This window comes from Acinetobacter sp. 231_lipA (genome assembly GCF_058243005.1).
Genome location: NZ_JBZAYU010000001.1, coordinates 2,190,821 through 2,248,491, shown reverse-complemented (window position 1 = coordinate 2,248,491; position 57,671 = coordinate 2,190,821). Strand labels below are relative to the sequence as shown.

55 protein-coding genes, 2 tRNA genes, 3 rRNA genes and 1 pseudogene (2 of these 61 running past the window's edge) are annotated in these 57,671 nt (G+C 41.8%); 17 read left to right on the top strand and 44 right to left on the bottom strand.

Annotated features, from left to right (window positions below; translation table 11 throughout):
- Both alr and AC4CUX_RS10980 read right to left on the bottom strand, forming a co-directional pair.
- Window positions 1–797 carry the 5' portion of an alanine racemase gene (gene alr, locus AC4CUX_RS10985; RefSeq protein ID WP_201950171.1) on the bottom strand. It extends 301 nt beyond the left edge of the window, so 797 of the gene's 1,098 nt are visible here — the first part of the coding sequence; its start codon is at window positions 795–797; the stop codon falls past the left edge of the window.
- Between the two features lie 36 nt (window positions 798–833).
- Complete coding sequence (locus AC4CUX_RS10980; RefSeq protein ID WP_218645688.1) at window positions 834–2,093, bottom strand: D-amino acid dehydrogenase; 1,260 nt, start codon at window positions 2,091–2,093, stop codon at window positions 834–836.
- 137 nt (window positions 2,094–2,230) lie between these two features.
- Here AC4CUX_RS10980 and AC4CUX_RS10975 point away from each other — a divergent pair, with 137 nt between their 5' ends.
- Both AC4CUX_RS10975 and AC4CUX_RS10970 read left to right on the top strand, forming a co-directional pair.
- On the top strand, window positions 2,231–2,695 hold the full coding sequence (locus AC4CUX_RS10975) for an Lrp/AsnC ligand binding domain-containing protein (RefSeq protein WP_004694947.1): 465 nt from the start codon (window positions 2,231–2,233) through the stop codon (window positions 2,693–2,695).
- A gap of 84 nt (window positions 2,696–2,779) precedes the next feature.
- The gene (locus AC4CUX_RS10970; protein ID WP_201950164.1) at window positions 2,780–3,523 is read left to right on the top strand and encodes a sporulation protein; all 744 of its coding nucleotides are present in this window, start codon (window positions 2,780–2,782) and stop codon (window positions 3,521–3,523) included.
- Between the two features lie 97 nt (window positions 3,524–3,620).
- Here AC4CUX_RS10970 and AC4CUX_RS10965 read toward each other — a convergent pair whose 3' ends face one another.
- Window positions 3,621–4,265, bottom strand: a complete 645-nt coding sequence (locus tag AC4CUX_RS10965) for an HAD-IA family hydrolase (protein WP_201950162.1) — start codon at window positions 4,263–4,265, stop codon at window positions 3,621–3,623.
- Window positions 4,266–4,358: 93 nt separating this feature from the next.
- Here AC4CUX_RS10965 and AC4CUX_RS10960 point away from each other — a divergent pair, with 93 nt between their 5' ends.
- On the top strand, window positions 4,359–5,126 hold the full coding sequence (locus AC4CUX_RS10960) for a hydroxymethylpyrimidine/phosphomethylpyrimidine kinase (RefSeq protein ID WP_183174418.1): 768 nt from the start codon (window positions 4,359–4,361) through the stop codon (window positions 5,124–5,126).
- Window positions 5,127–5,156: 30 nt separating this feature from the next.
- Here AC4CUX_RS10960 and AC4CUX_RS10955 read toward each other — a convergent pair whose 3' ends face one another.
- From AC4CUX_RS10955 to rpe, 9 genes are all read right to left on the bottom strand, one after another.
- On the bottom strand, window positions 5,157–5,810 hold the full coding sequence (locus AC4CUX_RS10955; protein ID WP_419381116.1) for a nuclease-related domain-containing protein: 654 nt from the start codon (window positions 5,808–5,810) through the stop codon (window positions 5,157–5,159).
- A gap of 121 nt (window positions 5,811–5,931) precedes the next feature.
- Window positions 5,932–6,417, bottom strand: coding sequence for a methylated-DNA--[protein]-cysteine S-methyltransferase (locus AC4CUX_RS10950; RefSeq protein WP_279042859.1), 486 nt, complete (start codon window positions 6,415–6,417; stop codon window positions 5,932–5,934).
- Window positions 6,418–6,450: 33 nt separating this feature from the next.
- Window positions 6,451–6,768 (bottom strand): quaternary ammonium compound efflux SMR transporter SugE, encoded by a 318-nt coding sequence (gene sugE, locus AC4CUX_RS10945; protein WP_010325989.1) that lies wholly within the window; start codon window positions 6,766–6,768, stop codon window positions 6,451–6,453.
- A gap of 82 nt (window positions 6,769–6,850) precedes the next feature.
- Window positions 6,851–7,168 carry a quaternary ammonium compound efflux SMR transporter SugE gene (sugE, locus tag AC4CUX_RS10940; RefSeq protein ID WP_005400191.1) on the bottom strand — a complete coding sequence of 106 codons (318 nt, stop codon included), beginning with the start codon at window positions 7,166–7,168 and terminating at the stop codon, window positions 6,851–6,853.
- Between the two features lie 233 nt (window positions 7,169–7,401).
- Entirely contained in the window at window positions 7,402–8,328 is a 927-nt protein-coding gene (locus AC4CUX_RS10935; protein WP_201950151.1) for a copper resistance protein B, read from the bottom strand.
- Window positions 8,315–8,608, bottom strand: a complete 294-nt coding sequence (locus tag AC4CUX_RS10930; protein WP_201950148.1) for a hypothetical protein — start codon at window positions 8,606–8,608, stop codon at window positions 8,315–8,317. Before AC4CUX_RS10930 ends, AC4CUX_RS10935 begins: the two co-directional genes overlap by 14 nt.
- The gene (locus AC4CUX_RS10925) at window positions 8,595–10,424 is read right to left on the bottom strand and encodes a copper resistance system multicopper oxidase (RefSeq protein ID WP_201950145.1); all 1,830 of its coding nucleotides are present in this window, start codon (window positions 10,422–10,424) and stop codon (window positions 8,595–8,597) included. Before AC4CUX_RS10925 ends, AC4CUX_RS10930 begins: the two co-directional genes overlap by 14 nt.
- 45 nt (window positions 10,425–10,469) lie before the next feature.
- Window positions 10,470–10,943 (bottom strand): hypothetical protein, encoded by a 474-nt coding sequence (locus tag AC4CUX_RS10920; RefSeq protein ID WP_201950135.1) that lies wholly within the window; start codon window positions 10,941–10,943, stop codon window positions 10,470–10,472.
- A gap of 431 nt (window positions 10,944–11,374) precedes the next feature.
- Window positions 11,375–12,061 (bottom strand): ribulose-phosphate 3-epimerase, encoded by a 687-nt coding sequence (gene rpe, locus AC4CUX_RS10915; RefSeq protein ID WP_201950130.1) that lies wholly within the window; start codon window positions 12,059–12,061, stop codon window positions 11,375–11,377.
- 178 nt (window positions 12,062–12,239) lie between these two features.
- Between rpe and AC4CUX_RS10910 the strand changes: the two genes are divergently transcribed.
- Window positions 12,240–12,515 carry a DUF2218 domain-containing protein gene (locus AC4CUX_RS10910; RefSeq protein ID WP_004984216.1) on the top strand — a complete coding sequence of 92 codons (276 nt, stop codon included), beginning with the start codon at window positions 12,240–12,242 and terminating at the stop codon, window positions 12,513–12,515.
- A 17-nt stretch (window positions 12,516–12,532) separates the two neighbouring features.
- Here AC4CUX_RS10910 and AC4CUX_RS10905 read toward each other — a convergent pair whose 3' ends face one another.
- From AC4CUX_RS10905 to AC4CUX_RS10865, 9 genes are all read right to left on the bottom strand, one after another.
- On the bottom strand, window positions 12,533–13,588 hold the full coding sequence (locus AC4CUX_RS10905; RefSeq protein ID WP_201950127.1) for a M48 family metallopeptidase: 1,056 nt from the start codon (window positions 13,586–13,588) through the stop codon (window positions 12,533–12,535).
- A 10-nt stretch (window positions 13,589–13,598) separates the two neighbouring features.
- Window positions 13,599–14,708, bottom strand: coding sequence for a YjgN family protein (locus AC4CUX_RS10900; protein WP_004694984.1), 1,110 nt, complete (start codon window positions 14,706–14,708; stop codon window positions 13,599–13,601).
- Window positions 14,709–14,834: 126 nt separating this feature from the next.
- The gene (fghA, locus tag AC4CUX_RS10895) at window positions 14,835–15,671 is read right to left on the bottom strand and encodes an S-formylglutathione hydrolase (RefSeq protein ID WP_279042872.1); all 837 of its coding nucleotides are present in this window, start codon (window positions 15,669–15,671) and stop codon (window positions 14,835–14,837) included.
- A 23-nt stretch (window positions 15,672–15,694) separates the two neighbouring features.
- Window positions 15,695–17,071, bottom strand: a complete 1,377-nt coding sequence (locus AC4CUX_RS10890) for a C13 family peptidase (protein ID WP_201950125.1) — start codon at window positions 17,069–17,071, stop codon at window positions 15,695–15,697.
- 123 nt (window positions 17,072–17,194) lie between these two features.
- Window positions 17,195–18,013 (bottom strand): class I SAM-dependent methyltransferase, encoded by an 819-nt coding sequence (locus AC4CUX_RS10885; RefSeq protein ID WP_419381117.1) that lies wholly within the window; start codon window positions 18,011–18,013, stop codon window positions 17,195–17,197.
- Complete coding sequence (locus AC4CUX_RS10880; protein WP_005400203.1) at window positions 18,007–18,831, bottom strand: undecaprenyl-diphosphate phosphatase; 825 nt, start codon at window positions 18,829–18,831, stop codon at window positions 18,007–18,009. The genes AC4CUX_RS10885 and AC4CUX_RS10880 overlap by 7 nt, the downstream gene beginning before the upstream one ends.
- Before the next feature lie 12 nt (window positions 18,832–18,843).
- A complete protein-coding gene (tsaB, locus tag AC4CUX_RS10875; RefSeq protein ID WP_005400204.1) occupies window positions 18,844–19,509 on the bottom strand; it encodes a tRNA (adenosine(37)-N6)-threonylcarbamoyltransferase complex dimerization subunit type 1 TsaB in 666 nt (221 codons plus the stop codon).
- Between the two features lie 128 nt (window positions 19,510–19,637).
- Window positions 19,638–20,168, bottom strand: a complete 531-nt coding sequence (locus AC4CUX_RS10870) for a gamma carbonic anhydrase family protein (RefSeq protein ID WP_005400205.1) — start codon at window positions 20,166–20,168, stop codon at window positions 19,638–19,640.
- Between the two features lie 23 nt (window positions 20,169–20,191).
- The gene (locus AC4CUX_RS10865) at window positions 20,192–20,794 is read right to left on the bottom strand and encodes an NUDIX hydrolase (protein ID WP_005400206.1); all 603 of its coding nucleotides are present in this window, start codon (window positions 20,792–20,794) and stop codon (window positions 20,192–20,194) included.
- Between the two features lie 123 nt (window positions 20,795–20,917).
- Here AC4CUX_RS10865 and AC4CUX_RS10860 point away from each other — a divergent pair, with 123 nt between their 5' ends.
- Together AC4CUX_RS10860 and AC4CUX_RS10855 are read left to right on the top strand one after the other, a co-directional pair.
- On the top strand, window positions 20,918–21,466 hold the full coding sequence (locus tag AC4CUX_RS10860) for an NUDIX hydrolase (RefSeq protein WP_010325974.1): 549 nt from the start codon (window positions 20,918–20,920) through the stop codon (window positions 21,464–21,466).
- Between the two features lie 106 nt (window positions 21,467–21,572).
- Window positions 21,573–22,877 (top strand): IS4 family transposase, encoded by a 1,305-nt coding sequence (locus AC4CUX_RS10855; protein WP_168525014.1) that lies wholly within the window; start codon window positions 21,573–21,575, stop codon window positions 22,875–22,877.
- A gap of 331 nt (window positions 22,878–23,208) precedes the next feature.
- On the opposite strand, the gene AC4CUX_RS10850 is transcribed toward AC4CUX_RS10855, so the two are convergent.
- The 6 genes and pseudogenes from AC4CUX_RS10850 to filA form a co-directional block, all read right to left on the bottom strand.
- Entirely contained in the window at window positions 23,209–24,363 is a 1,155-nt protein-coding gene (locus AC4CUX_RS10850) for an RNA-guided endonuclease InsQ/TnpB family protein (protein WP_005402020.1), read from the bottom strand.
- Window positions 24,360–24,974, bottom strand: a complete 615-nt coding sequence (locus tag AC4CUX_RS10845) for an IS607 family transposase (RefSeq protein WP_005402019.1) — start codon at window positions 24,972–24,974, stop codon at window positions 24,360–24,362. Before AC4CUX_RS10845 ends, AC4CUX_RS10850 begins: the two co-directional genes overlap by 4 nt.
- Before the next feature lie 32 nt (window positions 24,975–25,006).
- Window positions 25,007–26,665: pseudogene (gene filD, locus AC4CUX_RS10840) on the bottom strand (putative pilus system OmpP1/FadL family transporter FilD).
- Window positions 26,666–26,677: 12 nt separating this feature from the next.
- Window positions 26,678–27,796 carry a putative pilus system protein FilC gene (filC, locus tag AC4CUX_RS10835; protein ID WP_407079329.1) on the bottom strand — a complete coding sequence of 373 codons (1,119 nt, stop codon included), beginning with the start codon at window positions 27,794–27,796 and terminating at the stop codon, window positions 26,678–26,680.
- Between the two features lie 59 nt (window positions 27,797–27,855).
- Window positions 27,856–28,689 (bottom strand): putative pilus system C39 family peptidase FilB, encoded by an 834-nt coding sequence (filB, locus tag AC4CUX_RS10830; protein ID WP_004695004.1) that lies wholly within the window; start codon window positions 28,687–28,689, stop codon window positions 27,856–27,858.
- 187 nt (window positions 28,690–28,876) lie between these two features.
- A complete protein-coding gene (filA, locus tag AC4CUX_RS10825) occupies window positions 28,877–29,833 on the bottom strand; it encodes a putative pilus system protein FilA (protein ID WP_201950110.1) in 957 nt (318 codons plus the stop codon).
- 254 nt (window positions 29,834–30,087) lie between these two features.
- Between filA and AC4CUX_RS10820 the strand changes: the two genes are divergently transcribed.
- Complete coding sequence (locus AC4CUX_RS10820; protein WP_005400209.1) at window positions 30,088–31,437, top strand: anthranilate synthase component I family protein; 1,350 nt, start codon at window positions 30,088–30,090, stop codon at window positions 31,435–31,437.
- A gap of 71 nt (window positions 31,438–31,508) precedes the next feature.
- On the opposite strand, the gene hisC is transcribed toward AC4CUX_RS10820, so the two are convergent.
- Window positions 31,509–32,600, bottom strand: coding sequence for a histidinol-phosphate transaminase (gene hisC, locus AC4CUX_RS10815; RefSeq protein ID WP_201950109.1), 1,092 nt, complete (start codon window positions 32,598–32,600; stop codon window positions 31,509–31,511).
- Window positions 32,601–32,774: 174 nt separating this feature from the next.
- The gene (gene hisD / locus AC4CUX_RS10810) at window positions 32,775–34,076 is read right to left on the bottom strand and encodes a histidinol dehydrogenase (protein ID WP_201950106.1); all 1,302 of its coding nucleotides are present in this window, start codon (window positions 34,074–34,076) and stop codon (window positions 32,775–32,777) included.
- A 175-nt stretch (window positions 34,077–34,251) separates the two neighbouring features.
- Between hisD and AC4CUX_RS10805 the strand changes: the two genes are divergently transcribed.
- Entirely contained in the window at window positions 34,252–34,596 is a 345-nt protein-coding gene (locus AC4CUX_RS10805) for a nuclear transport factor 2 family protein (RefSeq protein ID WP_201950103.1), read from the top strand.
- Between the two features lie 74 nt (window positions 34,597–34,670).
- Here AC4CUX_RS10805 and hisG read toward each other — a convergent pair whose 3' ends face one another.
- The 5 genes from hisG to AC4CUX_RS10780 form a co-directional block, all read right to left on the bottom strand.
- Window positions 34,671–35,372, bottom strand: coding sequence for an ATP phosphoribosyltransferase (gene hisG / locus AC4CUX_RS10800; protein WP_004984172.1), 702 nt, complete (start codon window positions 35,370–35,372; stop codon window positions 34,671–34,673).
- Window positions 35,369–36,628: a UDP-N-acetylglucosamine 1-carboxyvinyltransferase gene (gene murA / locus AC4CUX_RS10795; protein ID WP_005400214.1), complete on the bottom strand. Its 1,260-nt coding sequence runs from the start codon at window positions 36,626–36,628 to the stop codon at window positions 35,369–35,371. The genes hisG and murA overlap by 4 nt, the downstream gene beginning before the upstream one ends.
- Window positions 36,629–36,634: 6 nt before the next feature.
- Window positions 36,635–36,886 carry a BolA family iron metabolism protein IbaG gene (gene ibaG, locus AC4CUX_RS10790; protein WP_004695019.1) on the bottom strand — a complete coding sequence of 84 codons (252 nt, stop codon included), beginning with the start codon at window positions 36,884–36,886 and terminating at the stop codon, window positions 36,635–36,637.
- Between the two features lie 136 nt (window positions 36,887–37,022).
- Complete coding sequence (hpf, locus tag AC4CUX_RS10785; RefSeq protein WP_004695021.1) at window positions 37,023–37,355, bottom strand: ribosome hibernation-promoting factor, HPF/YfiA family; 333 nt, start codon at window positions 37,353–37,355, stop codon at window positions 37,023–37,025.
- Between the two features lie 171 nt (window positions 37,356–37,526).
- On the bottom strand, window positions 37,527–38,981 hold the full coding sequence (locus AC4CUX_RS10780; protein WP_201704244.1) for an RNA polymerase factor sigma-54: 1,455 nt from the start codon (window positions 38,979–38,981) through the stop codon (window positions 37,527–37,529).
- Window positions 38,982–39,308: 327 nt separating this feature from the next.
- Here AC4CUX_RS10780 and AC4CUX_RS10775 point away from each other — a divergent pair, with 327 nt between their 5' ends.
- Window positions 39,309–39,863, top strand: a complete 555-nt coding sequence (locus tag AC4CUX_RS10775; protein WP_201950101.1) for a DJ-1/PfpI/YhbO family deglycase/protease — start codon at window positions 39,309–39,311, stop codon at window positions 39,861–39,863.
- 59 nt (window positions 39,864–39,922) lie between these two features.
- On the opposite strand, the gene AC4CUX_RS10770 is transcribed toward AC4CUX_RS10775, so the two are convergent.
- The 9 genes from AC4CUX_RS10770 to AC4CUX_RS10730 all read right to left on the bottom strand — a co-directional run bounded on the left by AC4CUX_RS10770 (window position 39,923) and on the right by AC4CUX_RS10730 (window position 49,503).
- Window positions 39,923–40,234 carry an ankyrin repeat domain-containing protein gene (locus AC4CUX_RS10770; RefSeq protein WP_201950099.1) on the bottom strand — a complete coding sequence of 104 codons (312 nt, stop codon included), beginning with the start codon at window positions 40,232–40,234 and terminating at the stop codon, window positions 39,923–39,925.
- Between the two features lie 118 nt (window positions 40,235–40,352).
- Window positions 40,353–41,378, bottom strand: coding sequence for an IS30-like element ISAba125 family transposase (locus tag AC4CUX_RS10765; protein WP_490792318.1), 1,026 nt, complete (start codon window positions 41,376–41,378; stop codon window positions 40,353–40,355).
- Between the two features lie 38 nt (window positions 41,379–41,416).
- Window positions 41,417–42,121 carry a hypothetical protein gene (locus tag AC4CUX_RS10760; RefSeq protein ID WP_201950096.1) on the bottom strand — a complete coding sequence of 235 codons (705 nt, stop codon included), beginning with the start codon at window positions 42,119–42,121 and terminating at the stop codon, window positions 41,417–41,419.
- A gap of 164 nt (window positions 42,122–42,285) precedes the next feature.
- Window positions 42,286–43,635, bottom strand: a complete 1,350-nt coding sequence (locus AC4CUX_RS10755; protein WP_201950094.1) for an aromatic acid/H+ symport family MFS transporter — start codon at window positions 43,633–43,635, stop codon at window positions 42,286–42,288.
- 483 nt (window positions 43,636–44,118) lie between these two features.
- A 5S ribosomal RNA gene (gene rrf / locus AC4CUX_RS10750) occupies window positions 44,119–44,233 on the bottom strand.
- Window positions 44,234–44,408: 175 nt separating this feature from the next.
- Window positions 44,409–47,302 (bottom strand): 23S ribosomal RNA (locus AC4CUX_RS10745).
- 381 nt (window positions 47,303–47,683) lie between these two features.
- Window positions 47,684–47,759, bottom strand: a tRNA-Ala gene (locus AC4CUX_RS10740).
- A gap of 68 nt (window positions 47,760–47,827) precedes the next feature.
- Window positions 47,828–47,904, bottom strand: a tRNA-Ile gene (locus tag AC4CUX_RS10735).
- Between the two features lie 61 nt (window positions 47,905–47,965).
- Window positions 47,966–49,503 (bottom strand): 16S ribosomal RNA (locus tag AC4CUX_RS10730).
- Together the 16S, 23S and 5S rRNA genes with 2 tRNA genes alongside form the textbook arrangement of a ribosomal RNA operon.
- 548 nt (window positions 49,504–50,051) lie before the next feature.
- Between AC4CUX_RS10730 and AC4CUX_RS10725 the strand changes: the two genes are divergently transcribed.
- The 6 genes from AC4CUX_RS10725 (at window position 50,052) to AC4CUX_RS10700 (ending at window position 54,969) form a co-directional block, all read left to right on the top strand.
- Complete coding sequence (locus tag AC4CUX_RS10725) at window positions 50,052–50,954, top strand: MlaA family lipoprotein (RefSeq protein WP_201950093.1); 903 nt, start codon at window positions 50,052–50,054, stop codon at window positions 50,952–50,954.
- 98 nt (window positions 50,955–51,052) lie between these two features.
- A complete protein-coding gene (gene gigA, locus AC4CUX_RS10720; protein WP_078388698.1) occupies window positions 51,053–52,021 on the top strand; it encodes an RsbU family protein phosphatase GigA in 969 nt (322 codons plus the stop codon).
- A gap of 112 nt (window positions 52,022–52,133) precedes the next feature.
- Window positions 52,134–52,655, top strand: coding sequence for an anti-anti-sigma factor GigB (gene gigB, locus AC4CUX_RS10715; protein ID WP_087011570.1), 522 nt, complete (start codon window positions 52,134–52,136; stop codon window positions 52,653–52,655).
- Between the two features lie 23 nt (window positions 52,656–52,678).
- Window positions 52,679–53,503, top strand: a complete 825-nt coding sequence (locus AC4CUX_RS10710) for a carbon-nitrogen hydrolase family protein (protein WP_114836808.1) — start codon at window positions 52,679–52,681, stop codon at window positions 53,501–53,503.
- A 344-nt stretch (window positions 53,504–53,847) separates the two neighbouring features.
- Window positions 53,848–54,273, top strand: coding sequence for an organic hydroperoxide resistance protein (locus tag AC4CUX_RS10705; protein WP_078388700.1), 426 nt, complete (start codon window positions 53,848–53,850; stop codon window positions 54,271–54,273).
- 249 nt (window positions 54,274–54,522) lie between these two features.
- Window positions 54,523–54,969, top strand: coding sequence for a hypothetical protein (locus AC4CUX_RS10700; protein ID WP_490792393.1), 447 nt, complete (start codon window positions 54,523–54,525; stop codon window positions 54,967–54,969).
- A gap of 46 nt (window positions 54,970–55,015) precedes the next feature.
- Here the strand turns inward: AC4CUX_RS10700 and gspE are convergent, their stop codons facing one another.
- Window positions 55,016–56,503: a type II secretion system ATPase GspE gene (gspE, locus tag AC4CUX_RS10695; RefSeq protein WP_126037922.1), complete on the bottom strand. Its 1,488-nt coding sequence runs from the start codon at window positions 56,501–56,503 to the stop codon at window positions 55,016–55,018.
- Window positions 56,504–56,617: 114 nt separating this feature from the next.
- On the opposite strand from gspE, the gene AC4CUX_RS10690 reads away from it, so the two are divergent.
- Together AC4CUX_RS10690 and AC4CUX_RS10685 are read left to right on the top strand one after the other, a co-directional pair.
- Entirely contained in the window at window positions 56,618–57,430 is an 813-nt protein-coding gene (locus AC4CUX_RS10690; protein WP_017396988.1) for a DUF432 domain-containing protein, read from the top strand.
- Window positions 57,431–57,439: 9 nt separating this feature from the next.
- Window positions 57,440–57,671, top strand: the 5' portion of a protein-coding gene (locus tag AC4CUX_RS10685; RefSeq protein ID WP_183174928.1) for a mechanosensitive ion channel family protein. The gene runs 692 nt beyond the window's last position; only the first 232 of its 924 coding nucleotides appear in the window; its start codon is at window positions 57,440–57,442; its stop codon lies beyond the right edge, outside the window.

The following is a 57,671-nucleotide window of genomic DNA, read 5'->3' as shown; positions in this document are numbered from 1 at the left end:
TCGCTTTCAGCAATGAACTTTGAGCCATAACCGACGCTATCGCCTGCTTTTAATTGCTGAATGGCAATCAACTCGCTGCGCAAACTCATGGCAGGTTGCAAGTCCCAGTCCTGAATCGAATGGCTTGGATAATCTGGAGAACTGCCATAGAGCATGATGCCGCTACGGATCACATCCGACTGCAACTGTTCATGGCGTAAGATGGCTGCACTGTTGCTAACAGAACGTGCACCCGGCAGATCATGGGTAATGGCATCAAATAACTGGCATTGATGCGCAATGCCTTCACGTCCGAAACGCTCACCATCGGCATCCGAAAAATGCATCATATGGGTCAAGCGTTGAACTTGAGGCAAACTGGAAAGCTGCTGCCACACTTGACGGTATTGTTCAGGACGGAAACCTAAACGATTCATGCCGCTGTTCATTTTTAAATAAACATCGAACTGCGCCTCTAAAGGAAAACGCGCTAACCATTCGAGTTGATATTCACTATGAATACTGAAACTTAGGCCCAGCTCATGGCAGTCAAATAGGTCTTGCTCTGAAAAAATACCTTCGAGTAACAGAACCGGACCTATCCAGCCTAAAGCGCGGATGCGTTTCGCCTCTGCCAAATCGAGCAGCGCAAAACCATCGGCAGATTTGAACGCTTGATAGACGCGTTCAATCCCATGACCATAGGCATTGGCTTTGACCACCGCATAGACTTGGCTATTCGGCATTTTCGTGCGAGCAACATTTAAATTATGCTGCAGTGATTGACTATGAATCACTGCAGTAATTGGACGTGGCATTTTCTTCTTCCTTGAATCAATATGACCTAAAACGAATTAGGCTGCTGAAGGATAACGTTGAATCGATAGGCCTTCAGTACTGATGTCTGGTTGATGGTTCATCACCAAGTCACTAATAAGCTTGCCTGAACCACATGCCATGGTCCAACCCAAGGTGCCATGTCCTGTATTCAAGAATAAGTTTTTAAAACGAGTCGCACCAATAATCGGCGTAGAGTCTGGTGTCATTGGACGTAAACCCGTCCAGAAACTTGCTTCAGCTAAATTTCCACCTGGGAATAAGTCTTGAGTCACCATTTCCAAGGTCGCACGGCGGTCTTGGTTTAAACCGTGGTTGAAACCACTCAGTTCAGCCATACCACCCACACGGATACGTTGGTCAAAACGCGTAATGGCAATTTTATAAGTTTCATCAAGAACCGTAGACTGCGGTGCAAATGCAGGATCTATAATTGGAATGGTCAATGAGTAGCCTTTGACAGGGTACACAGGCAAATTCAAATTCAATGGTTTTAAGAAATCACGTGAATAACTACCAAAAGCAAGCACATAACGGTCTGCTGTAAGCACTTGACCATCAACCACCACGCCTTTGATTTCATCCCCTTCAACCACTAATTTTTCAACATTTTGGTTAAATTTAAATTCTACGCCCATGTCTTTCGCAAGATTTGCCAAAGCATTGGTAAATAGGTAACAGTCACCTGTTTCATCATTCGGTAGATGTAAACCACCAACCAGTTTGTCTTTGGCATAGGCTAAAGCTGGCTCGACTTTGGCTAAGTCATCTTTTAATAATAATTCGTAGTCGACGCCACATTCTTTTAATACTTGGATGTCACGTTGTACTGCATCTAGTTGTGCTTCATTACGGAAAACCTGCAAAGTTCCTTTCGCGCGGTTTTCATAGTGAATGCCTGTTTCTTTACGCAGTTCACGTAAGCAGTCACGGCTGTATTCAGCAACACGCGTCATACGTTCTTTGTTAATAGCATAGCTTTGTGGATTGCAGTTTTTCAACATTTGCGCCATCCAGTTCAACTGCCACATGCTACCATCGATGTTAATCGCTAAAGGTGCATGGTGTTGGAACATCCACTTTACGGCTTTAAACGGAATACCGGGTGCAGCCCACGGTGTAGAATAACCTGGAGAGATTTGCCCTGCGTTACCAAAGCTAGTTTCTTCAGCAGGACCAGCTTGACGGTCTAAAACCGTAACGCTTGCGCCTTGTTGTGCAAGGTAATATGCACTTGCAACACCGATGACACCACTACCTAAGACAATTACACGCATGACTGATCCCTTACACACACTAGTTTATTTCACTAGTATATTTTTAGGTTAATAGTTTTTTTCACTGTTTTTAATATTATAATCTAGGTAAATCGCCATTTTTGTCGCGCTAAAATTCTAAACATAGGAAATTTATAATGCGTAAATTAGATCGGATTGATCAGCAGATTTTAGACATTTTACAGCGTGATGGACGAATTGCGATTAGTGAATTGGCCTCTCGCGTCAACCTCTCAACCACACCCTGTTCAGAACGTGTCAAACGCTTAGAGCGCGATGGTATTATCATGGGTTACTACGCACGCCTCAATCCACAACTGGTCGATCGAAACTTATTGGTATTTTTAGAAATTAAGCTATCGGCCAAGTCTGGCGATGTGTTTGATCAAGTGGCACGTGACTTGGTCGAAATCCCTGAAGTTTTAGAATGCCATCTGATTTCAGGTGAATTCGATTATTTGGTCAAAGCCCGTTTAAAAGAAATGAGTGCCTACCGACGCCTATTGGGTGATTTACTAAAAAAACTGCCCTCTTCAGCGTCATCGCACAGTTATATTGTGATGGAAGAAGTCAAAGAAAGTTTTTATTTGGATATTCGCTAACAGCTTATTAAAAATATGCATTTTAAAAATGCATTCACTTTAAATGTTTAAAATCTATCGATTCCCTATTGGAAGTTCTGCACCTTGTTTAACAAACTTATGTCTAGTCTTGGCTTACAAGGCATTCAAGTCGATACTCGTCTACACACCACCGCACCACAAGCGGGTCAAGCCATTCAAGGTGAGGTTATTTTTAAAGGTGCCGCGTCTAATAAAATTATCAACGGTATTTATTTAAAGCTCATGACCACAGCCGAGGTTGAATCGGATGATGCTGAGTACAATAGTGCGTTAAGTATTGCCGAATGGCACATTAGCGGGACTTTTGAGTTACAAGCCCATCAGTCACATGCATTTCCTTTTTCGATTCAACTGCCCTTTGAAACGCCAGTTACAGATGTGCCTTGCCGCATCAATAAAACCCGAGTGTGGTTACATACGCATTTAGATGTGGGCTGGGGACTCGATGCCACTGACAAAGACTATTTACAGATTTTCCCGACACCGGCTATGCAGGCGTTTATTCAAGCCATGCAGCAATGCGGTTTTCAGTTAATGACCGTCGATGTTGAAAAAGGTCAACTATGTGGCAACGGCTTCCACTCGAGCATTGGTTGTTATCAAGAACTTGAATTTAAACCTACGCAATTGTTCAACAGCATCAATGAAGTTGAAGTGTCCTTTGTGGCAGAGCAACATCAAACCCATGTACTTTTGGAAGTGGATCGTAAATTTCGTGGTGATAGCTTCAACAGCCTTAGCATTCCGCATCAACAGGCCAATCCTGCACTGTTAGCAAATGAAATTAGACGTATGTTAGGCATTTAATTTTTAATCCCTGCGCACGACTGTTTCAATATAGAAAAGTCGTGCGCAGTCGAAAAAGACGTTCTTTAAATCCTGTCCGAATTAAATCCTATCTGCGTTAAATCAAGTCCAAGACATCGGCAAAGGTTTTAATTCGTGCTTTAGGTGCGGCTTCCGTCAACTCTTGATCAGAACCATAACCGTATTCCACCGCAATGGTTTCAATGCCGTTACGACGTGCACCCAAAATGTCATGCTCACGATCACCAACCATCAGACACTCTTCCGCTTTTAACTGCTCTTTTTCTAAAATATAAGCAATCAACTCTCCCTTATTGGTGCGCTCACCGTTCAGTTCACTGCCATAGGGATGGATAAAGTATTGCAGTAAATTGAAATGCTCTAAGATTTGACGTGCATAAATTTCAGGTTTTGCTGTCGCCAAATACAAGTGATAGCCCTGCTCGGTCAGTTTTTTTAAGGTCGGTTCAACATCGGCAAATAAATGGTTTTCATATAAACCTTTCACCGCAAAGCGCTCACGATAGCCCAATAAAGCTTGCTCTGCCAAAACATCGTCCACTGCAACATTTAAGAGTTTTGCCAAAGACGCTTTTAGGGGTGGCCCAATAATCCAGTCAATGTTTAGATCTTCAGCAATGGGGTGTCCGACTTTGTTTAAGCCATAACGCGCACTTGTGGTAATGCCAACTTTCGGATCTGTTAATGTTCCATCTAAATCTAGCAAAATATGTTTAATCACAGCTGATCCTTCTTGGGCTTTAAATAAAATACTATCGAGAGTTCTGCCAAAGTTGCCTATACTATCGCAAATTTTCGCAACAAGGATATTTCTGTGCGCGCAACCGTACTGTGCTTTTCTGGTTTAGACCCTTCAGGTGGTGCTGGTTTACAGGCCGATATCGAAGCGATTGGTCAAAGTGGTGCGCATGCAGCCATTGCGTGTACAGCACTCACTGTTCAAAACTCGCAACAAGTGTTTGGCTTTGAAGCGACGTCAAAAGAATTGCTGTTAGCTCAGGCGAACGCTGTTGTCGGTGATTTACCGATTAAAGCCGTCAAATCTGGCATGTTAGGCACCACTGATAATATTGCAGCACTGGCTGAGTTTCTACGTGAACATCCTGAGTACAAATATGTACTCGACCCTGTTTTAGTGGCGAACAGTGGCGGTTCACTGGGTGATCAAGCAACCTTAGTCAAAGCTTTTGTTGAGCTGATCCCATTGGCGGACATTATTACCCCAAATACAGTTGAACTACGAGCGTTAACAGGTCTCGATGACTTAGCTACCGCAACGCAAAAACTATTTGAAATGGGTGCCAAAGCGGTACTGGTCAAAGGTGGTCATGAAGACACACCGGACTATATTCGTAATGCCCTGTTTGTGAATGGCGAGCTCATTTCTGAAACTCGCTGCCCGCGTTTAGCTGGTGAATATCACGGTTCAGGTTGTTCGCTGGCAAGTTTTATTGCGGGTCGTTTGGCGCAAGGTGACAGTGTTAAAGTCGCAGTACATCATGCCGAAACATGGCTCTTTGGTGTATTAAAACAGGCAGAAACACCTGTTGAAGGCGGTCAAAAAATTCCCAAGCGTTTTTAAGTAGAAAACCCTGCGTATGCAGGGTTTTGTTTAACGGTCTTGATGGCGTTGTTTTAAATGTGCGACATGCTCACGGTTGGTTTTCCATGACTTTTCTAACACTTCTTTTTCAATCCGAAGCTGAATCCGTTTCAGTTTCATCGCTGGAATCACTTCTGTGTTAAAGGTCTTAATATAATCGACCCATGTTTTACCTTTAAATACTGTACTGGGCATTGCAGTTTTAAACTCACATTCAGGCATAAACACCACAGCAGAATGGATATAATCTACATCAACAATATCTTGCAACACACTTTGCAGCACTTTGACGTGTTTATAATTTTGATGCAGCGGATTTTGAAATTTAAAGCTCTTTTTATAAATTTTCTGCGTCCACATCTTTTGACGCTCACCACCAAAAATCCAGCCCTTATAGTTTTTGGTTTCAATCACAAAAACACCAAAGGGGCTCAATACAATATGGTCAATTTGAGTCGTTCCGCCCTGCTCATCAGGCAAAGTCACATCGTTAATTAGAGTATAACGCTCATCCAAATACAATTTCACATGCGCTTGAACTGCGAACTCGCCAAACCTCCCTTTCAGATAGGGCTTAAACGCTTTTAAAAGGCCGATCCCGAACAAGATCAGTAGCATCCACCACAGCTCTGAAAACACATTCCCCACAATTTGACTCATCATATTATTCATCGTTATTTGAGTTAGAGACACGATTCTTCAAAAGAATACAGATTAAAAAACAAAGTACTTACTTTTAAATTATTAAACTAAAATACGAACGTAAAAACTCCGAAACACACGCTTAATTCGCAATTTTCTCAAGCGTCAATAAAATATCTTTATTGTCCAGACCGCCTGCAAAGCCGACCAATTTTCCATTCGCCCCCACAACCCGATGACACGGCGCAATGATTGAAATTGGATTTTTGCCATTAGCCGCACCCACTGCACGAACGGCTTTGACATTACCAATCTGTAGCGCAATATCTTTATAGCTTCGGGTTTCACCAAAAGGAATTTGCAATAAAGCCTGCCAAACTTGCTTCTGGAAATCTGTCCCCCAAAAATCCAAAGGCAAATCAAAACTTTGACGTTTTGTCGCAAAATATTCGCTCAACTGTTTCTCTGTTTCCAGCAAAATCGGATGCTGATTGTGTTCGACCAGTTCAGCTAAACGTACCCGTTTGGGATTTTCATTTTCCCACAATACGGCAACCAAGGCTTGATCATGTGCCACCAGTCTCAGTACCCCGACAGGAGATGGCATATATTTAAAAAATAAGCGCATGGTTCACCACAAAAATTGTCTATGTATGTAACATTATGACGATGAAAGTTTCATCAGTACAAGCCCAGAAATAATTAAAACCGCTGCGAGCATCCGCATGGCATTGGCAGGTTCACCTAAAATCAAGATACCCACCAAAAATGAACCAATCGCGCCAATCCCTGTCCAAACCGTATAGGCAGTGCCCAAAGGTAAGGTCTTCATGGCATAAGACAGCAACGCAAAACTGGCCACCATAAATACGAGGGTTAAAATACTCGGTGTCAGTTTAGTAAAACCATCCGATACTTTCATTGCATAGGCCCAAACCACTTCGAGCAAACCTGCAACAATTAAAATCACCCACGCCATACGCAAAACACCTTTTATTCCGAGCAGAAACAACAAAGCTTCAAACGAAGGATCGCTTGAAGCTCTACATATTTAAATGAATTTAGCTGGATGAGAGTTTCATCAAAATCAGGCCCGATACAATCAGCACCGCAGCAAACATCCGCATAGCAGTTGCTGGCTCACCTAAAATAAAAATCCCCACCAAGAAAGATCCAATCGCACCAATCCCAGTCCAAATGGTATACGCGGTTCCTAGCGGCAATGTTCGCATTGCATAGGCCAGTAAACCAAAACTTAAAATCATGAACACAATGGTAATGATGCTGGGTGTGAGTTTGCTAAACCCTTCGGACAGTTTCATTGAATATGCCCAAACGATTTCAAACAGACCCGCAAAGATAAGAAAAACCCAAGCCATGCTACTGACTCCTCTTCACTAGAGTCAGGCCGTCCTGACGAATTTTCTCAATATGAGGGAGGTCGTTCATCCTAAATATGCCTCAAATTATAGCAAAGAGCGCACCAAAATGAATTATTTTCATACTTAGAAATCATTAAAGCGCAAAAAAGAGTGATCCGAACCAGCAGATCACTCTTTCAGCACAACATTGGTGCAATCTCAAATATTTACTTTAAACCTAAACGTCCGACTTAAAACTTAAAGCGAATACCCATTCCATACTGCCAACCTTTCTCTTCGTCACTTTCAGCCTGCCAAGCCGTCGCTTCATTGCCTTTGCTATATTCATAGGCAATGTCCACATAAGGCATGACTTTTTTGCTGATCTCATAACGTGTCTCAAGACCAACGGCTGCACTACTGAGACCCGATTTTTTGGCATATTTAGAGTCATCACTGAAAATAATATTCATATCTAAATAAGGTTTAAAAATCAGCTTTTGGGTCAGTAACAAGTCCCGCTCGGTTTCTAAACTAAACGCAGCATAGTTGTCTGCACCAGCATATACGTAAGCATCAGTTTCAAAGAAATACGGCGCTAAACCATGTAAGCCAAGCACCCCATCCACTTTTTCTTCCGTATCCCATCCCTGCTGTTCATACTCTACTTTTTCAGCTCGGTATCGTGCACCTGCCTGTATATCCCAAAAGTCTGAAATCATACGGCTATACAGCACTTTGGCATCATATTCAGCCTTATGCGCTTCCTGCTTATCCGCATGTACCTTGATAAACAGCTTATTTTCATCTGTCCCGATACGGGTTTCAAACTCAGACTTTAAACCACCATCGCCATCTTCATTCAGCAACCACTTGTTATCGACGGTGGTGACCGCATAAATTTGCGCGCCGTGCTCTTTGCGGTGATCATGCGTATGTGCTGTTGAATCATGATTCATCTGCTGTACATGTTGTGCGCTAGTCTGTGGAACAGCTTGAGTTGGAGTGGTCATCGCCTGATGCTGTGCATGTTGTGACATCACGGACTCAGTTGTCATGGACATATTTGCATTTGCTTCAGCAGGCATATGATGCCCTTCATGCGCCATAGCCGCAGCACTCATCAACACGAAAGAACTGCTCACTATGCTTTTAGAAAAAAGATTAATGGTGTACATGATGATCTCCTTTCTGAGCCTTCGACTGTTTGCTTGGTTGAGTCTGAGCTTGCTTCTCCGATGAAGGCAGACCAACCGCATTTTTCTGTTTCAGCATCTGAGTATGCTCATCGGCACTATGCTGATGATGCTCATGTGCCATTTCTTTGGACTGATCTTGGCTTGTAGATTTGGCTTTTTGTTTTTCATGATGTGCATGAGATTCGGCAGCCATAGCAAACGAACTCAATAAGACACTAACAGCTAGGGCAAAACCTGAAAAAAGATTAGTGATGCGCATGTTCATCTCCTTTTGGTTCAGCTTGAGCTGCTGTTTTTTGCTCTTGAATTGGGGTGGTGGACACTTGACTATCACTCACATTGGCCACAATCAGTTTATTCATCATGCCTGAGCTCATGTGATACAGCAGATGACAGTGAATCGCCCATTCGCCTAACTCATCTGCGGTCAGTAAAGCAGTCACTGTTTTGCCCGGTGGTACAATCAAAGTGTGCTTATTCGGCATATCAACGGCGGCTTGTCCATTTTCCAGTTGCATAAACATACCGTGCAAATGCATCGGATGCGCCATCATGCTGTCATTGATAAATTTGATCCGAATACGCTCGCCATACTTCACTTTCAACGGTTCAGCGTCGCTAAATTTTTTCCCGTTGATGGTCCACAAATAGCGTTCCATAGTTCCACCCAAACGAATCACTAACTCGCTCGTCGCCTCACGGGTATCTTTTTGAGGCTCTAAGGATTTCAGATCGCTATATTGCAATGCCTTATCACCTTTAGGCGTAGAGGCATTCGCCCACCCATACACTGGTGTAACAGCTTCCTGTACCGAACTTGCTGTCGTATTCTGTTGCGCATGACCCATCTGTGTATGATCCATCTCAGATATGGTCTTATGATTCATCTTTGAATGATCCATACCAGCCATCGCTTCAGGGTTCATTTTGGAGTGATCCATTTCAGGCATTGTTTCATGGTTTATCTGTGAATGATCCATACCTGAATGTTCTGAGCCGTGCCCCATATCTTCCATGGTCAACAATGAGCGTGGACGTGGCGCAGGCATATGTATGCTCTGTGCCATTGGAGTCAACTCATTGTGTAAAGTTCCAATGGCGTAGCCTGAACGGTCAATCGACTCTGCTTCAATTTGATAATGCCCTGCTTTCGGTTCCACAATCACATCATAAGTTTCAGCAGTTCCAATCCGAAACTCATCCACAGGAACGGGTTTGACGGGTTGACCATCTGCACTGACCACGGTCATTTTTAAGTGAGGAATACGGATATCAAAAAATGACATGGCTGAAGCATTGATAAAACGCAACCGAACCTTCTCATTCGGCTTAAACATACCTGTCCAGTTCTGCTCAGGCGTTTTACCATTGATCAGGAAGGTATAACCCGTGACATCGGACAGATCCGTTTTTAGCATGCGCATTTGGTTCCAGATGGAACGGTCTTGCCACGCGGCTTTTAAGCCCTCGCGCTGTACTTGTTTCCACACATCAGCAACGGTTTCACGCTGATTTTGATAATATTCGGCAGAAATTTTCAGATTCTTCTGAATTTGTTCACTACTCTGCTCATGGAAGTCCGACAGCATCACCACATAGTCACGCTCAGTTTTTTCATGCTGAGCTAAAGGCTTTTTGTCTTTGGGATAAATGACCAATGCGCCATACAGCCCATCTTGCTCTTGTCCTTTCGAGTGTGCGTGATACCAATAGGTTCCACTTTGGCGCACTTTGAACTTATAGACAAATTCGCTCTTCGGCTGAATACCATTAAACCCGTTAAAACCTGGCACACCATCCATTAGCCCGGGCAAAAGCAAACCATGCCAGTGGATCGATGAATCCTGTTTTTTTAAGTTGTTTTTAACCCGAATGACCGCATCATCGCCCTCCTCAAATTCAAGCAGAGGTGCAGGAAACTGCCCATTAACGCTAATGCGTTTTAACGACTTTCCCGTTAAATTGACGGGACTTTCATCAATGACTAATTGGTATTCTTTGACTGCGCCAAAGCTCCAAGAAGATGACATCAGACACGCCCCAAGGATGAGGCTTTGTTTAAATTGAATAGACATGACTAAATCCTAATAATTTTAAAAATAAAGTTTTAAAAATCAGGATTAGGCTTTAGGAGGACGTAGAATTTCTTGCCAATAGCCCACTAAATGTTGAGCTTGATAACGAAAATGGGGGGATGATTGTACTAAAGCGGCTTCAAGCTGAACCACTGCAAGCGGTTCAACGTCTAAAAGCGTCAGCGTCGTTTGGCAGTGATACTGTGCACACTCCTGACACTGAACTTGCTTATTTTGCAGCATATCCGAGGCATGACAATTGCTCTTCGCTGTTATGTCGGTCTGAGCCATATGCATTTGATGTCCAGAGACTGGACTCGATGATTTCGTTTGATGACAGTCGGGCATGCTTTGCATACCTGTTGCATGCGCAGAACTTTGCTCACTGGTTGCAGCCTGCATACTCAGCTGCATCATTTGATGCATCGGCGCTGCCGAAGCTTGGGCAATACCACTCCACCCCATTACCAAGGTAATGAGTAAGACAAACCAAGAATGTGTCTTGAGCAGTGAACGCACAATCAATCCTATTTAGTCAGTGAAGAATGATATTTCAACGCAACAAAACGTTCTGTGCATGTAAATGCCTAAGCTTTTGTTGCTGATCCCAATCTACAGGATAAGCAAAGAATAGTTTATACACAAGTTTATAAATTTAAATTCAATTACTGCGACGGTTTAGCCACTACGCACACTTAAACAATAAAGTTATTTTTTAAACAGTGCTATTTTTAAGTAAAGATGAATAAAGCATCAGTAAGAATCAGGCTTTCACACCATAAAAAAGGACTCAAATGAGTCCTTTTTATACATTTAACGTCTAAATACTAAACCATTGCTGTGTAAACGTTTGAATATTAATCAAGTTATCCATATCGTTATCAACATAGATATCCACCAGTTTATCCATAAAGTTATCCACAGAACGCATAGTATTTATACCTATGAGCTTAAACCTTTACCGCACCGACTTTTGCAAGCTCTGCACGCATATCATCAATCACAGCTTTATAATCTGGTTTTCCAAAAATAGCTGAACCAGCAACAAACATATCTGCACCCGCTTCTGCAATCTCGCGAATATTTGCAGGTGACACACCACCATCCACTTCTAAACGAATATCACGCCCTGAAGCATCAATAATTTTGCGTGCTTCACGTAGTTTGTCTAAAGTCATCGGAATAAACTTTTGACCGCCGAAACCAGGGTTCACACTCATCAACAAAATTTGATCGACTTTATCGAGCACATAATCTAAATAATATAACGGCGTTGCTGGGTTAAAGACCAAACCCGCTTTTGCACCGCCTGATTTAATCAACTGTAAAGAACGGTCAATATGGTCAGAGGCTTCTGGATGAAAGGTAATAATGTCCGCGCCTGCTTCTAAGAAGTCACCAATCATGCGATCGACAGGCTTGACCATCAAATGCACATCAATTGGGGCTTTGATGCCATAGTTCTTGAGAGCCTTACAAATACCCGCACCAAAAGTCAGATTTGGCACATAGTGGTTATCCATCACATCAAAGTGAACCACGTCTGCACCTGCTGCAAGTACATGTTCAACGTCTTCACCTAAACGAGCAAAGTCAGCAGAGAGAATAGATGGTGCAATTAAATAAGGCTTGGACATGCGTGTACCTGGCTTATACAAAAGGGAATGAACGCATTATAGCAAATTCAGCTTTTGAACTGGGACTTGTGAAAAAAGAAAGCGCTAAGCTTTCTAAATTTGCAACGTAGCGTTGCAACATTCAACTTTTCATTTGGCTTGAAACTGCTATGGTAAATGATCAATCGACGAGGTAAATATGAAAAGTACTGCGGATATTGTCACGACAGATGCGGCTCGAATTGCAAAACGACTGGTGAATCACTGGAAACATAAGTTTGAAATCGAACAAGAACCCAGTAGTTTTACCATTATCATGCCTGAAGCACGGGTACTGTTAAGCCCTCAAGCCGAACATTTACATGTCAGCATTGAGGCGAGTGAAGAAAAATTGAGTCACTTAGAACACGTGGTCTTAGACCACCTGATCCGTATGGGACAAACGCCACTCACAGCAACATGGACACAAGTTTAAGTCAACGGCTGAATGAATTAGTTTGATAACCGTTGCTGTTGGTTAAATTGGCGAATAGCTGCAATACGCTCTTGGGTCGCAGGGTGACTTTGGAAAAATGAACCAATGCCACCGTCCTCCTCTTCTTCGGACTTCCCTTGCGGCTGCTTTTCTTCCTCTTCGGCACGTGCATCATCTTCCATACGTGCTAAAAAGTTTGCCAAATGTAAGCTGGAGATATGGTTTTTATCCAGCACTTGCATGGCATACAAGTCCGCATCACTTTCAAAATTGCGTGAATAACTGGCACCAACCAAAGCCACGGGCAAAGTTGTAAATAAGGCCGAACTGTCCCCCGTCACCGCAATCAATAGCACACTAAAACCTAAACTGGATAAGGCTTGCTGTAAGCTATGTCGCTCGACCAAGTGCCCTTGCTCATGTGCTAAAACCCCAATAATTTCATGATCATCTTTAGCTAAATTAACCAGTTCATCGGTCAGAATAATGGTGTTGTTTGGCAGCGCTAAAGCATTCGTTCCAATTTGTCCACCTGCACGAAACAATACTTTGGCAGGTTGCCCATTGGCAACAAGGTCTTGATAGCTTTGCATGATTTGTTTTTGACGTGCAAGAGGGACAGTCGAAGGTCCCGTCAGCTTAAACACTTGTTCTTGCGCTTCATCGCCGAGTTTATAGATGGTATCGGCAGGTAGTTGCATCGCGACATAATGTGCTGCGCTTGGAATACCCCATCTTAAAATGGCAAAGATAAAAGCGGCAACAAACACCACACTAAATAAGATGAGACTTGGTGAGCGTTCTAATTTCCAAATCGAATGCTGTACATGCTTTTTGTTCAGCTCAAACCAGTCAGGCAATGCTTGTGGAAATTCAATCCGTGCATCATCTTTCAACTCAATCACAGGTTGAATCTGCCCCAATGCCCCAATCAACTGCATATCGGCATAGTAATAACGACGCTGCTGCTGGTTATAACAGATCAACACCGTTTCTCGGTCTATCGGTGCAATCGTGGCTGGATAAGGCTTAGAAATCTGCCCATCGTAAAAGGTGATGTTTTGTTCCTGCATTTAAGCCTCGTTACAGCGAAATATCGATGTCAAAAATATCACTCAGCTCTTCAGCAATAGCATTCGGGTCATCTTGAGCCAAATTGTACATACGATCTGGATCATTTTTTAGGGTTAAAGTTAATGACTCAATTTGATACTGATACAAACGCACCGCAGCCCATGCAGATAACAAACCGAGCGAGAGGATTTTTAAAATCCAGTTGGTCATCACGATCCATGCATAATGCATCTGACCGCAGTCCGTTTGGAAAGGACTACGCCCCAGCGTGGCTTTATTCCATGTGGTAATAAAAATACGCGCCATCATCAACGGCCAAATCATAAAAGCAGCAATCATATAAATCACCGCCACGATGATCCCAAACTGGGTTGGAGAACTGCTCCCAACTTGAAGAGTGAAGGCAACGAATAATCCTAAAACAAAGACAATTCCAATAAACAAAAACACAGGGACGTACATAGCACGCATATAGTCAGGCCAATCGGCATGTAACTCAAAACGTAATTGCCCGAGTTGTAAATTATCCAGCGTGTATTTTTTAAAATACCAAAACAGCACTGGGAAAAAGATCCCGAGGGTAAAGATGTAAATCAAAATGCCTTTCAGCGCCAAGATATAGGCTTCTTTGGTTGTGCCTGTAAAATAAAAGCGGCTATTGCCAAATTTACTGTTCCGCGCTCGGAAACGAATGGTTGAACGCACCAACCACGGAACCAATAAAAAGATGATGAGGAAACCAATTAAAGAAGCTTGCCAAGATACCTGAGCCAAAGCTGAAGCGCCAAAGTACACGCCCAAAGCAATAATTCGACCAATCAGGATACGTGTAGGTACACCCGTAAAATCAAACTTGCGGCGATAAAACACCGTGTTGCCATAAAAATAGCGTAAGCGTCTAACCTTCGCCCAAGGCGCATATAAACTGAAGGTAACAATGGTCAATAAGATATTCACAATCCAAATGCCAAAGTACTCACGGGCATTACCACGGAATTGGAAACGAAAGGTCTGTCCCAAATAGGCGTTTGGCTCATCCGTGGGAACGGCTGGTGGAGGTGGCCAGCTTGCTTCAAAAGAAGCCTCTACAGGTGGCAAAGATGCCTCTGAATTTTGCATGTATACCCTATCTATTATTTTACTGTTTTATTTTTCAAGAACAAAAAATCAATCACCCAACCATGTTAATGCCAGTGCTGGATGATTTCTAGTCAAAAATTAAGAATAAATACGACAAATCAAGATTTAAGCTTCGAGCTGTACGGCATGAAACTGCAGGTGATCATCAATAAAACTTTGAATAAAATAATAACCATGGTCATAGCCTGCATGTTCGCGAAGCGTCAGTGGCTGGCCCGCAGCCTGACAGGCTTGCTGAAATAATGCAGGACTGAGCTGGCTATAAAACTGATCACTCAAACCCTGATCAATTAAAATATCGGCAAAATGAGCTGTTTTTGTTTGGACCAAAGCGGTTGCATCATGTTTCAGCCACTCAGCTTGATCTGAACCTAAATAGTTTGAAAACGCTTTTTCGCCCCAAGGACATTGGCTGGGTGCGCAAATCGGAGCAAATGCAGACACCGACTTAAACTTCTCAGGATATTTCAAGGCCAAGGTTAAAGCGCCATGACCGCCCATGCTGTGCCCGAAAATACCAATACGCTCTGCTTGTACAGCAAATTGCTGAATCACTAAATCATACAACTCTTCAACAACATAGCTTTCCATCTGGAAATGCTCAGCCCACGGCGCTTGGGTGGCATTAATATAAAAACCTGCCCCTTGCCCAATATCCCAATGATCACCTTGCGCAACCTGTTCACCACGAGGAGAAGTATCAGGCGTTACCAAAATCAGACCTAGCTGTGCTGCTAAACGCTGCGCATGCGCTTTAATAGCAAAGGTTTCTTCGGTACAGGTTAAACCTGCCAAATAAAATAATGTTGGGCACGCTTGCCCTGCTAGCGCTTGAGCCGGCAAATAAATGCCGAACTTACTCTCGCCTTGAAGGCTGATGGAATTAAATCGGTAAATACGCTGTTCACCATCAAAACTACGGTTAGATTGTACTAATTCCATCAGGGTTCCTTTTTAGATCCAAATTAAGGGTTTGCAACAGCTTTAGGTGGAAACAAGCGCTGTTCAAGTTGAGGAAGCATCAGCTCCATATTTTTACCCATCGACCACTGTGGTTCAGACGGTTCAAAACCTTGTGCTGTTTCCCATTGGCTCACAGTCTTTTGTGCTTGGCTAAACGCCGTTTCTATACTGTTTTGTTCACGCATTGCTTGATCAAAAAACGCCCGACCAAAATAAGTATAATCTGCTTCATTGGTACAACCAAAAGACTGACGGTCTGCTGCCGAAGCGGTAATGATCAAAGTATTGTCATTTTGCAGTGCTGGTACAAAGCTTCCAGAGAAGCACGATGAAATAACAATCACACGCCAGCGAATACCCGATGCATCTAAGGTTTCGCGTAACCATTTCGGGTCGACCTGAGTTAAGTCTAAAGGTGCATTTTCCATTTCGAATTGGTTCGGTAAACCATGCGAAGTCATATATAAAAATAACACATCGCTTTCACGGTTCATCTGCTGTCCCATACGACGCAGCGCCATTTCAATACTGTGTTTAGAGGCAATCGGAATTTCTGTTCGTGTAGCAGGGTTATTCACCAACATCATCGAACGGCCCAACGTACCAAAACGCGTATCGAACTGTTCTTTTATTCGCTCGACTTCCGAACGGAATACATCTTGATAACTCGCTCCCGCCACCCCAAGGAAATACCAATGTGACTGGGCAAATTCGCCATATTGCACGGACTCTAGTGCTTTATTGAGTAAGCGACTTTGTGCATAGAAGGCATCTTCTGCAAAGGTTGGTGGCGTTTCTTCTACTTTCCAAATCGGCTGACTGGTCACTGACATTTGCCAAACCACAAGGGTAAACAGCGTGGCCAAGACAATCAGGGCACGCTCCCACCAAGGCCATTTCAGCTCACGCGAAAACACCCACACCACAGCCAAACTCTGCCAGACAAACAATACCATGAATACATTCGGCAGGTAGTCGTAGAAGAAATACGGCAGGACATCAACCATGCCTAAATATTGGATAAAACTTTGTAATAACGCGATATGCGTATCCAACACCAACCAGAGCAGTGCTGGTACCAACATCAAACGCGGATTATTCACCCGTTGAGACAGAAAAATCCCGACAATCAGGGCAATGAAAGGCCAAAGTGCGTAACTAACCAAACCTTGTGGGTTAAAGTCACCGATCTCTCCTGCGCTCAACCAGCTAAATAAAGTATTGGCTGAGCCACCTAAAATCCCCCAAAAAATGAGCTGCATAATCGAAGGATGGACAATTTGCAAAGAGCGTCGTGAACCTAGAAACAACCACATCCCCGCAGTTTGGTTGCTTTTAAAATCATGCCAAAAGTTGATGGAGGGTTTGAAGTCGATCATAAGATTCTAATTAAATTGTGACTTGCGTAGGGACACACTAAGTTTATGCTTGATCAGCATTTTATCAATGATGTTTTTAACTATATAACAAATCTTTGCATACTTTTGAAGCAGTCTTCCACTTCAGTCTAAGCGTTCATGCTGAAAATAGGCATCAAAACGGCATGCATCCCCCAGCCACTGATGAGTAGTTTCTTGATTTGCCAAAAATACGGCCAAGCGAGGACGTTTGACCACCACCCGTTTTGCCACTTTTTGCGCTAAGCCAAGCAGATTATCGCCCAAATCCATCTCACCATCTTCAGGCAATAACATATGTAAAAGTTGCATTTGCTTTTTCACTTGTGCCTGTTTTTTCACCGCTTGCTGATTTTGATCCCGTTGCGGAAACATCGGATCTAGATAAACCACATCGACCGTATTGCCCTGCTCTGCTTGTTGCTGCAGATACTGTGCGGAATCTGAAAAAACCAAGTGAATTCGAGTCACCACAGGGTTTAAAAATGCATCCTGCAAAGCCTGTTCCTTACTTGACTCTAACAAGGTGAATAAAATGGGATGGCGTTCTACCAAAGTGACATTGGCGCCCAAATATGCCATGAGCAGTGAATCATGCCCAAGCCCTGCCGTTGCATCAATGAGCTTAGGTTTTTCAGTCAAGTAGCAAGCACGAGCAATCATTTCAGACTTTAACGACGCACGCTTTAAACGTGGAACTTCAGCTTTCCAATCCGGCTGCATTTTCATGCCATTGGCACAAAGCCAAAGCCCATCGGCATCGGCACACAGACCCAGTTCAGGATGAAAACGGAAGAAACGTGCATTTAACTTTTCGGCGACTTCGATGCTGACCTCGACACCGCGAGAAAAAAGCACAGCAACATAGTGCTGTGCTTTTTCTAAATGCTCTTGTTCCACATATAAGCGCATTGGGCCTACCATAACTTCCAACCCGTAAAGGCAAACAGTAGAATCACTAAGCCTGAAGCGATGCGATACCATGCAAAAATCATGAAATCACGCTTCGCCACATAAGCGACTAAAGCACGAATCAACAGTAAAGCCGAGATAAAAGAAACAATAATGCCTGTTGCCAATACGATCCAATCTTGTTGTCCGTCAAACACATGTGCGCTTTGGTATAAATCTAAAAGACCCGCACCAATAATTACTGGAATACCCAAGAAGAATGAAAACTCAGTGGCTGCTTTGCGCGATACACCTAAAAACATCGCACCAATAATGGTTGCCCCTGAACGTGATGTCCCTGGAATTAAAGACAGTACTTGAATCAGACCAATCCAAATCGCATCTTTGATACTCAGGTCTTCAACTTCATGGACGCGCTCTTGTGGTGGATGCTTTTCAATCCAAATAATAATCAAGCCACCTACAATCAAACCAATGGCAATGGCAATATCATTAAATAAAAGCTCTTTCACCGTTTGACCAAATGTCAGACCAATCAGCACAATAGGAATCGACGCTAAAATTAGCCCAATCCCAAGACGCCGACCTTGGGGTTCACCACTAAAAATCCCCGTTGCTGCTCCCCACAAACGTGCCCAATATTCATAAATGACGGCTGCAATTGCCCCCATTTGAATGGCGATCACAAAGACATCACTTTTTTCTTTGGTCCAGAAATTCATGAGTTCTGAAGCTAAAATTAAATGTCCAGTACTCGAAATGGGTAAGAATTCAGTAATACCTTCAACAATACCCATAATTGCCGCTTTGAGCAGCAGTAAAAGATCCATAAAAAACCCTAATTATGCTTTGCCCTGTTCCGGGATTTTTTTCCAAGCGTTATCACGTAAATAGACTGGAAGTGCAAGTTCAGCACTCACCCAGTGTTGTTGCTGTGCATTCTTGCGCGCAATTGTGGCAATATCTTGCGCAGTTGCACTTAAATCTTTGTATTGTATTTGTGATGGATCAATTAAGGTTGCACCTGAACCAACTAAAGTAAACGGTGCACATTCAGTAGCTGCTGCATAGCTTAAAAGCTGTTCTTCATCGACGGCTTGCATGATGCCGTCCGTATCTAATTGAAAACTCGCAATATAGACTTCACTCATACGAGCATCTAAAACTGCGGTGACTGTGGTTAGACCATGCACGCGATATGCGGCTTGTGCGAGCGCTTGTAAGGTTGAGACAGGAACCACAGGCAAATCATGCGACCATGCCAAAGCTTGAGCCACGGCAGCATTAATACGAACGCCGCTAAAAGAACCAGGACCACGACTAAAAGCGATACAAGACAAATCTTCTGTCTTTATATCCAACTGTAAAAACCCTTGTTCAATCATTGGGAGAATCGTTTGCGTTTGTGCTTTTGCGCGCGTATCCAATTGGAAAAAAAGTTCTTTATTTTCATCTACAATAGAGACGGAACACTGCTCATTTGCAGATTCCAATGCCAGCACTTTCATGCACAACCTTAATGATTTAATCTATAAAAACGTGGCTATGATACTCCACTCAAAAGCACTAGGCGAGATGTTCTCAGAACAGAACTAAAAAAGCCTAGAGAAATCTAGGCTGAATGGGAAAAATAAGCTTATAACTGTGCCGGCTCTAAATCGATAAATTGTTTAAAGTGTTCTGCATAATGCAGTGCACTCATTTTCAAACGAGCCTCAGCCGTTTCATCCAAAGTTTTGACCACTTTACCCGGTGAGCCCATAACTAGAGAATTATCTGGAATGACTTTCCCTTCAGGAATCAGCGCATTCGCGCCAATAATACAATTTTTACCAATCACGGCATTGTTTAAAACTACGGCATTAATCCCAATCAGACTATTATCTCCCACAGTGCAACCATGCAACATGGCTTGATGCCCAATCGTGACATAATTGCCAATATTCATTTCAATCCCAGCATCTGTATGTAAAACCGCATTTTCCTGAATATTGGTAAAGTCACCTAAACGAATTTTGCAATTGTCTGCACGTACGACCACCCCAAACCAAATACTAACCTGTTGCCCCAATTCGACTTGACCGATCACTGTGGCATTTTCCGCAATCCAACCATTCCATGGTTGATGCATTGCTTGTGGGGAATGACCTTTAAATTTGTACAACATATTTTTTCCTTAAAATACTCAACTTACTTTGGGAACCGAAAAGTCGGTGAATTGACTAAAAATGGCCACTCTTTATGGTAGCCTAAACCATATTGAAATAATGCAACCAACATCCGTGCTGTCAGCCCCCAAACAATTTCATTTTCCACCCGCATACTGGGAAAATAGAGAGATTGATGGGCAAAACGAACTTCATAAGGCACCGCAGGTACTTCCATCAGCTGTTTAAGTGACGCAAAGAAAATACGATCAATTTCTGTCGGCTGGGCAACCAGTTCAACTTCAGGCGGAATCAGCCCGACCACAGGTTTGACCAGCATACCATTGCGGGCCTTTTGCATCGGCAAATCACCGAGCAGCTGTACATCAAAAGGATTCAATGCGGTTTCTTCATAGGCTTCACGTAAGGCAACCACAATATTACTGGTATCTTGCGGATCTCTTTTTCCGCCAGGAAAAGACACTTCACCAGCATGATTAGATAGGTAAACAGAGCGGCGGGTCAGTAAAACTTTGGGATTGTCTTCATTGGTGATCGCGATTAACACAGCTGCATCTGCCGATTTAATTTTGTTTGAAAACCGTAACTGTTGCTGCAGTATGCGTGTTAATGAATGTTCATCCATTGAACGTCGTCCCCATCATTCTTTTTTTCATCATAGCTGAATTTGATACTGAAAAAAGAGAAATGATGCCAAAATTTAATTTTTAAGTTATGCTGAGTCTGAACTTTATCATTGATGATGAATATGGACTTTTGCAGCAATTGCGGACAAAAAACAACAGAACAAATCCCTCTTGGCGACCATCAATTGCGTCGTGTTTGCACCTCTTGTAGTTCTATTCATTATGTGAACCCTAAAGTAATTTGTGGTGCACTCGCACTTTGGGAAAATAAAGTATTGTTATGCCGCCGTGCCATTGAACCACGTTATGGGCTATGGACCTTACCAGCAGGTTACATGGAGTTGTTTGAAACCATGGAACAAGGTGCTGCACGAGAAACCCGTGAAGAAGCTGAAGCGGAAGTTGAAATTGAACAGCTATATTGCATGTACAATATTCCGCGTATTGGTCAAATTTATGTGCTCTTTAAAGCGAACTTAGTAGATGGAAAATTCGGTGCTGGCGAAGAAAGCATTGAATGTCGTTTATTTGAAGAAGATGAAATTCCTTGGTCAGAACTGGCTTTCCCTAGTGTCGAACATACCTTACGTCACTATTTTGCCGACCGTAAAAGTAATCAATTTAATCTTCATCTCGAAACCCTAGGTACACGCTTAGACCATACAGGTTAATGTTGCCTAATATCAAAAAAAGCCCATCGATGATGTAATGCCAGTCAGTTAAGCAAAAAAAGTTAAAATACTGTAAAAAGAGCGTATGTAAATACGCTCTTTTTTTATGAATTTATCTCAGAATTTAGATTTAACATTAAAACAAACCCTACCTTCACTTTCACAATTCAGTGAATTGATTGATTTAAACTGGATTGAAGATTGCTTAAACCAAACAGGTAAAGCATCAATTCGAAAAAGAAAACTGCCTGCTGAACATGTTGTTTGGCTGGTGATCGGACTTGCTCTATTTCGAAATCAACCGATTTGGTATGTGGTTCAACAATTGCAACTTGTTTTCGGTACGGCAGAATACTGTGTACCGAGTGCATCCGTACAAGCAAGACAGCGCTTAGGCTTAGAGCCCATGAGTGCTTTATTTTCGACATTAAGTCAGGCATGGTTTAAAGACTCACAACAACAATATAGCAACTTTCACGGTCTATGCGTTTGTGCTGTAGATGGTGTTGTTTGGTCTATGCCTCATACAGAAGAAAACTTTAAGCACTTTGGTTCATCCAAAGGCAAAACAGCAGCTGCCCCTTACCCACAAGTCAGAGCGACTTGCCTGGTGAATACCAATACGCATGAAATGATTGATGCCCAAATTGGCAGTATGGATCAAGGTGAATTAACCTTAGCCAGTCAATTAAAAGCACCAGTTCGCAGTATTACCCTATTTGATCGTGCTTACTTCTCTGCTGATTTTTTAGTAAGTTGGCAATCTCAGGCAGAAGAGAGTCATTGGTTGATGCGAGCAAAGGACAACCTGCGTTATGAAGTGATTCATCATAATGCGGCCCATGACTTTCAGATCAAAATGCCTGTTTCAGCAAGAGCAAAAAAGATAAATCCGTCATTGGGTGACTATTGGGAAGCACGTTTAATTGAAGTTGAATATGCAGGAAAAATAAGACGTTACATTACATCATTAACAGATTCTAAAGTTTATCCATTCAAAGACCTTGCAATGCTTTATATCCAGCGTTGGGAAATAGAAATGTGTTATCGGGAAATTAAAAGTGATTTACAGGATGCAAGAATTTTAAGAAGCAAACAACCTGATTTGGTCTATCAAGAATTGTGGGGGGTATTTATTGCTTATAATATCTTAAGAAGACAGATGAGGTTTATCGCTGAACATGCAAAGGTGAGTCCTTTAAGGATCAGTTTCCATATTGCATCTATGAGTATTATCAATATCTTAAGGCACACACCTTTAGAATCAGCAGGAAATCTACCCAAACATTTAGCACAATTATTTGAACAATCTAAAATATTTGTATTACCTGAAAAAAGGCAAAGGCAATGTCCGCGAGTAGTGAAAATTAAAGCACAAAAATATCCAAGAAAATGCCAGTCAATTTCTTAACTGACTGGCATTACATCGATGATGGGCTTTTTTTGTGTTTACAACAATATTATTTTGCTAACACCTTATAGCATTCAGCAATTTCAATTGAAACCTCACCCTCACGGAAGTCCGCAGCCGCTCGATTGGCGATGCTATTTTTTTCATAATAGTTATTCAAATACGCTTTATAGATATTGCTCCACTTTACCGTTATTTAAAACCTACTTAAACCTACTTACGTGGGTTTAATGTTTAATTCCTACTTCATCATCAAGAACCAATTGCTATTGCGCTTGGGATTACCTCAATTCCATAGGCTGTCACGGTGTAACTCACCGCCATTGGTGGCTTATGTAGCCACCAATTCTTTATCTGCATGTTTTAGAATATTGATGGCAGCATTAATATCCCTGTGATGCAGGGTGTTACATGAACATCGCCACTCACGCATTGCAAGTGTCAGGTTTTGGTTTAATTCACCACAATTCGAACACATCTTGCTGCTTGGAAAGAATCGTCCAACAGAAAGTATTGATTTGCCATGCTGTTTAGCCTTGTAAATCAACTGTCGCTTGAACTCATAAAAGCCCATATCCGATATGGCTCTTGAGAGCTTACGGTTTTGTACCATACCTTTCACATTTAAATCCTCAATCGCAATCAGATCGAATCGCTTAACTAAATCAGATGTGACTTGATGAAGATTGTTTTTTCTCAAGCATGATATTTTGTAGTGCAAACGAGAGAGCTTGGTTTTCGCTTTTTCTCTGTTTTGACTACCTTTCTTTTTACGGCTAAAAGACTTAGCAAGTCGTCTTAACTTGGCAAGCTGTTTCTTTAGTGGCGCACTTGATGGAACAACCTCGCCATTAGATAAAGTGGCAAGACTGGAAACACCTAAATCAATACCAACAGATAAACCTGTTTTGGGGTGAAGTTTCTCAGGCTGATTTAATTCAACAGCAATCGAAGCAAACCACTTACCACCCTGTTTAAATATTTTCGCTGATAATATTTTTCCTTGATAACGCAAATCCTCAGTCATTTTTACCCAACCCAAGTTTGGGATACTAATTTTTCTATCTTTAATGCTGAATTGGTCATTTGATAATGAGAAGCGATCATCTACGCCTTTTTTTCTAGGCTTTGGATATTTGGATTGACCATTAAAAAAACGATCAAATGAACTACCCAATTGCTTAATCGCAAGTTGTGGCGCACATTTGGTCACTTTAAGCATGAAAGGGTATTTCTCACGCTTGAACGAGTTTAAGTGCTTTCTTATTTTAGCTTCGGATGGTTTATTTAGAAGTTTTTTATCCACCTGAACGCCATAATAGTCACACTGATCTCTATATTCCTTATCTGCTTTATATTGACGTTGCCATTCTTTTAAAGCCCAATTATACGACAAACGAGCAACACCACTCGCTTGAGCGAAATGACTTGCTTGCTTATTATTTGGCAGTAATTGGATTACATGCCCTCGTATGAATCGGCTCATAGTGCGTCTTTGACTGCCTGTATTAACTTTTGGTTTTTCTTACTACGACTACCATATAATCTTGCCGAAAACACTGTAATGATTTCCAAAACATCTTGAGCAAGTTCTTCCTCAAAAGACAAATTTTCACCCTTATTAAGAATGACGATCTCCACGCTTTTAGCTTCACATAAGGCAAAAACCAACTCAGCACCAAACCGCAATAAGCGATCTTTATGCGTTAAAACCAAACGTCCGATTTCATCATTCATGATTGCTTCTAGCAGCTTATTTAAGCCTTTTTTTCTATAGTTCATACCCGAACCAAGATCGGAGATTAATTCAAACGTCCAACCTTGATTTGCACAGTACATTTCAAGAACTTGTTGCTGTCGAATTAAATCTTCTTTTTGGTCATGACTCGATACCCTTGCGTATGCAATGGTTTTCCTTTGAAGTTGACTATCGGGCTTGTGTATTTGCTCAGGCGTGATCTTACTCAGATCATATCGTCTATGATTTTTAGGGGTTCGATCTGCAACCAAAGTGCCTTCTTCATCCCAACGCCTTAATGTTTGAATGGAAACACCTAATGTTTTAGCTGCAACGCTAATGCTTACATATTTACTCATGTTGTATATAATAGTATAGAAATAAGTAGATTTCAATTAGCAGTTACAAACCCTAAAATCGTAATGGTTGTATCTGTTTTTACATTTAAACCGGCATACGGGTTTAATAAAATATTATTTACCCCAGTTTGGTTCGCTAAGCTACTAGAATTTGCAGGAATTTTATCTCGGCTTTGCAAAAAACCAATCGATAGATCTAAATCAGTATCTGCATCAAAACGATAACCAACACCCAAACCAAACAAGCGTGCATTGTTAATCGGCACCATCGTATTCCGTTTATCATCAGGGATCGCACTGGTCCGTGGCTCATAGCCTGCACGGAGTTTTAAACGATCTGTTGCTGAATATTCAATCCCAATACCTTAGTTCCATGGTGACTCAAATGCCAAAGGCAAAGCCAAACTACTATCTGAAATATTGGCTGAAAGCAATTTTGCAATTTTGAGCGCCGAAACTTGACGGTCAAATTCAAATTTAAATTTGTCCCATGCTTTATAGTCGGTCCAACCTACATCGACATTGACTTGTAAGTCGGGTAAAAGTTTATACTTAATCCCGGCTTGGAAATGTGCTGGATATTCTAGATCCATTGATACCAGACCCGACTCACTGGCTGGTACTGAACTTGGAAAACCTAAAACTGCAGCCAGAATCTGCCCTGTTGGGGAGGACATCAATCCCTTAATGAGTTCTTGTGGTGCTTTAGCATTGTCTATGTGATATTTACCTTTCATCCGCATTTTTGCGGCACTTTGGTAGACCACACCAAAACTAAAATCTTCTGTCGGCTCCCACAGTACACCTAAGTTATAGCTTGGACTCAGAGATTGTTCTGCTGAAAGTTCGAGTTGGCCAAAACGCCCAAAGGGATTCATACCCTCTTGTGCATTACACATTCCCAGCAAGAGAATGTCGGTAATCACATCAGAGTTTTCTTTGAACGGGGTACAAACGACATCATCAATCATACGCAGCATCCCAATCAACTCATTGGGAAAACGTAGATCATTTTTTAATGCCAAAGCTTGATAAGACATCCCAATTGAACCACCAATGGAAAGTTGATCATTGATTTGGTAGGCCATAGACGGTGATAAATAGGTGATCCGTTCTAGCGCAACTTGTTGACCCATAAAGTTGCCAGGATTGCCATCTTCCGCACCGAACCCTGCAATTAATGGCGCATACATGGCAGTTGCAAATGTCATTTTAGAGCCCGGCGGATTATATGCTATACCCGCAGTCGGGGCAGCCACAGGCATACCTTTACCCAAGTCCACCATTTTCTTCAAACCAGGTACATATAAGCTCGGGTATTCAACATCACCGCGGACTGGCCCTTTAAAGTCGGTACAGATATCGGCATCTACTTCAGGCCCATCATTACAAACAATCGGGTCATCTGAATAGCCAAATACGTTATAACCTGCAGGAACAGAGAACTCACGCTCGATATTAAAATCAGCGAGAATACCCTGTACATCCGTTTGTAAGCCTTCAATTTTGGTCAGTGCTGCTGGGTTAAAGTGAATGGCACTGATCCCAGGTGGATCAGCAGTGACTGCATTTCCCATTGCCAAAGAGCGAATATCAACTGATAAGTTTTGTCCTAAAGCAGCAAAGGTAACACTAGAATAGCCCGTTAATAATATGGCAGACACCAAAGGGCTAAGTCGGATATTTTTCATACGACCCCCCTATTATTTAAGCTTTTTTCCAAAACCAAGAATATCTAACGGGAAAGACAACCCTAATGAGACATCAGGTGCATCTTCTGTTAAACCAAGGCCAACCGTCCCATTCACAATTGTTTCAGGTGAAACGCGTACACCTAAGGAAATCGCAAAAGTTGAACTGGTTTGATCTGCTGGAGAGTAGCGTTCCCCTGAACTGTAAGTAAATTCAGCCCCAGTATTGAAACTTTGTTGGTATGACATCGTCATTGAGACATCATAGTTAAAGGAATAGGCAAAACCGAAGGCAAAACCACCACTAATCCCTGGTTCAAACGCTTCAATCACACGACTACCACGGCGCTGATCTAAGCCCGATTCTTTGAAACCATAGTTTGCAGAGACCGATGCAAACAGCACCACGGGATCAATATATTTACGCGTACTTGCTCCAACACCTGCTGAATAATACCCCTTGCCTGTTGCTAAGTCTGAAGTAGCATTAATTTCATAAGGACTATCCCCAGTTTTAGTAGATACGTTACCAAATAAAATTAAAGGCAAACGGCCAGCTTTGAGTGGAAACGGTTCCCAACGTGCACCAAAAGAAATGTCCCCAAGACCCGCTGTAGAGGTGTCTTTTAATAAGTCTGTTTTGGCAACTAAAGGCAATGATGCTGTTAAGGTCAAGTTATCTCTTAAACCATACTGTGCCGTAAAGGTATTGGTTAGACTGTGTGTTGCATTCTCTTGTACCCGCAGTTGATAGAGCTGACCCTGTGCCATCTCTAAATCAAGTTGAGTATCTCGGTAATAGGTATAATCGATGTCGTAGTAAGATGAAATGTCACCTTGTTTAATCAATGAATACTGACGTTCATTTGAGGTAAAAACTTCTTCTAAGTTAGTCTCTTTAGTTGCATCACCCTCTTGCTGCTGCAATGCAGAAGACGCTGCTTGTTCAACACTTCCAGTAGTTACGGATGCTGATTTTGCTGGTTGCTCAGGTTCACTTATTTGATCAGATCCTGCTTGTTCTGTCACAGTTTCACCGACTGTTTCATATCCTCCTAAGCTCGGTTCTTCCGCAGCATAGGCCACCCCAAGAATCATCTGCACACTCACTGCGAGGAGTGTTTTATTCATCCATGTCTTCATCATTGTCCTTACCTATACCATTGTTCTTGTTTTATTTTTTTCACACTTTATTTGTTTTTATAATAAAGCCTGAGAAAATTGTATGTCGGCTGTCCATAATATTCCGACTCTTTATTTTTATTACGCTCTAGGCGAATTGTAGATGCACGATCGGCTATTTTTTCCATATAGTGTTGCGGATATTGAATATCGACGAGTGCATAGCGATTGACCGTAGCATCATCTACATGTCGCAGATCGGCTTCCTGTAAAGCCAACATATTTTTACGCATTTCAGTCGGAACATTAATTAAAAACAACGTGTTATTTTCCCAAACATCCTTGAAACGTTGTTCATCAAAACTAATATTTCCTAAGGCAGGATCGGCAACATAGACCCGTCCATCTTTATAGCCCTTATACACCACAAAATGTTTAAAACCAGCATAGGAGATTGGAACAATGGCAGGTTGACCTTGCTTAACCAAATCTTCAAATTCGCCCTTGTAGCCTCCACTTTCTAAACCAAGTGCAGTCACAAAGCGTTTCATGTCCAATAAAGAAAAACTACGACGCTCAATAATTCGCTCATATTCGCCATAGCGAAGCAAGCCATCCATGGTTTGTTGTTCTGTAAGTTGAGCACCGACATAGCCATTGATTAAGGTGGTCAGTGCTGCTGAACCACAACTATAGTCATAAGCTTGACGGACAATACCTCGAAATTGGTCTTCTACAGCAGGGTTAATTAGGACAGGTTCATGATGCATTCTGGTAAAAGATGCATTTCGAGAGTCTAAAACTTCAGTATAGTAAACCGCTTCCGCTGGTTTTTTCTTAATATCAAAGGCTTCGGTGGCAAAGTAATACATCATTGCTGAGCCCAATGCGATCTCTAACATAGCTTTTTACTTTTTTTAATAATATAGGCATCCCGCCCATTTTTTGTTTTTAGAGTTAATACTCTATATCCATACATTCAAGAAGATACTGTGTTTTATCTAAAAAAAATAGTCTTTTTTTGCATTTTTTATGAATATATTTTGGAAAAAAAGCGCGTGAATTCACGCGCTTTCTTAAAGGCTAATTTTAGTGACCAGAAATAGTAATCACAGCACCTGGCATATACACACCAGCAGCTGGGCTAAAGTAAGTTTGCATACCTTGAACTTCTACATCACCAATGGATGCAGCATCACGGCTACCCAAATGCACACCTTTTACATAAGTATCGTGCGCGCCACTTGTGCTAATCATACGGATATAGCCCTTATTCGCACCCTCTTCACCAATCACACTAATTTTTTGATTCAGTGTTAAGTCAAGTGAATTCGCATCTGCAACTTTAATGCTTTCAACAAAGATTTCACCTGCAGCACGCGTTGTTGTTTTGGTTGAGTTATCTAAGATCCCCAAGTTTTTAATTTCTAAACCACCAACCATGGTCGCGCTTAATTGGATCATTGCGCCTTGCGGTGCAGCACCTAGTTGGATGTTTGCAGACATTGGACCTGTTTTCAGTGATAAACCACTTAGAATCGGGTTCACCGTACCTGTACCACCACGGCGGATAGAAGTTGCACCAGTTGCTGGCATATCAGCCGAAGCCACGACACCAATTTGACCAATATTAATATCTAGACCAGACACTTGAGCTGCAATGTTAATAAATGCATTACCACCGTTTGCATCTATGTCAATTTGCAAATCAGCTAAGTTACGAGATGGAAGTAAATATGCTCCTGCATTATCATAGTTCGCACCAATAACAATACCGTGATTTTCCAGCGTATCACCCGCTATACCATTACCTTGGATAACGATAGCACCAGCAGTTGAAGTACCACCTAGAGATGTAGTCGCTAAACCATCATTATCATGAACAAAAACCTTACCAATTTCGATTTTAGAAATACCGATACCGATATTTAGACCATCTTGACCTGTAGCGGCACTGAGCGAAGCGTCATCCATTGCTTGCATTGCCATCGCATTTGCACTGATTGCCATTGAAGAAACTAAAGCAAGTTTAGTAATAATTTTCATCTTGTTCCTCTCCTAAGAACTTTATTTTTGTGATACCAATCACTCGATGTTAACTACTGCTTTTTTTATTTTGACCCAGTATTAACATCTATCCTTGAGTGACTTCATTGCCTGAACTAAGTTATATGCGAGTGATTTTTTGATCAACTGCTGTTGGTCGCAATCCATAGCTTACCGATAAACGGTATTTCCTCTATGCGTACACGTACAATGAGGTAAAATAGCCTGAATTTTTTAATCCTATTTGCGTTAGCATGACTCTAAGCCAATCATTTAAAAAGATAATTTGTGATTCAAGCCTCTCTGTATCTCATATACTACAGGCATTGAATGAGCTCACACAGTTAGTCTATTTACAAAATGTCGATGCACCTGTCATTGCTTTTTTACCCGAGCGTTATCAAGTTTTTCAAAAAAACCAGCACTTTTTCTTTCAACGCACTCAGGATTTTTGTTACATCCACGATGACAAAGAAATAGACATTTCCAGTAATATTCAGCCAAACTCAGAACAAAAAGAAGCATCTTTTAGTGGCGGACTCATTGGATTCGTCAGTTATGATTATGCCGCCCAGCAACACGTTCCTGTTCAAATTAAGCCACAGCCAAGCCTATTTTTAGGTTTATACAGCAGTTATCTACAATGGACTGATGCAGGCTGGCTATTTTGCAGTAGTGATTCACAAGCTGAACACATTTATCGCAAAATTGAATCGTATTTATTCCAGCCATCGGCCTTAAGCCATCCACTCCAACTCGCATCGATCTGCCAAGCACGCTGGACTAAAACCGAATACAAACAAGCCTTTCAGCAAGTACAGGAATACATCAAAGCTGGGGATTGCTATCAAATCAATCTGACACAAGAGTTCACAGCCAAGGCACATGGTCGACTCCTAAGTGCAGTCGAAGCATTTTGGCAATTGACCGATGCACCTTACTCGGGGTATCTCCGTATCGATGATTTTGAACTCTTAAGTTGTTCACCCGAGTTGTTTATTGATTTTCAAGCTCATCGAAAAATCATTACCAAGCCGATTAAAGGCACCATGCCGCGCTTTGCAGATCCAGTCTTAGATGAACAATCTAAACAACGCTTAATGGCTTCGGAAAAAGACCAAGCTGAAAATGTGATGATTGTCGATCTACTGCGTAATGACTTGAGCGTTTACGCAGAAACGGGCTCAGTCAAAACACCTAAACTGTTTAATATTGAAAGCTTTAAGCAAGTCCATCATATGGTCAGCGAAGTCGAAGCAACACTTAAAGCAGAAGTTCATCCCTTTCATGTGCTGCTCTCTGCTCTACCTGGCGGGTCTATTACAGGTGCACCTAAAATTCGAGCAATGCAGATTATTGAAGAACTCGAAGGTGCACCACGTGGAGCGTACTGTGGCTCAATGGGTTATTTTAATTTCGATGGTACTGGTTCTTGGAACATTCTGATTCGTTCCATTCAAAAATTCCAAGATGAGGTTTCACTTTGGGCTGGCGGTGGAATTACCATTGCATCAGAGTGTGAAGCTGAATACCAAGAGTGCTTTGACAAGGTCTCAGCACTGCTTAATTTACTCAATACTTTTGTGCAAACGGACGCTGAATAACCACCAAAATAAAAAAGTGAACCTTCACATCAGTGAAGGTTCACTTTTCAAAGATCACAACTGTTGAAAGTTTATTTTAAAATATCATTTTTCAATGTATCGACTAAGCGTTGATTTTGTTCATCAGTTCCAACCGTGATACGTAAAAACTGGTTAATACGCGGTTTATTGAAATAACGCACAATAATGCCTTGTTCACGTAATTCAGCCGCTAATTCACCTGCATCTTTGCTAGGTAATGATGCAAAGATAAAGTTGGCACTTGATGGCAAAACGTTAAAGCCCAGTGCGGTCAATTGTTCAACCAAATGTTCACGGCTTTGAATTACTTTTTGATTTTGTGCTTCGAAATAAGCTTGATCTTCAAATGAAGCGACCGCAGCAGCTATCGCAAAACGGTCCATTGGATAAGAGTTAAAACTATTCTTCACCGCTTCAAGTGCCGCAATCAAATGCGGTTGAGCAATCGCAAAACCAACACGTAAACCCGCCAGTGAGCGAGACTTAGACGTGGTTTGGCACACCACCAAGTTCTCATATTTTTCCACCAAACTGACTGCCGATTCAGCACCAAAGTCGACATAAGCTTCATCAATCACCACCACTGAATTTGGATTGGCCTGAAGCACTGCTTCTATTGCAGCTAAACCAATATCAATACTGGTTGGTGCATTTGGATTGGTGATAATAATGCCGCCATTGGCTTGTTTATAGTCATCCACCACAATTTCAAAGTCATCATTGAGTGGTAAAATTTTGGTTTTGACCCCAAAGAATTGGCTATAAACAGGATAGAAGCTATAGGTAATATCAGGGTAAAGTAAAGGCAGCTTTTGCACAAAAAAAGCTTTAAAAATATGCGCTAAGACCTCATCTGAACCATTGCCAACAAAGACATTTTCAACAGCAACATTTTGTTGTTTCGCAATCGCCTGCTTTAACGCAGAAGCATCTGGATCTGGATATAAACGCAGTACATCTGCTGAGTTTGCCAAGACTGCTTGAACAGCTTCCACCACTTTTGGTGAGGGTGGATATGGGTTTTCGTTGGTATTGAGCTTCAATAAATTTTGAATTTTCGGTTGTTCGCCTGGCACATACGGTTCTAATGCACGTACTTCAGGACTCCAAAAACGCATTTGTTCTGTAGTAATGTTAAACATTGTCTATCTCATTTATGCACTCAACTTACTTTTATATAAGCCCTCTCCTTCTAGGAGAGGGTTTGGGAGAGGTTTATGATGTCCCAAACTGAATTCAATATTTTCCCCTCTCCTAACCTCTCCCATAGGGAGAGGAACATTCATTACTGAACAAATGAGGGATCTAAATTTATATTATTGATAACGATAACGTGCCGAACGCGCATGCGCATCTAAGTTTTCTTGTTGCGCTAATATATCTGCGGTTTTCGCCAAAGTTTTCACACCTTGCTCAGAGCACATAATCAAACTTGAACGCTTTTGGAAATCGTATACACCCAGCGGCGAAGAAAAGCGTGCCGTACCCGAGGTAGGTAACACGTGGTTCGGGCCTGCACAATAATCACCAATCGCTTCAGGGGTATATCTCCCCATAAAAATCGCACCGGCATGGCGAATATGTTCAGCCATTTCCTGCGCTTCGTCTAGGCAAAGCTCTAAATGCTCAGGCGCCACTTGATTAATCAGCTCAACTGCTTCAGCGCGGTCTTTCACAAGCACTAATGCGCCACGATTGGCAATTGAAGTACGCGCAATCTCCGCTTTAGGTAACGCTTGCAAATGCGCTTCAATAGCCAGTTCTACTTCATTTAACAGCTGTTCATCCGATGTGATAAACACTGCTTGCGCCACAGTATCGTGTTCAGCTTGGGACAATAAATCCATTGCCAACCACTGTGCGTTATTCACGCCTTCAGCATAAACTAAAATTTCAGATGGCCCTGCAATCATGTCGATACCGACTTGTCCGAATACTGCACGTTTCGCAGCCGCGACAAAACGGTTGCCCGGCCCCGTAATCTTATCCACCGCTGGAATCGTTTCTGTACCATAGGCTAAAGCCGCAACCGCTTGTGCCCCACCAATGGTAAAGACACGGCTGACACCAGCCAAATAAGCGGATGCTAATACCAATGGATTCAACTCACCATTTGGTGCAGGCACCACCATAATAATTTCAGGCACACCCGCCACATGCGCAGGCACAGCATTCATCAGTACAGACGACGGATAAGATGCCAAACCACCCGGCACATAAATACCAACGCGATCTAAAGGCGTTACTTTTTGCCCAAGTGTGTTCCCCAAGGCATCCACATAGGTCCAGCCTTCTTGTTTTTGCGCTTGGTGAAACTCACGAATACGGTTTGCAGCGAGCTCTAACGCCTCGCGGACTTCGGTACTCAAACCCTCAAAAGCGGTTTTTAATTGTTCTTGGGTCAGTTCTAAATCTGAGAATTGATGCGCGGGATGTCGATCGAACTGTTGAGTGAGTTTAAGAACATGAGCATTACCATGCTGACGAACATCAGCGATGATTTGATCTACGGTTTTTAAAAGTTCTGGGTCACTCACGGTTTCAAAAGCCAACAAATCAGCAAAGACTTGTTTAAAGTTCTGATCTTGAGTCGATAAACGTCGCATCAATTTATCCACAATGAAAATAAAGGGAAGCTTTAGTTTACCTTGTTTCCTGTATTTTGTGGGCAACAATCCTCCAGCTAAACACGGAGTGTAATGAAAAATTACTTTTAACTTCATCGGGAAATGAATGTGACTATGATTTTTAAACTAGAATTATTAAACATGACTAAAAAACAGGCAAAACGAGATGCCCCTCACGGACATAGCCACCTACTTTTCAACGGGGCAATTTAGCCGAATCCAACAGCATTTTTCACAAACCATTACATGGGAAATTGTAGGTGAACAACAGCTGTCAGGTTTTGATCAAGTGCTCAAGCATTGCCAGTCTATCGAACATTATTTTTCGACCGTCGCACATGAGTTCCATATTCAAGCAATTCATGAAACGGGTCATCATGTGATTGTTCAAGGTGAAGCGCAATTTCATGACACCCAGCAGACATCCCGAATTTCTGCTTGTGATGTCTATACTTTTAACAATTTGAATCAACTGGCCCAAATTCAATCCTATTGTATTTCAATCCAATAAAAATATTAAAAAATGAGCAGGTACAAAAAAACCGCCATCATCGATAGCGGTTTCTTTAAACAAAAAAGATCAACTTATTTGTTTTTTAACGCTTCACGTTCAGCGACTGCTGTTTCTAACTGTGCAAGAATTGGGTTTAACAATGCTTGCTTACGTTTGAAACTTGCCTTGTTCACGATCAGACGTGAAGACACTTTACAAATTTCTTCCAAAGGTTCTAAACCATTGGCACGTAAAGTATTCCCAGTATCGACCACGTCAACAATGTAATCGCCCAAACCCACCAACGGTGCAAGTTCCATTGAACCGTACAACTTAATTACATCGACTTGCTCACCTAAGCTTGCATAGTACTGACGGGTTAAGTTTACGTATTTAGTGGCAATTTTTAAACGCCCTTTGGGACGCTCCATGCCAACTTTGCCTGCAGTCATCAGTTTACATACTGCGATTTTTAGATCGAGTGGTTCATAAACGTTTTGTGCTCCATGTTCCATAAGCACGTCTTTGCCCGCAACACCAATATCAGCCGCACCATTTTCCACATAGGTGGGTACGTCAGAAGCACGTAAAATTAAAATACGGACTTGTTTATGGGTGGTTGGGAAAATTAACTTACGTGACTTATCAGGATCTTCCAGTAAGTTAATTCCAGCCGTTTCAAGTAAAGGCAGGGTTTCTTTTAAAATACGACCTTTACTCAATGCCAATGTTAAACCATGATCAAAATTGCCCATTACATCAAAATTTGGATCATCGTTTCTCATATCGCTCATGAACTTACTCGCTTAATTTGGGCGCCTATACCTTGTAATTTCGCTTCGACATCTTCATAACCGCGGTCAATATGATAGATACGATCAATCAGCGTCTCACCATCAGCAGCAAGTGCAGCTAACACTAGAGAGAAAGAAGCACGTAAATCTGTTGCCATCACAGGTGCTGCAGAAAGTTTCTCTACACCCGTCACGACAGCATCATTACCTTCGACCTGAATATTGGCACCCATACGTGACAATTCAGGTACATGCATAAAACGATTTTCAAAAATCGTTTCAGAAATGGTGGCAAAACCACGACCAATGGCATTGACCGCCATAATCTGTGCTTGCATATCAGTTGGGAAATCAGGATGTGGAAGCGTTTGGAAACTCACTGCTTTCGGGCGTTTACCCATCATATCCAGTTCAATCCAATCATCACCACGGGTCACTTCCGCGCCCATTTCTTCAAACTTTTCTAAGACCGATTCCATCAAAGTTGGATCAGTATGTGTGGTTTTTACACGACCACCAGTAATGGCCGCAGCAGCCAAATACGAACCTGTTTCAATACGGTCAGCAACCACAGCGTATTCACAGCCATGTAGTTTTTCAACACCTGTTACCACTAAGGTATCTGTGTCTAATCCTTCAATTTTTGCACCCATCGCGATCAACATTTTCGCAAGGTCCGTAATTTCAGGTTCACGTGCCGCATTACGAATCGTAGTCACGCCTTCGGCCAATGCCGCAGCCATTAAGATATTTTCGGTGCCACCCACGGTCACCATATCAAAAATAACTTCGCCACCTTTCAGACGGCCATCAACTTTAGCGTGTACATAACCCGCTTCAACTTCAATCTCTGCACCTAAAGCTTCTAAAGCTTTTAAATGTTGATCGACTGGGCGCGAGCCAATCGCACATCCACCCGGCAAAGATACTTTTGCACTACCATAGCGCGCCACCAATGGACCCAGCACTAAAATAGATGCACGCATGGTTTTCACCAGCTCATACGGTGCAAACTGATTATCTAGTGTTGAAGTATCCGCAGTAACCGTGTCGCCTTCGTAGGTCATGGTAATGCCTAGACCACCAATCAACTGCACCAAGGTATTTACATCTTTTAAATGCGGCACGTTGGTGAGCTTGGTTGGGGTTTCAGGCAAAATCATTGCTGCAAGCAACGGCAAGGCAGCATTTTTAGCACCCGAAATACGAACTTCGCCTTCGAGCTTAGTGCCACCTTGAATTAAAAATTTATCCATCTAATTTTAAGCTCCGAATAAGCTTGCTTTACGCCATTCTTCTTTAGTCATTGCACGAATAGTCACCGCATGCACTTCGCCACTTGCGATATAAGAATTTAATGGTGCATAAACAGCTTGCTGACGTGCAACAGGACGTTTGCCTTCGAATTGGTCGTCGACAATACGTAAGTCAAACTTTCCGCCTTGCCCACTAACTGCAACTTCAGCTTCAGGAAAAGCAGCTTTTAAAATTTCAGTGAGCTGTTCACTATTCATCACAAAGACCTCTTATAGGACCAACGGTGTAAAAACCTGCCATTTTACTATAAATCTGAAAAATAAATCATAAACCCGCACACTTTATATATAAAAAAAGAGGTTTTAAAAAACCTCTTTTTGCATAAAAATCAAACTAAATGGCGATCGGTTGGTAAACTTGCTGCATTTTACGGTGCTTATCGAGCTGTCTTTTTAGTTTTTCTGATAATTTTTTAATCGACGTATACATATCATCTGCTGAAGCCTGAGCAAAAAATTCAATGCCCGGCAAACGGATAATTGCTTCTGCAATATGATTGCTACTGCCTTTTTTAGTATGTTTATCGACCTGATGATCCTTGGTTAATTTCACCTGCATACTGTTCACCTGATCAATATGCTTGGTCATTTCTGCAAATTTGCAGCGAATGGTATCTTCAATAGCTGGGGTAATGCTCAAATGATGTCCACGAATTGTTATTTGCATATATCTATCCCTCACCTTCATTAGGATTAATGAGGAAAAGCTAAGACGATTTAATGACTGCAAAATAACCAGCGCGCATAGAAACATCAAATCATTTTCGCTATTCCTTAAAGAAAAAAGAGGTTCATTATGTTGTCATAATGAACCTCTAGAATAGTCAGATTTTAAATTTTAGATCAAGACTTTTCGTTCAGAAGATGACGGAATATGTAACGATTCACGATACTTTGCCACTGTCCGACGCGCTACATCAATTCCATCGTCCTTTAACAGATTGGCAATTGCGTTATCAGACAAAGGCTTACGTGCATTCTCTTCAGCAATCAATTTTTTAATCTTGGCGCGAATTGCAGTTGAAGATGCTTCACCGCCTGACGTAGTCCCCACATGGCTTGAAAAGAAATATTTCAACTCGAACAAGCCGCGTGGCGTCAGTATATATTTGTTGGTGGTCACCCGAGAAACGGTCGACTCATGCAATTCAACTTCTTCTGCAATATCCCGAAGTACCAAAGGCTTCATCCCTTCAGCACCAATTTCTAAAAATGCACGCTGATGTTCAATGATACACGTCGCCACTTTCAGTAAAGTTTTATGGCGTTCATCGACACTTTTAATAAAGTTCTTCGCATCCAACATTTGATTACGTAAGTACTGATTATCTTCACTTTGATCAGCACGCTTAATCATATTGGCATAAAACGAGTTCACACGAAGTTTTGGCATCACATCAGGATTTAAAGCCACTTGCCATTGTTCGTTTTTCTTCATTACTACGACATCAGGAATTTGATAATCTGAGTCTTTATCTTCAAACTCAAGCCCTGGATGCGCTTTTAGCGTTTTCAATAAATCAACCGCGCACTTGAGCTGCTCTTGATTTAAACCCGTTTGTTTAATCAGTTTCGCTAGTTCATTGCTGATCAATAGTTCATAGTTTTTCAGCAGATTCATAGCATCATTTCGACACGCGGTCTGCATCGGCAAGGCTTCCAACTGTACCATTAAGCACTCTGCAAGATTCCGCGCCCCAACGCCAAGTGGGTCTAAACGCTGAATATGCTTGAGCACCACAACCACTTCGTCATCTTCGACTTCGTCGTCATAGTCCATGTTTGTTAAAAGATGTTGAACTGAAGTCGTTATTTCTGAAATATCACTGTCTAAAAAACCTTTATCGTCCAAAGAGTCAATAATGCAATAAGCAATCAACATATCTACTTGCGAAAAATGCAACAGATTGATTTGCTCCAACATATGCTCTTTTAAGCCCAAATGACCTTGGCGATTATCTTCTCGTTCTTCAAATTCTGCTGCGCCCAAACTGGTCGGTTGATGCGTATAGACATCATCCCAGTCGGTATCGACTGGTAAATCATCGGGTAAATGGTCGGCGTTGAGTTCGTTGGTCAAATCTTTCTTATCCTGTTCTTGTTCTTGCACACTGGATAAGCTTTCGATAGATGACTGTTCTTCTACTTTTTCTAAGAGCGGGTTGCTGTCGAGTTGAATCTGAATTTCCTGTTCAAGTTCAAGGCTCGATAATTGAAGCAATCGAATAGCTTGTTGTAATTGGGGGGTTAGCGACAAAGAGTTCGAAACTTTCAATCCAACCGATAACTTCATAAAACCCTACTCGTCAATACAACTATTTTTAAAGCACGCTTTATAAGCAATTTTTGTGCCGTTTTATTTTTTATAGCATAGAAAATTCAAAAAACCTACATTTTTTGAGCAGATTGTTTTTTCATTTCCTACATAGTTTTAGACTTTATGGATGTTCTTAGTGCATATCAATTATTGAAAAGGATCATTAATACCTTCACACAGACTAAAGTTACACGAAACACTACATCGGCTGCTTTCACTTACTTACAAGAGTCCGTTAAATCAAAACATCTGAATCATTCTGCTTTGTTAGGCTAAAGCATAGACATTTTTTAGGGGGTTTATATGACTCAAAAAGTATTGTTCATAACCTCAAATGTAGGCGTAGAACATGATGAGCTAATTCAGCCTCTCCATTTTCTACAGTCCAAAGGCATAGAATGCATTCATGCCGCGATTGAAGCTAGCGAAGTTCGAACTGTTAAAATGGACTCAGAATCGGCAGCAAGCTATCCTCCAGACGTCGATTTGGATCATGTTCATTATGACGACTACGACTTGCTGATTATCCCCGGCGGTACAGTTAATACTGATTTATTACGCCAACATCCCAAAGCGCTCGAAATTATCCAAAGTTTTAGCAACCAAGCCAAACCGATAGCTGTGATTTGTCATGCACCTTTAGTTTTGATTAAAGCTGAACAGATTAAAACTAAGCATCTGACTTCGCATAAGAATATAAGACTCGATCTGGAAAATGCAGGTGCTATATGGGTCGATGAGGCCGTTCACACATGTTATGCAAGTGGCTGGACACTCATCAGTTCACGCAATCCAGAAGACCTTCCCGCTTTTAATAAAGCAATATTGAAAGAACTTGAATCCAATTCGTCCGTTTAAGACTCCATAAAACAAAAAGAGCCTGATATTGAGCAGGCTCTTTTATTCATTTTTAAAAGTTACAGACTTTTTAAATATTCAATAATTTCTACTTGTTCTGCCATTTCAGCCAGTTGAAGCGCTGTGTATTCACCTTTGTAGTCGACATTCGCACCTTTTTCAACCAGTAGTTTCACTACATCTAGATAGCCATTTTCAGCCGCCGCTTGAAGTGCGCTATAGCCTTCATCATCTGTCGAGTTCACATCTACACCATTGGCGAGACTTTTTTCTACTTCAGCGAGTTCACCTAAAGATGCCCAATACACCAGTTCAGGTAAATGCAGTTCATCATCGTTTTCAGGAATTGGGGAGAATGAGTTGAGTTTCATATATTTTATTCCAAAGCTTTGGATTTATTAAATGCATAAAGTACTCTGTGGTCAACAAATATTAAAGCTCTCCATTTTTTTCAATATTATTTTTCACAATATTAAATGCATGGCGAATTCAAACATGAGGTGCGACAGTTTCAAAAGCCTTATGATAATCAACAAGCTGAGCAAATTTCTCTAATGGTGTAAGCCAATCTAACGCTTTTCTAGGACGAGTATTCAGTGACATGGCAACTTGATTTAAATAATGCTGATCTGCCTGGTTTAAATCAATCCCTTTAGGTAAATATTGCCTAATTAAACCATTCATATTTTCGCATGTGCCTTTCTGCCATGGCGAATGTGGGTCACAGAAATATACATCTATGCCTAAATCTTCTTCGAGGATTTTATGTTCTGACATCTCACGTCCACGGTCATAGGTCAATGTTTTACGCAGTTCTGCGGGTAAATATTTCAGAGCTTCAGTTAAAGCCTTGCGCACTGATTCTGCCTTTGCATCAGGTAATGTTGCCAAGATACAGAGCCGTGTATTTCGTTCAATAAGTGTTGCTATCGAACTTTTATTGTCTTTACCTTTAATTAAATCGGCTTCCCAATGACCCGGTATTTTTCTTTCTTGAACTTCGGTTGGGCGCTCATGAATAGTTTTAATATCCTGTAATATAGAATCTTTTTTAGGTTCACCGTTAGCTTTTCGCTTTTTATTTTCATGTCGCAGACAGGATAGTAAGTCTTTTTTCAGCTCACCCTTTGGTAATGCTCGTATCGTTGAATAAATCGTTGTATGGCTTACATTCATTGTTTGATCCAAATCAGGAAATCTCTTTAAACGCTTTGCTATTTGCTGAGGAGACCATAAACAACGGATCGCTTCAACAATAAATTTCCAGAGGATTGAATCGATTTTGAGTTTTATGTGACCACGTCTACGTCTAGCGAAGGTGTTATCAGAAGCATATTGAGCTTGATAAACGTCATTGATGCTATTTCTTTTAAGCTCACGATAGATCGTACTAGGATGTCTTTTAATGAGTTCAGCAAATTTTCTGGCTGAAAAGCCTTCTTTTCTTGACTCAAGCATTAATGCAGTACGATCTTCAAAGTTAAGATGATGGTATGACAATTTTATATACTCCATAAACCCTTTAAATTAATTAGGTGGTTTTATGTCGCACTTCAAGTTTTACTCTGCCCATCTTTAAAGTTCTTATCATACTTACCATGATGCCGATAACCATATCTTTGGTTATAAATATCAGTAAAATCATCATGCCAATGTTCAAATTTACCCTTACGTGCCATTAACGCAACTTTCGGATGAATTTCCCCTTTATACAACTTTTTAAAGTTTTGATCTGAAACAATCACACCTTTAGTTATATATTTACGTACTAAAATTAACTCCATCACTAATTTCCTAAATGCTACCAGCTCACAACTTCCACCAAGTCCAACCTGTTCACTAAAATGGATATAGCTATTCAGAACAATAAAATGATGCTCTCTAACTTCTAATAGAATACAAGTTTCACCACGCAAATTTTGGGATCTTACAAAATAAATAATAAATGGTTTTATTTGATCAATGCGTTCTAAGCAATCGTAAATACTTATATAAATTTGTTGATCGCACTTAAACGGATGTCCTTTTCCTTCTGTTAACCACTCATAATTAATTGCAAATGTTTGGGAAAAAATTTCTAAAAATTCTAACTCTGGTTCTTCAATATTTATAAAGTACTTCTCTAAATCACCTACTTTTTTTAATTCTAAAATTTTACTAAACTGAGCTACAGTAAATTTTTCATCTCGTCCTTCATTCATTAATGACAAAACTAAATTTAAGCGATCAGCGATTTTATCTACATCAGTCCTGTTCATCTTAAACTTGAGTTTTTCTTTAAAAGGTCACTCAGAAAATTTGTTAAAAGTCCCAACCCAATCGTTTCAAAAAAACTCATTTTTTAAATTTCTTTTAATTTATTAAGATTAAAAGAATATAACAAAAAGCCCCCACAATTTGGAGGCTTTCAATTAAATGACTCTTAAGCTTTCGAAATCGCAGGCTGACTTGCACCAATCTTTTCAGATTCATCTTCATGCATAATCAGTGCAACCGCAATAGCAGTAATCAACACAGGCAAACCCACTGCAATAAAATTAAAGTGAGCAGGTAAATTCATACCTAACAAACTTCCGATTAAAATTGGTCCAATGATTGCACCCATACGACCAATCGCAGACGACCAACCAATCCCCGTTGAACGAACAGCAAGTGGATAGTACTGAGCGACATAGCTATAAAGCAGCATTTGCGAACCAATTGATGCAGCACCCGCCAAGAATACTAAAATATATAAAAGGAATTGATTCGATTGGAAGCCCATCAAGCTCATTACAACAGCACCCATCATGCCCAAGCACATCAGCACAGGTTTCAAATGGAAGCGATCAGCCAAGATCCCTCCACCCACAATACCAATCACAGCACCAATGTTCATCACCATCATAAACATCAAGCTATTGTCCATTGAGTAGCCTGCTGCCATCATTAACTTCGGCAACCAACTGCTTAAAGCATACATTGTCAGTAAGCAGGTGAAGAACGCCACCCAAAACAATAAGGTATTTACCGCACGCCCACGTTTAAATAAGCTCACAACATTTGCAGACTCTGGCACATCAACCTGATGCAACTCAAAAGTTGTATCTTCTTTTACCGTTACTGTTGGTGCTAAACGACGAACAATTTTACGTGCTTCCACTTGACGGTTTTGTTGCACAATAAAAGTCAAAGACTCGGGCAAAAACTTCCAAATAACTGGTAACAACAACAAAGGAATACCCGCAATAAAGAACATAATTTGCCAACCAAAACTTGGAGTAAACCACGCACCTAGTAATGCAGCCATTACACCACCCACAGCATAACCACTAAACATTGTGGTTACTAAGGTACTACGCATTTTTTGTGGTGCATACTCAGATGTCAGCGCAACAAGGTTTGGCATTACTCCACCAATTCCTAGTCCCGCAAGGAAACGGAGAATTGCAAATTCCGTTGGGTTTGATGCAAAACCACCTGCACAGGTAAGCCCGCTAAAAAGTACAATACAGATCATAATGACTTTTTTACGACCAATTTTATCCGCCAAAGAGCCAAATATCATTGCACCAAACATCATGCCTGCTAAAGCAGTACTTGCAAGCATACCCGCCTGTACAGCACTTAAGCCCCAGTCTTCCATTAATAATGGCAATACCACACCATTAATTGCCAAATCATAACCATCAAATAAAATAATTAGCAGACACCAAGCAACAACTTGAAAATGGAAACCCGAAAATTTTGCACGATCAATAATATCATTCACATTAACTGCTTTAGCTGACATTATTCACCTCCTATGAGCTATTGTTTCATTGCACTTTAACTAGCGCCCTTCAGTTTTTATAATGTGCTAATTCAGCCCAAACTGAAGTCATTCACCAAAGTAATTTGGTGTTATATTCACACAATTTATAGTGATATAAAAATTCAACATTAGTCTAAATAAATGATTTAATTCGCATTAAAAATAAATAAAACCAACCATTAACACTTGTCTTTCTGATATGAAATAAAATAATAATTAACAATAAAGGCCTAATTTAAATTAGATAAAAATATAGTATTTAGTTGATAGTAAAAATTAACTGATAGTAAAAAAGAAAAATAAGTATAGAAAAGTTCATTTAAATAATAATTATGACTATTTAGGATGTTTTATTTAATTACGATAAATCTCAATTGGACGATTGATTCATTTATTATTTTAACCTTCCTTGCATAAAAAAATCCCCCTCAGCGATTAGCGGAGGGGGATTTAGAATTAATGAGCTGGCGATGACTTACTCTCACATGGATAACTCCACACTACCATCAGCGCTAAGAGGTTTCACTTCTGAGTTCGGGAAGGGATCAGGTGGTTCACTCTTGCTATTGTCGCCAGCACAACTGTTTATGACTATTCGTTGGGTCTAACCTCAGAGCAGTGCTCTTCGTGCCTAACTTTCATCAAATGAGTTATTAACAGGTATATTTGAGTTGGATATTTTATCTAGCTTTATAACTAAATCAAGTTGTTTGCAGTGATTTGAACCACAACACCAACTGTTTGGGTGTTGTATAGTCAAGCCTCACGAGCAATTAGTATTGGTCAGCTTCACATATCACTATGCTTCCACATCCAACCTATCAACGTCGTAGTCTTCAACGGCTCTTTAGAGGACATAAAGTCCTAGGGAAATCTTATCTTGAGGTAGGCTTCCCGCTTAGATGCTTTCAGCGGTTATCCCTTCCGAACATAGCTACCCGGCGATGCGACTGGCGTCACAACCGGTACACCAGAGGTTCGTCCACTCTGGTCCTCTCGTACTAGGAGCAGATCCTCTCAAATTTCCAACGCCCACGGTAGATAGGGACCGAACTGTCTCACGACGTTCTAAACCCAGCTCGCGTACCTCTTTAAATGGCGAACAGCCATACCCTTGGGACCTGCTTCAGCCCCAGGATGAGATGAGCCGACATCGAGGTGCCAAACACCGCCGTCGATATGAACTCTTGGGCGGTATCAGCCTGTTATCCCCAGAGTACCTTTTATCCGTTGAGCGATGGCCCTTCCATACAGAACCACCGGATCACTAAGACCTACTTTCGTACCTGCTCGACTTGTGGGTCTCGCAGTTAAGCGCGCTTTTGCCTTTATACTCTACGCGTGATTTCCGACCACGCTGAGCGCACCTTCGTACTCCTCCGTTACTCTTTAGGAGGAGACCGCCCCAGTCAAACTACCCACCAGACATGGTCCTCGTCCCGGATAACGGGACAGAGTTAGAACCTCAATATTACCAGGGTGGTATTTCAAGATTGGCTCCACCGAAACTAGCGTCTCGGTTTCAAAGCCTCCCACCTATCCTACACAAGTAAGATCAAAGTTCAATGTCAAGCTGCAGTAAAGGTTCACGGGGTCTTTCCGTCTAGCCGCGGGTACACCGCATCTTCACGGCGAATTCGATTTCACTGAGTCTCTGCTGGAGACAGCGCCCCCATCATTATGCCATTCGTGCAGGTCGGAACTTACCCGACAAGGAATTTCGCTACCTTAGGACCGTTATAGTTACGGCCGCCGTTTACTGGGGCTTCGATCAAGAGCTTCGCTTACGCTAACCCCATCAATTAACCTTCCAGCACCGGGCAGGCATCACACCCTATACGTCCACTTTCGTGTTTGCAGAGTGCTATGTTTTTAATAAACAGTTGCAGGGGCCTGGTTTCTGTGGCTGCCAATAGCTCAAGGAGTAAATCCTATCACCGTCGGCAGCGTACCTTCTCCCGAAGTTACGGTACCATTTTGCCTAGTTCCTTCAGCAGAGTTCTCTCAAGCGCTTTGGTCTACTCGACCTGACCACCTGTGTCGGTTTCGGGTACGATTCCTATGTAACTGAAGCTTAGAGACTTTTCCTGGAAGCATGGTATCAGCCACTTCACTGTACAAGTACAGCTTGCTATCAGTTCTCAGCATACAGTACCCCGGATTTGCCTAAGATACATGCCTACAACCTTCCACCTGGACAACCAACGCCAGGCTGACTTAACCTTCTCCGTCCTCTCATCGCATTACATAGAAGTATTGGAATATTAACCAATTTCCCATCGACTACGCCTCTCGGCCTCGCCTTAGGGGTCGACTCACCCAGCCCCGATTAACGTTGGACTGGAACCCTTGGTCTTTCAGCGTGCGAGTTTTTCACTCGCATTGTCGTTACTCACGTCAGCATTCGCACTTCTGATACCTCCAGCATACTTCTCAATACACCTTCATCGGCTTACAGAACGCTCCCCTACCACTTGCAATAAATTGCAAATCCGCAGCTTCGGCATATAGTTTTAGCCCCGTTACATCTTCCGCGCAGGCCGACTCGACTAGTGAGCTATTACGCTTTCTTTAAAGGGTGGCTGCTTCTAAGCCAACCTCCTAGCTGTCTATGCCTTCCCACATCGTTTCCCACTTAACTATAATTTTGGGGCCTTAGCTGGCGGTCTGGATTGTTTTCCTCTTGACTACGGACGTTAGCACCCGCAGTCTGTCTCCCGGATAGTACTCATTGGTATTCGGAGTTTGCATCGGTTTGGTAAGTCGGGATGACCCCCTAGCCGAAACAGTGCTCTACCCCCAATGGTATTCGTCCGAGGCGCTACCTAAATAGCTTTCGGGGAGAACCAGCTATCACCGAGTTTGATTAGCCTTTCACCCCTATCCACAAGTCATCCCCTGGCTTTTCAACGACAGTGGGTTCGGTCCTCCAGTTAGTGTTACCCAACCTTCAACCTGCTCATGGATAGATCACCCGGTTTCGGGTCTACACCCAGCAACTAAACGCCCTATTAAGACTCGATTTCTCTACGGCTCCCCTATGCGGTTAACCTTGCTACTGAATGTAAGTCGCTGACCCATTATACAAAAGGTACGCAGTCACCGAACATGTCGGCTCCCACTGCTTGTATGCATGCGGTTTCAGGATCTATTTCACTCCCCTCACAGGGGTTCTTTTCGCCTTTCCCTCACGGTACTGGTTCACTATCGGTCAGTCAGGAGTATTTAGCCTTGGAGGATGGTCCCCCCATATTCAGACAAGGTTTCACGTGCCCCGCCCTACTCGACATCATCATATCAGCCCTTTCGTGTACAGGACTATCACCCACTATGGTTGCACTTCCCAGAGCATTCCACTAAAACTGATATGACTTAATGGGCTTTTCCCCGTTCGCTCGCCGCTACTGAGGGAATCTCAATTGATTTCTTTTCCTAAGGGTACTGAGATGTTTCACTTCCCCTCGTTCGCCTCGTATGACTATGTATTCATCATACGATACCTGCCTTATGACAGGTGGGTTTCCCCATTCAGAAATCTCCGGATCACAGGATATTTGCCGCCTCCCCGGAGCTTATCGCAGGCTATTACGTCTTTCATCGCCTCTGACTGCCAAGGCATCCACCACATGCACTTAATTACTTGACTATACAACCCCAAACAGTCGTTAATCCCTACAAGTAGGATTAAGACAGTCTATGATGATTTCTCATCACTTCCTTACAGTTTGTTGCTCTGTGCACTTAAACACTGTACAGCTTCAATTCAATTCACATACCAAAACGCTTGATTCAGTTAATTTCGCTAGTAACTCATTTCATTCAACGTTAACAATTGCTTGTTAAGTTAACTAAAACGAGTATGAACAAATTATTTCAACTCAAATATATTCTGTTAATGATTTTTCCAGCCTTCGTCAGGTCAGGAAACTGTGATAAATCACAGAAGTTAATAAAATGTAAACTAATGTCTACTTCTTACTAATTTCTATAATCTAACTTCTTAGCTTATATATTGAAGAACAATATATGGTGGAGACTAGGAGAGTCGAACTCCTGACCTCCTGCGTGCAAAGCAGGCGCTCTACCAACTAAGCTAAGTCCCCAGCTTATCAATAAGTCAATGTCTCTGTTTTTCTGTATTCAGCATTTAACAATGCTTGTTAGTCAGATTTGGTGGGTCTGACAAGACTTGAACTTGTGACCCCACGCTTATCAAGCGTGTGCTCTAACCAACTGAGCTACAGACCCTCAGATACATCGTCATGAAGAACAACTTGTTGTGGATTCTTACCAATCGTCAATCTTTCGTTAAGGAGGTGATCCAGCCGCAGGTTCCCCTACGGCTACCTTGTTACGACTTCACCCCAGTCATCGGCCACACCGTGGTAAGCGTCCTCCTTGCGGTTAGACTACCTACTTCTGGTGCAACAAATTCCCATGGTGTGACGGGCGGTGTGTACAAGGCCCGGGAACGTATTCACCGCGGCATTCTGATCCGCGATTACTAGCGATTCCGACTTCATGGAGTCGAGTTGCAGACTCCAATCCGGACTACGATCGGCTTTTTGAGATTAGCATCCTATCGCTAGGTAGCAACCCTTTGTACCGACCATTGTAGCACGTGTGTAGCCCTGGTCGTAAGGGCCATGATGACTTGACGTCGTCCCCGCCTTCCTCCAGTTTGTCACTGGCAGTATCCTTAAAGTTCCCGGCTTAACCCGCTGGCAAATAAGGAAAAGGGTTGCGCTCGTTGCGGGACTTAACCCAACATCTCACGACACGAGCTGACGACAGCCATGCAGCACCTGTATGTAAGTTCCCGAAGGCACCAATCCATCTCTGGAAAGTTCTTACTATGTCAAGACCAGGTAAGGTTCTTCGCGTTGCATCGAATTAAACCACATGCTCCACCGCTTGTGCGGGCCCCCGTCAATTCATTTGAGTTTTAGTCTTGCGACCGTACTCCCCAGGCGGTCTACTTATCGCGTTAGCTGCGCCACTAAAGCCTCAAAGGCCCCAACGGCTAGTAGACATCGTTTACGGCATGGACTACCAGGGTATCTAATCCTGTTTGCTCCCCATGCTTTCGTACCTCAGCGTCAGTATTAGGCCAGATGGCTGCCTTCGCCATCGGTATTCCTCCAGATCTCTACGCATTTCACCGCTACACCTGGAATTCTACCATCCTCTCCCATACTCTAGCTTCCCAGTATCGAATGCAATTCCTAAGTTAAGCTCAGGGATTTCACATCCGACTTAAAAAGCCGCCTACGCACGCTTTACGCCCAGTAAATCCGATTAACGCTCGCACCCTCTGTATTACCGCGGCTGCTGGCACAGAGTTAGCCGGTGCTTATTCTGCGAGTAACGTCCACTATCCTAGAGTATTAATCTAAGTAGCCTCCTCCTCGCTTAAAGTGCTTTACAACCAAAAGGCCTTCTTCACACACGCGGCATGGCTGGATCAGGCTTGCGCCCATTGTCCAATATTCCCCACTGCTGCCTCCCGTAGGAGTCTGGGCCGTGTCTCAGTCCCAGTGTGGCGGATCATCCTCTCAGACCCGCTACAGATCGTCGCCTTGGTAGGCCTTTACCCCACCAACTAGCTAATCTGACTTAGGCTCATCTATTAGCGCAAGGTCCGAAGATCCCCTGCTTTCCCCCGTAGGGCGTATGCGGTATTAGCATTCCTTTCGGAATGTTGTCCCCCACTAATAGGCAGATTCCTAAGCATTACTCACCCGTCCGCCGCTAGGTCGTATAGCAAGCTATACTTCCCCGCTCGACTTGCATGTGTTAAGCCTGCCGCCAGCGTTCAATCTGAGCCATGATCAAACTCTTCAGTTAAAAATCATTAGTAGCTTATGGCTACAAATCTTGGCTCATCAATTTTCTGACAAATATTTCTCAAATAAACTTCGAGTAATTTTTACCATCAATCAATGAAATATTTTCGATCGATCAATCAGTAAAAATCCACACAAGTTGTTCTTCATAATCTCTTAATGATCTTCTTGCTGATTCGTCATCAGCAAGCTAGGTCGGCTATACTACTCTCTTTCAAGAAGAAGTCAACTAGTTTTGTTAATTATTTTTAAACTTATTCAAGACTTCCAGATTCTACCGCTTGGGCTAAATCCTTGTTTCTCAACAGGTTTTAATCAACATCACCGCCGATGGATGTGCATTCTACAGTATTTCCAAACCAACACAACCCCCTTTATTCAATTTTTTATAAAAAAACTTCCACTTGTTTATTTATTCAGCAAAATGGCGTTTTTTACTAACATTTCTTAAAATTTGATTTAACAATGAGCAATAAAGAGCTGTTAAGATAGTTAAAACATTATTTTTTTAATTCACCTGCTGATTATAAAGTTCCGGAACTCTTTTATATGCAACACATTCGCCACTTATGTGCTGGTCTACTCTTTGTAGGCTTTACAACATTTGCATTTGCTGAAGATGTAGCGCCTGCGGCTGCCAGCGAAATAGATACCAGTGCTGATCCGCAAACAGCTCAATCTTCTTCGCTTAAAGAATTAAAGAATATTAAAGCAAAAGATTTAAAAGTAGATGCCAATGCAGCACAACCTGATAATGTAAAAGATCCGCTTCAACCTTTAAATAGACAAATTTTTGCCGTCAATGATGCTTTAGACGGTGCGATCGTTCGCCCAATTGCGGTGGAATATAAAGAAAAGATCCCTTCTCCGATTCGTGACTCTTATAGTGGCTTTCGTAAAAACCTCGGTGAGCCTTGGAATGCGGTAAACCAACTTATACAAGGTCGTCCCGGCCGTGCCGCAAAAACTTTAGGTCGATTTACCATTAATACGGTAACTACTTTAGGTTTTGCAGATCCTGCTTCGCGCTTAGGTTTAGAAACTGAAGATGAAAACTTTGGTACGACTCTTGGCTATTGGGGGGTTCCATCTGGCCCATACCTAGTACTTCCTGTTTTTGGGCCAAGTACTTTCCGTGATGGCTTTGGCTTGGTTGTTGATGGCTATGCGCGCCCACAAAGATACATATTAGAAGATGAAGAAGGCCTGTATTGGGCGGAACAGGCTTTACGTGGTATTGATGTACGATCACAACTGATTGATATTGAAGGTGCGATTCAAGGCGACAAATACTCCTCAATTCGTGATATTTATTTACAACGTAAAAACTTCATTATTGCTGAGAAAAAAGGCCAAGAAGCTGAAGGAATGTTTATTGATGAGGTCGGTGATGATGATTCTTCTAGCTCTCCATCAACCAATGAATCGCATCAAATGCTAGATACGGAATAACAATGTATTGCAGCTAGAGTTGAATTTTTTTTCTCTAGCTGTAATTTGCTTGTTATAGTAAAGCAATAGCTTAATGCTAAGGATAAGCCATTTTTTTTATGTATTTCATTCAACCTTCTCGCCATATTCCATATTTAGAACAGGTGCTAGACACACTACCAAGTGTGCAAATGATTCGCATAGAAGACATTGATCTTTATGACCCGACTATTATTGCTATTGCCGATATCCAAGATTATTTAGATTATAAATGGACACTGCCTACCATTGTCCTTGCCTTTGAAAATGAAGGTAGTGCTTTAGCCCAAGCTTGGGAACTCGGTGCTTTAGCAGGTTGGATGTGGAATAAACTCCCCAGCAATCCTCAACAATCCTTACTCAAAATTGATGCACAATATAAACGCAATCAAGACAGTCGCGATCTGCCTTCCGCAGCAGAATTACAAAAGCGACTTTTACCAAATCCTATAGAACTCCAAAACTACACCGTTGAAACGTTTTTTCAGCCTTCTGCTTATTTGTCTGGAGACTGGTTTGATTATTGGAAAATTAGCGATAAAGAAGTGATGTTCTATTTGGCTGATGTATCTGGTCATGGGGTCACCAGTAGTTTATTAACCTCTTGGATGGCGGCTTTTCATGGTCGTGCCAAAACACCGCGTGGGTTAATTAAGAAACTCAATGGCATGTTGGTTCAAGAGAATATTGAAAAGCACATCACCATGATTGCAGGGATTTTAAACCTCGAAACCCATCAACTTCGTTGGTCGAGTGCAGGACATTACCCCCCCGCAATTATCTTTGAGCCAAATCAAGCTCCTAAAATATTACATACCAGTAGTTTTCCTTTAGGCCTTACTGAAGAACTGGAAGTTGAAGAGCATGAATGTGTACTCAACCGTCATGCCCGCTTCATTATTTGTTCCGATGGCGCACTCGAACCCTTCAATGGCGGACTGAATGATCAGTTCACACAATTGGTCTATCATTTGCAAAATCAATCCTTTGAAGCACCAGAACATGTTGCAGACGATATTGCTATATTAAGTTTACGTCGAATGAATTAACTAAATTATCAATAACTTATTACAATATCCTATCTTCTAAGACTGTTAGATACTTGAGTAAGTATTTGCCCTATGGGATAATTTCCTATCCTTCTCTGCAAATGGCATTTATATGTCAACAGGTCATGTTGAATATGCAAGCTTGAATGGAACGCATATTTTTAAGCTTATTGGCGAAGTGCGTGCCCAATCTTGTATCAGTCTAGACAAACTTTTAAACCGTATTGAACAACAGTCAAATGTTGTTGGTGCAATCGTAGATTTAACCCAAACTACATTCATCGACAGCACTGTGTTAGGCATTTTGGCAAAGTTAGGCTTAAAGCTTAAACAGATCCATAATATCCAAGCTGTCATGTTGTCCACCAACTCTGATATCACTACCTTAGCCAACAGTATGGGGCTAGGGCAGGTTTTTGTGATTTTAAACTACTGTGGCGATCCAAATGTTTGTACCCTCGAACTGATGGAAGAGCATATTACACATCGTAATATGTTAAACACCGTACTAGATGCACATAAAACTTTGATGGAACTAAATCAAAGTAATCAAAATATGTTTGAACCTTTGGTCAAACAGTTGCAAAAAGAACAAGACAACCTCGATCAAGTGTCACAGCAACAAAACGCATAACAACAAATTTTGTAGGCCCATTTATGACTTTACTTTCTGTTGTACAGATGAACTCTCAAAATGACATTGAAGCAAACTTTCTTGTCATTGAGTCTCTCATTCAACAAAGTAAAGCAAATGGTGCTGAACTTATTGTGTTCCCCGAAAACTTCGTTTGTTTTGCCGCAGGCAAACAACGTGAGACCGCAGCACAGTTTGAAGACATTCAAAAGCGTTTAGAAAATCTTGCTCATCAATATCAGATCTGGATCGTCGCGGGTACTCTCCCATGCCCGTTCCGTCCAGATGGTTCTGTTATTGAGGATGGTCGTGTTCGTACAGTCAGTCTTTGCATTAGCCCTGAACGTACTGAAGCACGTTATGACAAAATTCATTTGTTTGACGTACAAGTTGGCGATGCTGTGGGTGGCTACCAAGAATCGAAGTTTTTTGAACCTGGTACAGATGTCGTTGTGGCAAAAACGCCTTTTGGTAATATTGGCTTGATGGTTTGCTATGACTTACGCTTTCCTGAATTGGCTTTAACTTTACGCGCGCGTGGTGCAAATATTTTGACTGCTCCTGCTGCATTTACCTACACCACGGGGCAAATGCACTGGCAGTTATTATTACAAGCCCGTGCGATGGATAGCCAAAGCATCGTGTTAGGCGCAGCGCAACAAGGTTGGCATGGTGAAAAGAGACAAACTTGGGGACATGCAGCAGCAACCAATAGCCGTGGTCAAGTTTTGGATTTGATTCTTAACCCAGGCGCGCAGTTGATTACTGTACCTTTTGACTTGGCAGAACAAGTTCAAATCCGTGAAAGCATGCCGTTGATGCAACACCGAAAATTAGTGCAGTTTTAATCACGCTGCGATCGTTTAAAACAAGGTTATTCTTCGAACAAAAACTTCATATTGATTCACTACTGCTCTTTCATTGAGTATCTCTAGCTCTCATAAAATACATGACTCTATTTACCTTTAAAAATTAATAATCGCTCGAATCGCTCTCAGTTTTCATTCACATCGACAAGCCCTGATTGCGAATGTTAAAAAACGATAATAGCATTCTATATCATTGATTTTTAATTAACTAAACCTTCAACCTAATCGTAAGCACACTCTGTATAAATTTACAAAAACACTGCTTATTCTTTCTGCAATTTAGGACAGGATAAGAACTCAAATACAATATTCTGGGAATCACAATGTCTTTAGAAAAAGTAGTTTATACAGCACATGCTAAAGCGACAGGTGGCCGTGATGGTCGCGCAACCTCTTCTGATGGAATTTTAGATGTAAAACTCACCGTTCCTAAAGAAATGGGCGGCGCAGGTGGTGGAACGAACCCTGAACAGCTTTTTGCCGCAGGTTATTCTGCATGTTTTCTAGGTGCAATGAAGTTTGTTGCTAACCGTGACCAATTAAAAATTACACCTGATGTTTATATCGAAGGTGATGTAGGTATTGGCCCGATTCCAACAGGCTTTGGTATTCAAGTGACCTTGAACATTCACTTAGAAGGTTTAGAGCATGCAGAAGCGCAAAAATTAGTGGATGCAGCACATATTGTTTGCCCTTATTCAAATGCAACACGTGGCAATATTGATGTGACGTTGAATGTGATTGTTTAATTTTTAAATGAACATCCACTTAAAAATAAAGACTAATTTTTAGGTGGATTTAATTTATTCAAATATTCTATATTGACTTAAACAATGTAGAAAAACACCTAAAATGAAGCGTGACAAATCAAATGATGAAACTTTTCTTCAACTGACTAATATTGCAAATAATTTTAAATCGATTGAAGAAAATTATCTCCTTTCCTATCCTTTTTTTTAAATTACTTCCAAAATTTAGAATCTATCAATTTAGAGAATTTGGTTATCGGAATAAGTTTTACTTATTCTTGGATGCCCACGATCCTAAAAGCGCTAAATCTTAAAAATACAGAAGAAGTTCTCTTCATCTTAAATGAAGTCAAAAAAGGAAAACTTATCGATGAACAACAACTTACAACGCTAAAAACTACCTTTAACAATTCACTTGTTGGTACATCACAACTCTTACATTTTATAAACCCAAAGCAATATGCGATTTGGGACAGCCGTGTTTTTAGATTTCTAAACAATGTAGAACCACATAAATACAGACTAGAAAAGCCCAGAGCTTATATTGAGTATTTAAAGCTGATCGAAGAGCTAAAAAATGAAAAAGCATTTACAGCATTTTTTGATTTAATAAAACAAAAAGTTGGTTATGACATTACGGAATACAGAGCACTGGAACTTGCATTTTTTAAAGGCTCTCAATTTCAAAATAAATGAACCCGTTAAAATTTCATTTTTTAAATTTAATCTTTAGCTGTATTCATTACTCTGCCGCTTCATTGGTCACACGTAATACCTCTTCCAGTGTGGTTTTCCCCGTCAACACTTTACGCAAACCATCATCACGAATAGAGCCTGAGTGTTGTCGTGCATAACTTTCTAATTCATATTCAGCGGCATTGCCATGAACTAAACGACGCATTTGATCATCCACAGCGACAATTTCATAAATTGCCGTCCGTCCCGTAAAACCCGTATGTGAACAACGTTCACAGCCATTCGGTTGAGGTAACTGAAGTTCTGTTTTTGGATTCAAATGCTGAAACAGTTGTGTTTCAAAAGTATCGGCTTCATGCCATGTCACACAGTGACTACATAAGGTTCGCACTAAACGCTGTGCAATGACACCAATCAAAGAACTCGACAACAAAAACGGCTCAATGCCCATATCTTTTAAACGGGTCACCGCACCAATGGCCGTATTGGTATGCAGTGTAGATAAAACCAAATGCCCTGTGAGCGATGCTTGGACCGCAATTTCAGCCGTTTCCAAATCACGAATTTCACCCACCATTACTACATCAGGGTCTTGACGCAGCATGGCCTTTAAGGCTCTCGCAAAAGTCATATCGACTTTGGTGTTAACTTGCGTCTGTCCAATTCCTTCCAGTTGATATTCAATCGGGTCTTCTGCGGTCAAAATATTTTTCGAACCATCATTGAGGTCCGAAAGTGCCGCATAAAGCGTTGTAGTTTTACCTGAACCTGTCGGCCCTGTGACCAAAATAATGCCGTGTGGGCGATGCACCAATTGGGTTAAACGCTCATAGTCAGGTTTCAATAAGCCCAAATGTGTCATGTTCAAACGACCGGCTTGTTTATCTAATAAACGCATCACCACACGTTCGCCATGTGATGATGGCAAAGTCGAAACACGCACATCCACTTCACGACCGGCTAAACGCAGTGAAATACGCCCATCTTGCGGAATCCGTTTTTCTGCAATATCCAATTTGGCCATGACTTTAATACGAGACACCAACAGCGGTGCTAGTTCACGGCGTGGCTGCACAATTTCACGTAATTGCCCATCGACACGTAAACGCACCGATAGTTTCTTTTCAAAAGCTTCAATATGAATATCTGATGCGCCAACACGAATGGCTTCAGACAATAACGCATTAATCAAACGAACAATTGGAGCATCATCTTCTTGATCCATCAGATCTTCAGCTTCAGGCACTTGGTCAGCTAAACTGAGTAAATCGGGATGATCTTCTAAACCTGCGGCCACTTGTTGTGATTCGCCACTGTCCCCTGCATAGCTACTGCTTAAAAGCTGGTGAAATTCTTCATCACTACACAGTTGATGTTGTGCTGCCACACCTAAAAAACGACGTGCCTCTTGCAAAGCCAACAACGGCGTACTTTCACGGCGCACAATAAAGGCTTGATCGCCTTCGTAACGCAACAGCACGCCATGACGCTTCGCAAAACTATAGGGAATTTGTAATTGTTTAAGCACTTGCATCTTAAAATTATAATAATGATGAAAAATATTATTTTGAGTGTACTCTAAGCATATGACAGCGTGAAGTCTGTTTTTCACTGATTTGCAATATAAGGAAATGTGCTGTTGCCTAATATGAATGAACTGTTTGAATCGGATAGCCCCAATTTAAAATGGTGGGGGGAATACAACTTTGAGTTGAATCAAGCCCGTGCGTGGCAGTTCGGCTCATTACTTTTTCGCCTCACTCGCGGTCTACAAGAATGGCGTTTAGAATTTCATCGTCCTCAAGTTCAGTATGACTATGAGCAAAAATGGCATGCGATAGAAGACCCACATTTCGCCTTTCCACAACCGGTTGAAATTAAACGCTACATGTTTAAAAACACTCACCATACGATTCAACTGATGCCACGTTTGGCCGATCGTTCAGTGGTAATTAAACCTGTCGACCCGATTTATATTCCAGCGGGTCAGCGCGGGACGCTGTATATCAGCACTCCGTTATGGATTTCGGGTTTTATTGAAGGTCAGCGCGATCCCCTATTTGATATTCCTGTGATTTTACCCAAAGAAACTTGGTTTGGGCCAAACCACCGTACAGGTGAAATTGCCTACGCTACGGCTGTCGATGGTCGAACTGAATTGCATCAACTCAAACCACGTGCATTTCGTGCGGTGACGCCCATTGAGTTCCACAACACCAGTCACTTACAACTGCGTTTTGACCGCATGAACGTGCCTGTTTCAGCCCTGCCTTTATTTTATAGTGAAAGTACGGATCGACTTTGGACATCGCAAATTAAAGTCTTACATGAAGGTGCCGATCGGCCACCGCGAATCCGTATCGAAAATCGTACGCCTCCGCATGCAGGCAAAGTGATTTATGTACATCCACCGCGTTCTTCGGCGAGCGCATTATTTAATATGTTTGATTCATTCTTCTAAGGGGGACAGATGCCAAATTCAAATATTCCCCAAGAAATTACCAGTAGCCTAAAAGGCATTTTTACCAACATCAACACAGAACGATTAACAGAAATCTTAATTGCCTTAGTGCTGTGTTTTGTTGGGTTTCTCTTGGCACGTCTGGTTTCAAATACCTTTATCCGAACCATTGGCACCAAGTTTAACGCCCACCAACGACTGGTCTGGCGTCGTGGTATTTTTTACTTTATTTTCCTAATTT

Coding starts and splice junctions, on each gene's coding strand:
- AC4CUX_RS10980 (WP_218645688.1), bottom strand. CDS start 2,093: ATGCGTGTAATTGTCTTAGGTAGTGGTGTCATCGGTGTTGCAAGTGCA.
- AC4CUX_RS10975 (WP_004694947.1), top strand. CDS start 2,231: ATGCGTAAATTAGATCGGATTGATCAGCAGATTTTAGACATTTTACAG.
- AC4CUX_RS10955 (WP_419381116.1), bottom strand. CDS start 5,810: ATGATGAGTCAAATTGTGGGGAATGTGTTTTCAGAGCTGTGGTGGATG.
- AC4CUX_RS10950 (WP_279042859.1), bottom strand. CDS start 6,417: ATGCGCTTATTTTTTAAATATATGCCATCTCCTGTCGGGGTACTGAGA.
- sugE (WP_010325989.1), bottom strand. CDS start 6,768: ATGGCGTGGGTGATTTTAATTGTTGCAGGTTTGCTCGAAGTGGTTTGG.
- sugE (WP_005400191.1), bottom strand. CDS start 7,168: ATGGCTTGGGTTTTTCTTATCTTTGCGGGTCTGTTTGAAATCGTTTGG.
- AC4CUX_RS10935 (WP_201950151.1), bottom strand. CDS start 8,328: ATGTACACCATTAATCTTTTTTCTAAAAGCATAGTGAGCAGTTCTTTC.
- AC4CUX_RS10930 (WP_201950148.1), bottom strand. CDS start 8,608: ATGCGCATCACTAATCTTTTTTCAGGTTTTGCCCTAGCTGTTAGTGTC.
- AC4CUX_RS10925 (WP_201950145.1), bottom strand. CDS start 10,424: ATGTCTATTCAATTTAAACAAAGCCTCATCCTTGGGGCGTGTCTGATG.
- rpe (WP_201950130.1), bottom strand. CDS start 12,061: ATGTCCAAGCCTTATTTAATTGCACCATCTATTCTCTCTGCTGACTTT.
- AC4CUX_RS10910 (WP_004984216.1), top strand. CDS start 12,240: ATGAAAAGTACTGCGGATATTGTCACGACAGATGCGGCTCGAATTGCA.
- AC4CUX_RS10905 (WP_201950127.1), bottom strand. CDS start 13,588: ATGCAGGAACAAAACATCACCTTTTACGATGGGCAGATTTCTAAGCCT.
- AC4CUX_RS10900 (WP_004694984.1), bottom strand. CDS start 14,708: ATGCAAAATTCAGAGGCATCTTTGCCACCTGTAGAGGCTTCTTTTGAA.
- fghA (WP_279042872.1), bottom strand. CDS start 15,671: ATGGAATTAGTACAATCTAACCGTAGTTTTGATGGTGAACAGCGTATT.
- AC4CUX_RS10890 (WP_201950125.1), bottom strand. CDS start 17,071: ATGATCGACTTCAAACCCTCCATCAACTTTTGGCATGATTTTAAAAGC.
- AC4CUX_RS10885 (WP_419381117.1), bottom strand. CDS start 18,013: ATGGTAGGCCCAATGCGCTTATATGTGGAACAAGAGCATTTAGAAAAA.
- AC4CUX_RS10880 (WP_005400203.1), bottom strand. CDS start 18,831: ATGGATCTTTTACTGCTGCTCAAAGCGGCAATTATGGGTATTGTTGAA.
- tsaB (WP_005400204.1), bottom strand. CDS start 19,509: ATGAAAGTGCTGGCATTGGAATCTGCAAATGAGCAGTGTTCCGTCTCT.
- AC4CUX_RS10870 (WP_005400205.1), bottom strand. CDS start 20,168: ATGTTGTACAAATTTAAAGGTCATTCCCCACAAGCAATGCATCAACCA.
- AC4CUX_RS10865 (WP_005400206.1), bottom strand. CDS start 20,794: ATGGATGAACATTCATTAACACGCATACTGCAGCAACAGTTACGGTTT.
- AC4CUX_RS10860 (WP_010325974.1), top strand. CDS start 20,918: ATGGACTTTTGCAGCAATTGCGGACAAAAAACAACAGAACAAATCCCT.
- AC4CUX_RS10855 (WP_168525014.1), top strand. CDS start 21,573: ATGAATTTATCTCAGAATTTAGATTTAACATTAAAACAAACCCTACCT.
- AC4CUX_RS10850 (WP_005402020.1), bottom strand. CDS start 24,363: ATGAGCCGATTCATACGAGGGCATGTAATCCAATTACTGCCAAATAAT.
- AC4CUX_RS10845 (WP_005402019.1), bottom strand. CDS start 24,974: ATGAGTAAATATGTAAGCATTAGCGTTGCAGCTAAAACATTAGGTGTT.
- filC (WP_407079329.1), bottom strand. CDS start 27,796: ATGAATAAAACACTCCTCGCAGTGAGTGTGCAGATGATTCTTGGGGTG.
- filB (WP_004695004.1), bottom strand. CDS start 28,689: ATGTTAGAGATCGCATTGGGCTCAGCAATGATGTATTACTTTGCCACC.
- filA (WP_201950110.1), bottom strand. CDS start 29,833: ATGAAAATTATTACTAAACTTGCTTTAGTTTCTTCAATGGCAATCAGT.
- AC4CUX_RS10820 (WP_005400209.1), top strand. CDS start 30,088: ATGACTCTAAGCCAATCATTTAAAAAGATAATTTGTGATTCAAGCCTC.
- hisC (WP_201950109.1), bottom strand. CDS start 32,600: ATGTTTAACATTACTACAGAACAAATGCGTTTTTGGAGTCCTGAAGTA.
- AC4CUX_RS10805 (WP_201950103.1), top strand. CDS start 34,252: ATGCCCCTCACGGACATAGCCACCTACTTTTCAACGGGGCAATTTAGC.
- hisG (WP_004984172.1), bottom strand. CDS start 35,372: ATGAGCGATATGAGAAACGATGATCCAAATTTTGATGTAATGGGCAAT.
- murA (WP_005400214.1), bottom strand. CDS start 36,628: ATGGATAAATTTTTAATTCAAGGTGGCACTAAGCTCGAAGGCGAAGTT.
- ibaG (WP_004695019.1), bottom strand. CDS start 36,886: ATGAATAGTGAACAGCTCACTGAAATTTTAAAAGCTGCTTTTCCTGAA.
- hpf (WP_004695021.1), bottom strand. CDS start 37,355: ATGCAAATAACAATTCGTGGACATCATTTGAGCATTACCCCAGCTATT.
- AC4CUX_RS10780 (WP_201704244.1), bottom strand. CDS start 38,981: ATGAAGTTATCGGTTGGATTGAAAGTTTCGAACTCTTTGTCGCTAACC.
- AC4CUX_RS10775 (WP_201950101.1), top strand. CDS start 39,309: ATGACTCAAAAAGTATTGTTCATAACCTCAAATGTAGGCGTAGAACAT.
- AC4CUX_RS10770 (WP_201950099.1), bottom strand. CDS start 40,234: ATGAAACTCAACTCATTCTCCCCAATTCCTGAAAACGATGATGAACTG.
- AC4CUX_RS10765 (WP_490792318.1), bottom strand. CDS start 41,378: ATGGAGTATATAAAATTGTCATACCATCATCTTAACTTTGAAGATCGT.
- AC4CUX_RS10760 (WP_201950096.1), bottom strand. CDS start 42,121: ATGAACAGGACTGATGTAGATAAAATCGCTGATCGCTTAAATTTAGTT.
- AC4CUX_RS10755 (WP_201950094.1), bottom strand. CDS start 43,635: ATGTCAGCTAAAGCAGTTAATGTGAATGATATTATTGATCGTGCAAAA.
- AC4CUX_RS10725 (WP_201950093.1), top strand. CDS start 50,052: ATGCAACACATTCGCCACTTATGTGCTGGTCTACTCTTTGTAGGCTTT.
- gigA (WP_078388698.1), top strand. CDS start 51,053: ATGTATTTCATTCAACCTTCTCGCCATATTCCATATTTAGAACAGGTG.
- gigB (WP_087011570.1), top strand. CDS start 52,134: ATGTCAACAGGTCATGTTGAATATGCAAGCTTGAATGGAACGCATATT.
- AC4CUX_RS10710 (WP_114836808.1), top strand. CDS start 52,679: ATGACTTTACTTTCTGTTGTACAGATGAACTCTCAAAATGACATTGAA.
- AC4CUX_RS10705 (WP_078388700.1), top strand. CDS start 53,848: ATGTCTTTAGAAAAAGTAGTTTATACAGCACATGCTAAAGCGACAGGT.
- gspE (WP_126037922.1), bottom strand. CDS start 56,503: ATGCAAGTGCTTAAACAATTACAAATTCCCTATAGTTTTGCGAAGCGT.
- AC4CUX_RS10690 (WP_017396988.1), top strand. CDS start 56,618: ATGAATGAACTGTTTGAATCGGATAGCCCCAATTTAAAATGGTGGGGG.